This is a genomic window from Formosa haliotis (genome assembly GCF_001685485.1).
Lineage (GTDB): Bacteria > Bacteroidota > Bacteroidia > Flavobacteriales > Flavobacteriaceae > Formosa > Formosa haliotis.
Window position 1 is genome coordinate 4,257,229 of sequence record NZ_BDEL01000001.1, and the last position, 48,573, is coordinate 4,305,801.

39 protein-coding genes and 3 pseudogenes (1 of these 42 only partly in view) are annotated in these 48,573 nt (G+C 34.8%); 16 read left to right on the forward strand and 26 right to left on the reverse strand.

Going from position 1 to position 48,573, the window contains the following annotated elements; translation table 11 throughout:
• Nucleotides 1-268, reverse strand: a pseudogene (locus tag A9D35_RS18050) (bifunctional alpha,alpha-trehalose-phosphate synthase (UDP-forming)/trehalose-phosphatase) (it extends 1,941 nt beyond the left edge of the window).
• An 80-nt stretch (nt 269-348) separates the two neighbouring features.
• Here A9D35_RS18050 and A9D35_RS18055 point away from each other — a divergent pair.
• A complete protein-coding gene (locus A9D35_RS18055) occupies nt 349-2,172 on the forward strand; it encodes a glycoside hydrolase family 15 protein (RefSeq protein ID WP_066225581.1) in 1,824 nt (607 codons plus the stop codon).
• Nucleotides 2,173-2,269: 97 nt separating this feature from the next.
• On the opposite strand, the gene A9D35_RS18060 is transcribed toward A9D35_RS18055, so the two are convergent.
• From A9D35_RS18060 to A9D35_RS18080, 5 genes are all read right to left on the reverse strand, one after another.
• Nucleotides 2,270-4,078, reverse strand: a complete 1,809-nt coding sequence (locus A9D35_RS18060) for an acyl-CoA dehydrogenase FadE (protein ID WP_066225585.1) — start codon at nt 4,076-4,078, stop codon at nt 2,270-2,272.
• Nucleotides 4,079-4,174: 96 nt separating this feature from the next.
• Complete coding sequence (locus tag A9D35_RS18065) at nt 4,175-5,365, reverse strand: acetyl-CoA C-acyltransferase (protein ID WP_066225587.1); 1,191 nt, start codon at nt 5,363-5,365, stop codon at nt 4,175-4,177.
• Between the two features lie 38 nt (nt 5,366-5,403).
• Entirely contained in the window at nt 5,404-5,751 is a 348-nt protein-coding gene (locus tag A9D35_RS18070; protein ID WP_066225590.1) for a four helix bundle protein, read from the reverse strand.
• Between the two features lie 38 nt (nt 5,752-5,789).
• Nucleotides 5,790-8,198 (reverse strand): 3-hydroxyacyl-CoA dehydrogenase/enoyl-CoA hydratase family protein, encoded by a 2,409-nt coding sequence (locus tag A9D35_RS18075; protein ID WP_066225591.1) that lies wholly within the window; start codon nt 8,196-8,198, stop codon nt 5,790-5,792.
• Between the two features lies 1 nt (nt 8,199).
• A complete protein-coding gene (locus tag A9D35_RS18080) occupies nt 8,200-8,652 on the reverse strand; it encodes a MarR family winged helix-turn-helix transcriptional regulator (protein ID WP_066225592.1) in 453 nt (150 codons plus the stop codon).
• 332 nt (nt 8,653-8,984) lie between these two features.
• On the opposite strand from A9D35_RS18080, the gene A9D35_RS18085 reads away from it, so the two are divergent.
• On the forward strand, nt 8,985-9,476 hold the full coding sequence (locus A9D35_RS18085; RefSeq protein WP_066225595.1) for a hypothetical protein: 492 nt from the start codon (nt 8,985-8,987) through the stop codon (nt 9,474-9,476).
• Nucleotides 9,477-9,599: 123 nt separating this feature from the next.
• Entirely contained in the window at nt 9,600-10,133 is a 534-nt protein-coding gene (locus A9D35_RS18090) for a Riean_0653 family protein (protein ID WP_066225597.1), read from the forward strand.
• A 486-nt stretch (nt 10,134-10,619) separates the two neighbouring features.
• Here A9D35_RS18090 and A9D35_RS18095 read toward each other — a convergent pair whose 3' ends face one another.
• From A9D35_RS18095 to A9D35_RS18110, 4 genes are all read right to left on the reverse strand, one after another.
• Nucleotides 10,620-12,398 (reverse strand): AMP-dependent synthetase/ligase, encoded by a 1,779-nt coding sequence (locus tag A9D35_RS18095; protein WP_066225599.1) that lies wholly within the window; start codon nt 12,396-12,398, stop codon nt 10,620-10,622.
• 216 nt (nt 12,399-12,614) lie between these two features.
• The gene (locus A9D35_RS18100) at nt 12,615-13,388 is read right to left on the reverse strand and encodes a carboxypeptidase-like regulatory domain-containing protein (protein WP_066226246.1); all 774 of its coding nucleotides are present in this window, start codon (nt 13,386-13,388) and stop codon (nt 12,615-12,617) included.
• Nucleotides 13,389-13,473: 85 nt separating this feature from the next.
• Nucleotides 13,474-15,309, reverse strand: a complete 1,836-nt coding sequence (locus A9D35_RS18105; protein WP_066225601.1) for a DEAD/DEAH box helicase — start codon at nt 15,307-15,309, stop codon at nt 13,474-13,476.
• Between the two features lie 183 nt (nt 15,310-15,492).
• Entirely contained in the window at nt 15,493-16,068 is a 576-nt protein-coding gene (locus A9D35_RS18110; RefSeq protein WP_066225604.1) for a non-canonical purine NTP diphosphatase, read from the reverse strand.
• Nucleotides 16,069-16,318: 250 nt separating this feature from the next.
• On the opposite strand from A9D35_RS18110, the gene hpf reads away from it, so the two are divergent.
• Both hpf and A9D35_RS18120 read left to right on the forward strand, forming a co-directional pair.
• Entirely contained in the window at nt 16,319-16,618 is a 300-nt protein-coding gene (gene hpf, locus A9D35_RS18115) for a ribosome hibernation-promoting factor, HPF/YfiA family (RefSeq protein ID WP_066225605.1), read from the forward strand.
• 346 nt (nt 16,619-16,964) lie between these two features.
• On the forward strand, nt 16,965-17,960 hold the full coding sequence (locus tag A9D35_RS18120; protein WP_235817923.1) for a DUF4421 family protein: 996 nt from the start codon (nt 16,965-16,967) through the stop codon (nt 17,958-17,960).
• Between the two features lie 35 nt (nt 17,961-17,995).
• Here A9D35_RS18120 and rlmH read toward each other — a convergent pair whose 3' ends face one another.
• The 7 genes from rlmH to A9D35_RS18150 all read right to left on the reverse strand — a co-directional run bounded on the left by rlmH (nt 17,996) and on the right by A9D35_RS18150 (nt 29,110).
• A complete protein-coding gene (gene rlmH / locus A9D35_RS18125) occupies nt 17,996-18,469 on the reverse strand; it encodes a 23S rRNA (pseudouridine(1915)-N(3))-methyltransferase RlmH (RefSeq protein WP_066225611.1) in 474 nt (157 codons plus the stop codon).
• Nucleotides 18,470-18,518: 49 nt separating this feature from the next.
• On the reverse strand, nt 18,519-20,930 hold the full coding sequence (locus A9D35_RS18130; RefSeq protein WP_066225614.1) for an alpha-ketoacid dehydrogenase subunit alpha/beta: 2,412 nt from the start codon (nt 20,928-20,930) through the stop codon (nt 18,519-18,521).
• 175 nt (nt 20,931-21,105) lie between these two features.
• Nucleotides 21,106-22,125, reverse strand: coding sequence for a hypothetical protein (locus tag A9D35_RS19340; protein ID WP_235817997.1), 1,020 nt, complete (start codon nt 22,123-22,125; stop codon nt 21,106-21,108).
• The gene (locus tag A9D35_RS19345) at nt 22,011-23,936 is read right to left on the reverse strand and encodes a M1 family aminopeptidase (RefSeq protein WP_235817924.1); all 1,926 of its coding nucleotides are present in this window, start codon (nt 23,934-23,936) and stop codon (nt 22,011-22,013) included. Before A9D35_RS19345 ends, A9D35_RS19340 begins: the two co-directional genes overlap by 115 nt.
• Nucleotides 23,937-24,076: 140 nt before the next feature.
• On the reverse strand, nt 24,077-24,766 hold the full coding sequence (locus tag A9D35_RS18140) for an LOG family protein (protein ID WP_066225616.1): 690 nt from the start codon (nt 24,764-24,766) through the stop codon (nt 24,077-24,079).
• A gap of 20 nt (nt 24,767-24,786) precedes the next feature.
• A complete protein-coding gene (uvrA, locus tag A9D35_RS18145; RefSeq protein ID WP_066225617.1) occupies nt 24,787-27,618 on the reverse strand; it encodes an excinuclease ABC subunit UvrA in 2,832 nt (943 codons plus the stop codon).
• 286 nt (nt 27,619-27,904) lie between these two features.
• On the reverse strand, nt 27,905-29,110 hold the full coding sequence (locus A9D35_RS18150) for an OmpA family protein (RefSeq protein WP_066225619.1): 1,206 nt from the start codon (nt 29,108-29,110) through the stop codon (nt 27,905-27,907).
• A 112-nt stretch (nt 29,111-29,222) separates the two neighbouring features.
• On the opposite strand from A9D35_RS18150, the gene A9D35_RS18155 reads away from it, so the two are divergent.
• A complete protein-coding gene (locus A9D35_RS18155; RefSeq protein WP_066225622.1) occupies nt 29,223-29,750 on the forward strand; it encodes a DUF8685 domain-containing protein in 528 nt (175 codons plus the stop codon).
• A 228-nt stretch (nt 29,751-29,978) separates the two neighbouring features.
• Here the strand turns inward: A9D35_RS18155 and A9D35_RS18160 are convergent, their stop codons facing one another.
• The 3 genes from A9D35_RS18160 to A9D35_RS18170 are packed head-to-tail and all read right to left on the reverse strand — an operon-like array spanning nt 29,979 to nt 33,024.
• Nucleotides 29,979-30,695 carry a hypothetical protein gene (locus tag A9D35_RS18160; RefSeq protein WP_066225624.1) on the reverse strand — a complete coding sequence of 239 codons (717 nt, stop codon included), beginning with the start codon at nt 30,693-30,695 and terminating at the stop codon, nt 29,979-29,981.
• Nucleotides 30,696-30,727: 32 nt separating this feature from the next.
• On the reverse strand, nt 30,728-32,425 hold the full coding sequence (gene ggt, locus A9D35_RS18165) for a gamma-glutamyltransferase (RefSeq protein WP_066225626.1): 1,698 nt from the start codon (nt 32,423-32,425) through the stop codon (nt 30,728-30,730).
• Nucleotides 32,422-33,024 (reverse strand): acyl carrier protein phosphodiesterase, encoded by a 603-nt coding sequence (locus A9D35_RS18170; protein ID WP_066225628.1) that lies wholly within the window; start codon nt 33,022-33,024, stop codon nt 32,422-32,424. Before A9D35_RS18170 ends, ggt begins: the two co-directional genes overlap by 4 nt.
• 73 nt (nt 33,025-33,097) lie before the next feature.
• Between A9D35_RS18170 and glmM the strand changes: the two genes are divergently transcribed.
• Nucleotides 33,098-34,486, forward strand: coding sequence for a phosphoglucosamine mutase (glmM, locus tag A9D35_RS18175; protein ID WP_066225630.1), 1,389 nt, complete (start codon nt 33,098-33,100; stop codon nt 34,484-34,486).
• 179 nt (nt 34,487-34,665) lie between these two features.
• Here the strand turns inward: glmM and A9D35_RS18180 are convergent, their stop codons facing one another.
• Nucleotides 34,666-35,556, reverse strand: coding sequence for a lysophospholipid acyltransferase family protein (locus tag A9D35_RS18180; protein WP_066225632.1), 891 nt, complete (start codon nt 35,554-35,556; stop codon nt 34,666-34,668).
• 62 nt (nt 35,557-35,618) lie between these two features.
• On the opposite strand from A9D35_RS18180, the gene A9D35_RS18185 reads away from it, so the two are divergent.
• Together A9D35_RS18185 and A9D35_RS18190 are read left to right on the forward strand one after the other, a co-directional pair.
• On the forward strand, nt 35,619-36,272 hold the full coding sequence (locus tag A9D35_RS18185) for a rhomboid family intramembrane serine protease (RefSeq protein ID WP_066225636.1): 654 nt from the start codon (nt 35,619-35,621) through the stop codon (nt 36,270-36,272).
• Nucleotides 36,273-36,544: 272 nt separating this feature from the next.
• Nucleotides 36,545-38,815, forward strand: coding sequence for a patatin-like phospholipase family protein (locus tag A9D35_RS18190; protein ID WP_083191747.1), 2,271 nt, complete (start codon nt 36,545-36,547; stop codon nt 38,813-38,815).
• A gap of 66 nt (nt 38,816-38,881) precedes the next feature.
• Here the strand turns inward: A9D35_RS18190 and A9D35_RS18195 are convergent, their stop codons facing one another.
• From A9D35_RS18195 to recF, 3 genes are read right to left on the reverse strand one after another with little or no spacing between them, the layout of a single operon-like run.
• Nucleotides 38,882-39,178, reverse strand: coding sequence for a DciA family protein (locus tag A9D35_RS18195; protein WP_066225638.1), 297 nt, complete (start codon nt 39,176-39,178; stop codon nt 38,882-38,884).
• 2 nt (nt 39,179-39,180) lie between these two features.
• Nucleotides 39,181-39,594, reverse strand: coding sequence for a hypothetical protein (locus tag A9D35_RS18200; protein WP_066225640.1), 414 nt, complete (start codon nt 39,592-39,594; stop codon nt 39,181-39,183).
• Nucleotides 39,595-39,605: 11 nt separating this feature from the next.
• Nucleotides 39,606-40,691, reverse strand: a complete 1,086-nt coding sequence (recF, locus tag A9D35_RS18205) for a DNA replication/repair protein RecF (RefSeq protein WP_066225642.1) — start codon at nt 40,689-40,691, stop codon at nt 39,606-39,608.
• Nucleotides 40,692-40,822: 131 nt separating this feature from the next.
• Here recF and A9D35_RS18210 point away from each other — a divergent pair, with 131 nt between their 5' ends.
• Both A9D35_RS18210 and ribH read left to right on the forward strand, forming a co-directional pair.
• Nucleotides 40,823-41,611 carry a tetratricopeptide repeat protein gene (locus A9D35_RS18210; RefSeq protein WP_066217535.1) on the forward strand — a complete coding sequence of 263 codons (789 nt, stop codon included), beginning with the start codon at nt 40,823-40,825 and terminating at the stop codon, nt 41,609-41,611.
• 1 nt (nt 41,612) lies between these two features.
• Nucleotides 41,613-42,098, forward strand: coding sequence for a 6,7-dimethyl-8-ribityllumazine synthase (gene ribH / locus A9D35_RS18215; protein WP_066225644.1), 486 nt, complete (start codon nt 41,613-41,615; stop codon nt 42,096-42,098).
• A gap of 54 nt (nt 42,099-42,152) precedes the next feature.
• Here the strand turns inward: ribH and A9D35_RS18220 are convergent, their stop codons facing one another.
• On the reverse strand, nt 42,153-43,496 hold the full coding sequence (locus tag A9D35_RS18220; RefSeq protein WP_066217537.1) for a serine hydrolase domain-containing protein: 1,344 nt from the start codon (nt 43,494-43,496) through the stop codon (nt 42,153-42,155).
• A 196-nt stretch (nt 43,497-43,692) separates the two neighbouring features.
• Here A9D35_RS18220 and A9D35_RS18225 point away from each other — a divergent pair, with 196 nt between their 5' ends.
• The 4 genes and pseudogenes from A9D35_RS18225 to A9D35_RS18240 all read left to right on the forward strand — a co-directional run bounded on the left by A9D35_RS18225 (nt 43,693) and on the right by A9D35_RS18240 (nt 46,707).
• Nucleotides 43,693-44,247 carry a YeeE/YedE family protein gene (locus A9D35_RS18225; protein WP_066225646.1) on the forward strand — a complete coding sequence of 185 codons (555 nt, stop codon included), beginning with the start codon at nt 43,693-43,695 and terminating at the stop codon, nt 44,245-44,247.
• Between the two features lie 4 nt (nt 44,248-44,251).
• Entirely contained in the window at nt 44,252-44,665 is a 414-nt protein-coding gene (locus A9D35_RS18230) for a YeeE/YedE family protein (RefSeq protein ID WP_066217539.1), read from the forward strand.
• A 64-nt stretch (nt 44,666-44,729) separates the two neighbouring features.
• The gene (locus tag A9D35_RS18235) at nt 44,730-45,068 is read left to right on the forward strand and encodes a DUF4870 domain-containing protein (protein ID WP_066217542.1); all 339 of its coding nucleotides are present in this window, start codon (nt 44,730-44,732) and stop codon (nt 45,066-45,068) included.
• Nucleotides 45,069-45,167: 99 nt separating this feature from the next.
• Nucleotides 45,168-46,707, forward strand: a pseudogene (locus A9D35_RS18240) (IS1182 family transposase).
• Nucleotides 46,708-46,847: 140 nt separating this feature from the next.
• Here A9D35_RS18240 and A9D35_RS18245 read toward each other — a convergent pair.
• Nucleotides 46,848-48,308, reverse strand: a pseudogene (locus A9D35_RS18245) (aminoacyl-histidine dipeptidase).
• A 133-nt stretch (nt 48,309-48,441) separates the two neighbouring features.
• On the opposite strand from A9D35_RS18245, the gene A9D35_RS19830 reads away from it, so the two are divergent.
• Nucleotides 48,442-48,573: DUF3810 family protein (locus A9D35_RS19830; protein WP_141675580.1), on the forward strand; the 132-nt coding region annotated here is incomplete at its 3' end.

Below are 48,573 nucleotides of genomic sequence, written 5' to 3' on the forward strand. Positions count from 1 at the left end.
CGAGATAAAAATTATCAACGTCTTCAAGTGTTAGTGGTACAGTAACACATTTTTCTTTGGTCACCGCTTTTTTTACTTCTTTAGTTAATTTAGGTGTTAATTGATCTTCTGTTAAACCGGACCAACCTACCCAAATACCATTGCCTTCGGCATGTACAGATTTCATTCCTGTCGCTAAACCACCAATACTGGGTTTAATTTCTAGCTTAGAATCTTCTAATTTTACTTGTAAAGGAAGTCTGTTTGAGACTATAATGGTCTTATTCATGAAGTTGTATTTTGATTAGCAATAAGTTTTTCGTTAATTTAAAGAAAAATAGGTTGCTAACCATGTAAAAAGAAGATTTAATGAATAATTTAGACTATGGAATTATAGGAAATTGCCGAAGTGCAGCACTCATTTCTAAAACGGGATCCCTCGATTGGTGTTGTTTGCCAGAATTCGATTCAAGTTCTGTTTTTGCTAAACTTTTAGACGAAGAAATTGGAGGACATTTTGGAATTACTGTTGATGATAGCTACAACGTGTCTCAGAAATATTTAAAGAATACAGCCATTCTAGTAACGTCGTTTAGTAATGGGGTAGATGCATTCGATATTATGGACTTTATGCCACGCTATCACAAAACAACAGGAGGGTACCAGTCGCCTCCAGAAATCATTCGATTTGTAAAATATAGAACAGGGACTCCAAAATTTTCGGTAGATTATAATCCGAAATTAGAATATGCTTTAGGCGATACCAACACTTATGTAAAATCTGATTTTATTGTTAGTTTAACCGATAAGGAAAAGTTTGATACCTTATTCTTATACACCGATTTAGATAAGGAATCTGTGATTAACGGAACAGAAATAACATTATCACAAGATGCTTATTTTTTAATTGGGTATAACGAGAAAATATTTAAACCCGATGTACACAAGGCTTATATTGAATTTGAACGGACTAAGGTATATTGGTTAAATTGGATGGATAACACGCCATCTTACCAGCGTTATAATGATGAAATTTCTAGAAGCGCTATTACTTTAAAGCTGTTAACCTACGATAAAACAGGAGCCGTTTTAGCTGCAGCAACTACATCTTTACCAGAAACTATAGGGGAAGTTAGAAATTGGGATTACCGTTTTTGCTGGATCCGAGATGCTTCTATGGTAATTAAAGTGGTGTCGCAATTAGGGCATAAAAAGATCGCAAGACGTTACTTGCAATTCATTATAGATTTAATACCAGACAAAGATGAAAAGCTTCAAATTATGTATGGTATTAATAAAGAGAAAAAATTAACCGAAGAAACATTAGATCATTTAAGCGGTTATAAAAACTCTAAACCTGTACGCATTGGAAATGCCGCCTACGAGCAACGCCAAAACGATATCTATGGAATTTTGATGGATGTTATCCACCAGCAATTAGTAAATTTTAAAACAGATATAGAAAACGGTGAAGAAATTTGGACCATAACTAAAGGTATTGTTTGGGTTGTAAATAAACACTGGAAAGAAGCCGATAAGGGCATCTGGGAGTTTAGAACAGAAGAACGTCATTTTACCTTTTCTAAAGTCTTGTGTTGGGTGGCAATAGATAAAGCTATTAAAGTTGCCGAAATTTTAGGAAAAACAGGGAAACTAAAAAAATGGATTCCGTTAGAGCAAGAGATAAAAGCCGATATCATGACCAATGCTTGGAACGAAAAAGTACAGGCATTTACGCAATCTTATGGATCTGAAGATTTGGATGCCTCGGTATTACTTATGGAACCTTACGGATTTATAGATGCCAACGATTCTAAATATGTTAATACAGTAAAAGGTATTGAACGTGATTTAAGTAATGATGGATTATTATACCGCTATAAAAATAAGGATGATTTTGGATTACCATCGTCATCATTTACCATTTGTACATTTTGGTTTATAAATAGCCTGTATAAAATAGGAGAGGAGCAAAAGGCTATCGCACTTTTCGATCAGTTATTATCCTATAGTAATCACTTAGGTTTGTTTAGTGAAGATATTGATTTTGAAACCAAAAGGTTGTTAGGAAACTTCCCTCAAGCCTATTCTCATTTAGCGTTGATAGAAACAGCCATAAATTTATCTAAAGTTACAGATGAAGAAAAAGTTATAGAAACAATGCGCGATATCCGCGATGATTCTGCGAAATAAGTACCGACATAAAACATAGTTAAAACATAAAAAAGGCCAATTCTAAAAATAAGAATTGGCCTTTTAACATTAATTTGAATTAGTCAAGCATTTGTTTTTAGAAACAATATTTATTTTCCTTTTTTACCTTTTCTGCGATTTCATTTCTTAAATCTACAATATCAGGATAATTGGTATATTTTGTGAATCGTTTTAATCCCATTAGCATCATTCGTTGCTCGTCACCTTCTGCAAACGAAATAATACTTTCTTTTCCTTTTTTCTCAATAATGTCTACGGCTTGATATAAATACAATTTAGACATTGCGATTTGTTCTTTTTGAGCATCTTCGCCAAAACGTTTTGCATTCTTTTCGGTTCTCAAAATAGCCGATTCAGCCATATAAATCTCAATAAGTATGTCGGATGCAGCCATTAATAATTGTTGGTGACTTTCTAAGTCCGGACCAAATTTTTGTACGGCGGCTCCAGCAACCATTAAGAACACTTTTTTAAGTTTGGCCACCATAGCCTTTTCTTCAGACAATAATTCAGAATAATCAGGGGTGTCAAAAGACTGGATTCCCATAAGATCTTCTTGAACTTTCATAGCAGGTCCTAATAAATCGACATGACCTTTCATGGCTTTTTTAACTAACATCCCTACGCAAAGCATACGGTTAATTTCGTTAGTTCCTTCGTAAATTCTGGCTATTCGCGCATCTCTCCAAGCGGCTTCCATAGGGGTGTCTTCAGAGAAGCCCATACCTCCAAATATCTGAATACCTTCGTCTGCACAATGTTGCACGTCTTCAGAAACTGCTACTTTTAATATAGAACATTCTATAGCATATTCTTCAACACCTTTTAATTCGGCTTCTTGATGCGTGTTTCCTGCAGCTTGACGCATGGCAATACGGTCTTCAATATTTTTTGCAGCTCTATAAGATGCCGACTCACCAACATAAGCATTTGTAGCCATTTCGGCTAACTTCACTTTAATCGCTCCAAAATCTGAAATCGGAGTTTTAAATTGCTTACGCTCGTTAGCATATTGCACAGCGGTAGTTGTAATACGACGTTGCGAATCTAAACAGGCTGCAGCCAATTTTATACGCCCTATATTTAGTGCATTCATGGCAATTTTAAATCCTTCGCCACGACCGGCTAACATGTTTTCTACAGGAACTACGGTGTCGCTAAAAAACACCTGACGAGTAGAAGAGGCACGAATACCTAGTTTATGTTCTTCTTCGCCCAAAGTAATTCCGTTTGGGTTTTCTGCATCGTATTCCACGATAAATCCGGTAATGTTTTTATCGTCTTCAATACGCGCAAACACAATCATTACACTACAAAAACCTGCGTTCGAAATCCACATTTTTTGTCCGTTAATAAGATACGATTTTCCATCATCAGACAATTTTGCCGTTGTTTTTCCTGAATTAGCATCACTACCTGCACCAGGTTCTGTTAATGCATAAGCACCAAACCATTCGCCCGTTGCTAATTTGGGAACGTATTTCTGTTTTTGTTCTTCTGTACCATATAAGGTAATTGGCATGGTACCAATACCAGTATGTGCACCAAAAGCCGTACTAAACGATCCGGTTCCACTCGAAATATAGTCGCAAGTAAGCATGGTCGATACAAACCCCATTCCAAGCCCACCATATTCTTCGGGTACCGCGACACCTAAAAACCCAAGTTCGGCTGCTTTACGCATAACTTCTTCGGTAAGGGCATAGTCTTTTGCTTCAAATCGTGGTTTATTCGGAATAATTTCGCGGTCGTTAAATTCCATAACCGCCTCTTTCATCATGGTTTGCTCTTCAGAAAAATCTTCTGGAGTAAACACATCTTCGTAATTTGTTTCTTTTATAAGGAATTGTCCTCCTCTTAGTATGTCTTTGTCTGTTGTTTCCATAGTTTAATTATTAGTTGTTAAGCACGTGGTATTGAGTATTGAGTATTGAGATTTTAGTATTGAGCTGTCTAAATACTTAATACTAGTATCTCAAATCTAATTTAAGAATTCAAAAACCCCACATGCACCTTGTCCGGTTCCCACACACATGGTTACTGCACCGTATTTACCAATCATATTACGTTTTCTCATTTCATCGAAAAGCTGAACTGAAAGTTTAGCTCCAGTACAACCTAGAGGATGGCCAAGTGCTATGGCTCCACCGTTTACATTTACGATATCGGGGTTTAATTCCAATTCGCGAATTACCGCGATAGATTGCGAGGCAAAGGCTTCATTTAATTCAATTAATTCTAAATCGTCTTGTTTTAGGCCTGCTTGTTTTAATGCTTTAGGAATGGCTTTTACAGGACCAATTCCCATAATACGAGGTTCCACACCAGCAGCAGCATAATTTACCAAGCGTGCAATAGGTTGTAAACCTAATTCCTTGACCATATCTTCACTCATTACCATTACAAACGCAGCTCCATCACTAGTTTGTGAAGAATTTCCGGCAGTTACACTTCCGCCAGCAGCAAATACTGGACGCAATTTAGCAAGGGCTTCTAAGCTTGTATTGGCACGAGGTCCTTCATCTTTGGTTACCGTATAGGATTTTGTTGCTTTTTTACCTTTGGCATCAATATACGTTTCCTCTACATCTATAGGAACAATCTGATCTTGAAAACGGTTTTCGGCTTGTGCCTTTAATGCTTTCATATGCGAATTGTATGCAAATTCGTCTTGATCTTCACGAGAAACTTTAAACTGATTGGCAACGGCTTCAGCGGTATTTCCCATGCCCCAATAGTAATCTTCGTGACCCGCCTTTACAACATCGTAATTTAACTCGGGTTTAAAACCTGTCATAGGCACAGAACTCATGCTTTCTGCACCACCGGCGATGATACAATCGGCCATACCTGCCTGGATTTTAGCTGTGGCCATACCTATGGTTTCTATTCCAGAAGAACAAAAACGGTTTACCGTAACGCCGGGAACATCTACTATATCTAAGCCCATTAAAGAGATTAGACGCGCCATGTTTAACCCTTGCGAGCCTTCTGGCATCGCGTTTCCTACCATAACATCGTCGATACGTTTAGGATCTAATTCTGGCAATTCCTTCATCATATACTTGATGGTTTCGGCAGCCAATTCATCGGTTCTTTTAAAACGGAACACACCTTTAGGTGCTTTACCTACTGCGGTTCTGTATGCTTTAACTATATATGCTTGTTTCATAATATTAGATATGAGTAAAAAGTATTTAGTATTGAGATTTAGAGTTTCTGCTGAAATGAATAATTCATTTTCTGAATTTCAACACATAATTCAATAATTGGTTTTACGTTTTCTTCCTTTAATAGTTTTAATTCTATTAATAAAATTAATTGAGTTTGAAGTTCATATGTTGAACCATTTGCGATACTCAAAAAATATTTAAATTCTTTATTAGAATTTCTTCCACCGCCTTCAGCTATATTAGAAGGAATGGAAATAGCACTTCTTTTTATTTGTGATGATAAGCCATATTGTTCATCAGAAGGTAAATGAGCAACAAGTAAATAAACCTGTTTAGTTAGTTCTATAGACTTTTGCCATATTTTTAACTCACTTATATTGTGCATTCTTCTAATTACTTAATACTAAAATCTCATTACTTTAATTAATTTCTAAGCGGTTTCCCTGTTTTCAACATGTGCTGAATACGTTCTAAAGTTTTACGTTCTGTACATAGACTTAAAAAGGCTTCACGTTCTAAATCTAGAAGGTATTGCTCACTAACTAAAGTAGGTTCCGATAAATCGCCACCAGCCATAACGTAGGCTAGTTTGTTCGCAATTTTTTGGTCGTGCTCACTAATAAAACGACTAGCTTCCATAGAATCAGTTCCTACTAAAAACATACCTAAGGCCTGTTTTCCTAGTACTTTTATATCGTTACGTTTTATAGGCTGTGTATAACCTGCTTCGGCCATTAATTTGGCATGCGCTTTGGCCGTTGCTATTTGTCGGTCTTTGTTTACAACAACGATATCTTTTCCGTGTTGAAGAACACCTAAATCGAAAGCTTCGTAAGCAGAGGTCGACACTTTAGCCATACCAATGGTTAAGAAATACTCCTGAAGGGTATTCAATTCTACATCACCTTTTTTGAAAGTGTCTTGAGCTCGCAGAGTCATTTCTTTTGAACCACCACCACCAGGGATAACACCTACACCAAATTCTACAAGTCCCATGTATGTTTCTGCCGCAGCCACTACTTTATCGGCGTGCAGCGATAATTCGCAACCTCCTCCAAGGGTCATGCCGTGAGGAGCTGACACTGTAGGAATGGCAGAATAACGCATGCGCATCATGGTATCTTGGAAATATTTAATCGCCATATTAAGCTCGTCGTATTCTTGTTCGGCAGCCATCATGAAAATCATTCCAATGTTTGCTCCTACAGAGAAATTGGCACCTTGGTTTCCTACAACTAAACCTTGGAAATCTTTTTCAGCTAAATCTATAGCCTTATTAATTCCTGCTAAGACATCGCCACCTATGGTATTCATTTTAGACTGGAACTCGACATTTAAAATGCCATCGCCTAAATCTTCTACAACAACTCCTGAATTTTTAAAGACTTCATGCGATTTACGAATGTTATCTAAAATTATAAAGGCATCTTGTCCTGGAACTTTTTCTTGTTTCTTAGACGGAATATCATAAAAATAGGAGGCTCCATCTTTTACGGTATAGAAGGAGGATACCCCAGAAGCTAACATATCGTTAACCCATGCTGCAGGCTCAAAACCTTCAGCTTTCATAATGTCTATTCCTTTTTCTACACCTATGGCATCCCAGATTTGGAATGGGCCGTGTTCCCATCCAAAACCAGCTTTCATGGCATCGTCTATCTTATATAATTCGTTTGTAATTTCTGGAATTCGGTTAGATACATAAGCAAATAGTGCTGCGAAGTTTTTTCTGTAGAAATCGCCAGCCTTATCCTTTCCGGCAACCAAAACTTTAAAACGATCTACAACTTTATCAATCGTTTTCGTTAATTCTAAAGTGGCAAAATTTGCTTTTTTGTTGGCACGATATTCTAAGGTGTTCAGGTCTAACGACAGGATGTCTTTTGTACCGTCTTTATGGCGTTCTAATTTGTAGAATCCTTGTTTGGTTTTGCTTCCAAGCCATTTGTTTTCCATCATTTTACTAATGAAATCAGGTAGCTTAAACAGTTCGTGACGTTCGTCTGTAGGCACATTATCGTATAAACCATTGGCCACATGTACCAGCGTGTCTAAACCTACAACATCTACCGTACGGAAGGTTGCCGATTTAGGGCGGCCAATTACAGGGCCGGTTAATTTATCGACTTCTTCTATGGTTAAATCCATGTCTTTAACAGCATGAAATAAACTCATAATGCTGAATATTCCAACGCGATTCCCTATAAAAGCAGGAGTGTCTTTAGCCACAACCGAGGTTTTTCCTAGAAATTGCTCGCCATAACTATTTAAAAAGTCTAACACTTCCGGACTTGTTTTAGGTCCAGGAATAATTTCGAATAACTTTAAATACCTCGCAGGGTTAAAAAAGTGCGTACCGCAGAAATGCTTCTGAAAATTTTCGGAGCGGCCTTCGCTCATAAAATGAATAGGGATTCCAGAAGTATTCGATGTAATTAAAGTACCCGGTGTTCTGTGTTTTTCTAGATTTTCGAACACTTGTTTTTTTATGTCAAGACGTTCTACAACCACCTCAATAATCCAATCTACATCTTTAACCTTTGCAATATCATCTTCTAAATTTCCGGTCGTAATACGGCTTGCAAATTTTTGATGATAAATAGGAGAGGGTTTCGATTTTAAAGCAGCAGAAAGCGAATCGTTAACGATTCTGTTTCTAACAGCTTTGTCTTCTAATGTTAATCCTTTAGCTTGCTCTGTAGCATTTAGCTCTCTAGGCACTATGTCTAGCAATAACACATATACACCTATATTGGCAAAATGACAAGCAATACCGCTTCCCATTATTCCGGAACCTATAACGGCTACTTTTTTAATTCTACGTGTACTCATTTTATTTAAAAATGCTTTCGTTATTATATATTTTTTTATTCGAAATTAAATCGTTGATCACTTCTGCAACTTCGTAAAAATGTTCAATTTTTTCTGGAGAGATATTTTTTCTCACGGCTTCGTTAAAAACTAAAACCCGATCTTTAGAATACTCTCTTTTTTCTTTTCCAAACGGTGTTAGATAAATTAAAACACCACGGCCATCTTCAGGATTGGGTTTACGTTCTATAAGCCCTTGCTTTTCCATGTTTTTTATAATGCGCGATAAACTAGTCGCTTCCATGCCCATTTTTGGGCCTAAAGACGTGGATGGTGTTCCTTTTTCCGGATCTATACTTAACAAAGCAAAACCTGTAGCCATTGTGCTATCAAATTTAGCGCCTTGTTCGTTATACATTTTGGTCACCGCTAACCATGTGGTTCGCAACACATAGTCAATTGTTTTGTCTTTCATAGGTCAATTTTCTCTCAACCAAATATAATAAAAAATATTATGCATGCATAGTAAATGATTGAATTTTAACTAAAATTATAGACAAATAATTTAAGATATCATGAAAATGAGGGGGATACATTGCATAATGTATTTAAAAGGTGTTAAGCAGGTGATTTTAAGATTATATTTGAGCAAGGAATCATTAGTAGATTTTACTATAGTCTAGATATGATTACGTAGGACTATTTAAGTGAAAGTAATATCTTTAAACCTTAAATGATTTTGTGCTTATACTTATGTAGTAAAAGGTTAGGTGTAAAAATTTAGAAATTAAATGCAATACAAAAAAAATGAGAAAATTCTATTTATTAGTTGTTTTAAGCTTGTTGGTTTTTACGTGTTCTAATAACGATTCCGATGCAGAGGTAGATACCTATAGTTATACCTATAAAGAGGATAGTAATTTAATTATTGTTTCTCGCGACGATACTTATATGAAATATGGTAAAGTTGAAAGTGGAGATTATTTGGTTTTTGAATATATGTTTGACAAATTTTCGGATGAAGAGATTGCAGATGATGGTTATACTGAAATTATTAAATTTGAAATAGACCCAGAGCGTGAAACATTTTCGTATTCGGGAGATGAATTGGCTGAAATGGATATCGTGCTTACCAAAATTTGTTACTGTCATTTTCCAAAAGAAACCGATGAAGATTTTCCTGTAACAGGAAGGCTTAGCGGAGAAAAAATTTCAGATACCGAATGGCATATTACATTCAATTTGACGTTTTATGTGAGCGATCATAGAGTGATTGATGCTGTTTTTACTTTGGAATAATAATCTAAGTCATTAACTTTCTGTATAAAAATAGATTAAAGTCTGTTAGTTTATTATAAAATGAGTTGGCAAACATTTTGACACAACCATTTGATCGGAATTTCGTTTAAAAAAAAGCATACTATGAAAAAACTGATTTTTATTTTGTCAATATTGACTTTCATATCCTGTGATACAGCTTCAGTTGATTTGGACGATGAGAAATATGTGTTTGACGGAAGAGGAGGCGTGAAATGTAAAGTTAATGGCAACCTATTAAAACCGTCTGTATTCACAAGTCCTGGAGCTAGGTCGGTATGGTTTAGTTTGGCTGACTATGATGATTTAAATCGTATGTACCTTTCGTTTAGGAATAGAGGTCAGTCACCAGATTTCATTGACCAATTTGTAACAATAGAAATTACTGGAATAAGCACAACAACTTCAATGGTTGGTAATATTTATAATCTTGGTGATGAACCTAATCAAGGAGAATATAGTATTGATACCTCCAGCTCAGTTTACAAAACTAACGAAATTTATTTTGGAACTTTGGAAATTCTATATCACGATATTGATAACTTTATTTTGGGCGGTCGTTTCGAGTTTGACGCAGTAAATGAAGATGGAGAAATTATAGAAATAAAAGAAGGGGAATTTGACTTAAAATATTTGTAAAAAATGATTTGCCAACAATGGCTATAAATAATTGCTTGTTCTCGTCTACTCTGGAAATTCCTGCGGAATTTCCAACTCGGTGTGTACTTGCAAAGTTAAGTGCTAACCCACGCAACTACTCATACGAGCCGAGACCGTTAGGTCAAAACCGAAAAGTAAAAAATAGCTATCAGAAAAGCATTAAATTCTGTCTTTAGAAGTTTGTTTCAGAATTTTAGGATAGGGATAAGCCAATGTGAGTACCTGAAATTTCGTGACAACTGCAGTAAGGAGTTTTGGTTGAAGAAACCTCAACTTTCTACACAGCCTCATTTTTAACTATCAATTTTAATGCAGATACAACACTATAAAATTTATAAACGTGTCTATTAAAAGCGATTAATTTCTAGGTCTCATTATAAAATATGTTGTTAAAATATAAAGAACAGTTAAACTATAAAACAGAACATCTGTTCTTTATATCTTGAAAACATTAGGTGTCTAACGCTAAGATTTCTCTGGACGATAAATAGATTCTATTAACGGTCTGTAAATTTCTTTTATAACTTTACGTTTTAATTTTAACGTAGGAGTAAGGTGACCTGCTTCAATAGACCAAGTTTCGGGTGTAATTTTAAACACTTTAATTTGTTCCCATTTACCAAAATGAGTGTTCGAATAATCGACCTCTTTTTGGATTCTGTCTAATAAACGTTCGTCTTTTATTAATTCGGCAGTGCTATTAAATGCTATATCGTGACGTTTAGCCCATTCCTTTATAAATTCGAAATTCGGTTGAATTAAAGCTGCTGGCATTTTTTCTCCTTCACCAATAACTATAACTTGTTCTATAAAGCGCGATTGTTTTAATTGGTTTTCAACAACGGCAGGAGCGATATATTTACCACCACTAGTTTTAAAGATTTCTTTTTTACGATCGGTTATTTTAAGGAAACCGTCTTCGTTTAATTCTCCAATATCACCGGTATGGAAATAGTCGCCAGTCATGACTTCAGCAGTTTTTGCTTCATCTTTATAATAGCCTAACATAACATTCGGACCTTTTACTAGAATTTCGCCATCCTCGGCTATTTTAACTTCTACTTTGTCTATTAGTTTACCTACGGTTCCTATTTGGAATCCATGGTTTCTCTGGTCGTTTACAGAAATCACTGGAGAGGTTTCGGTTAAACCATAACCTTCCATGATAGGCATTCCGGCGGCAGCAAATGTTCGGGTTAAGCGCGTTTGTAAAGGCGCACTCCCAGAAACCATTAATTCAATATTCCCTCCTAAAGCTTCATGCCATTTACAAAAAATAAGTTTTCTAGCCAGACTTAATTGTTTTTCGTACCACCAGCCATTTTTGCCATAAGGTTCGTACTTTAACCCAAGATCTATAGCCCAGAAAAATAAGGCTTTCTTTATACCCGTTAATTCACCTCCCTTGGCTACAATTTTGTCGTACACTTTCTCATAAAGTCGTGGTACGGCAGACATGACATGCGGATGAACTTCCTTGAGGTTATCGCTCATTTTGTCTATAGATTCTGCAAAATAAATTTCTACACCACAATATTGGTATAAATACAATAGCATACGTTCAAAAACGTGACAAATAGGTAAGAAGCTTAAAGCGCGAGATGCTCCCTTATTAAAAGGTACTCGACTTTCGCTAGCTAATACATTAGATACGATGTTGTCGTGCGAAAGCATAACACCTTTGGGCGTACCTGTTGTTCCCGAAGTATAAATTAAGGTAGCTAAATCGTTAGGTTTAACATTAGCCTTTCTGGCTTCAACCTCATTTTGGTTAGAAGGATCTGCACCTAAAGCTAGGATGTCTTTCCAGCTGTTTTCATTTTTAATATCGTCGAAAGTATAAACACCTTTTAAAAGTGTGTTCGCTTTAATTTTATTTAACTTTTCGAGGACTTCAATGTCTGAAACTACACAGTAGGTCGCTTCAGAATGGTTTAAAATGTATTCGTAATCGGTTTCAGAAATAGTAGGGTAGATGGGTACATTTTGAGCTCCCACTTGAAGCACACCAACATCGAGCACATTCCATTCTGTTCGGTTTGTTGAAGAGATTACAGCTATTTTATCGTTTGGTTGCACGCCAAGACGAAGCAATCCACGGCTTATAGCATTGGCTTGGTCTACATATTCTTTTGTAGATAAGGAAATCCAGGTGTCTCCGTATTTCGTTGTTAAGCTCTTGCTTAGGTTGTATTTTTCTAGTTGATAATACGGAAAGTCAAATAGTCGGGTTATGTTTGTCATGTAAGAGTGATATCAGTCATGCAAAATATAAAATTTATGTTTAGATTACAAATAATTAAATTTTATAGACTGATAAGGTTTTAGATTGATGATATTATTCTTAAAATTAAATATAATTGTGAATTTATTATTTTTTAATAAAACACAAACTTTTTTAACGAAAAAATAACGACAAAAAAAAAGACTGTCAATTTAGACAGTCTTTTTAGTGTTTTTTTATGATTTACTTCGTCCCCGACTCAGTACCTTATACTCTTCGTAGCAACCGCTAATCGCATCTAGAATTTGCAAATCGTTGGCCGATTTTATAAAGTCTTTCGAGTAGTTACATTGCCGTACAATTTCGTCTAAATCTAAACGGTCTACTTGAAGCAGTACCGTTAGCATTTCGCGATCGAATCTTGAAGCTAATAAATTTCGAATTTCATCATCCTGTTTCATTTGCTTTAATTTCTTCATCTCTTGCGGTTTTTTTCCGAAGACATTATACAAGAAATCTGCAGGGTTAAAAATAGAACTTAAAATTTTGTTTACACCACCAGAGCCTCTACCAGCTTCGTATCCGTTTTGCAATCCAGAGATACTGTATTGGTAGTTGTTATTTATAGGCACTTGTTTAATGTCGACCTCTAAATAACCTGTTAATCTAAACTGGTTTACAACAACTTCTTCTAAGGCTAAAGCCAATTCTGTAAGTGCTATAGTTGAACTTCCAAACTTTATCCAGTCGTTAGTAACCTTAACTTTTATAGATTTAAATCCTAAATAAGACAGGTGAAGCGTATCGTTTACTTTTGCCGAAATTTCAAACTCTCCTTCTAAATTAGTCGTACTACCTTTAACCTGGTTAATGTTTACAATATTTACACCTTCTAAAGGCTCGTCGTTAGAACCATTAATAATTACCCCACTTACCGATGTATTGTCTTCTTGCGAAAAGGCTACAGTAGTTGATAGGAGTAAAGTTAAAAGGAAGACTATATATTTCATTATAATTTTATTAGGCATAAAAATAGCAAACTAAATGACATTTTATAGCAGGACTGTTTCTTTTGACTAAAAATTAACAAATTTATTAGCGTCTAGAACGTCTTGGTCTTGAAGATGAGCTAGAAGCAGATTCTCCTCTTTTTTCCGATTTAAAATCAGAATTTGAAGAAGAACGTCTTCTTTCACTTCTATTGCCATCTCCACCAGATTTAGAGCGTCTGTCACCTCGGAATCCTCCAGAAGACTCTCTTCTGTCACGACCACCGCCGCCGCCAGAACGACGTCCGCCACGACCTCTGTTTCTGTCACGACCACCGCCACCTTTGTTTTCTGTTTCTTCAACATTAACAAAACGTCCGTTGTGTTTAAAGTCTGTAAAGAATTCTAATACTTTAGGAGCAATTTCTTTTTCGGTATTAAAGAAAGAAAAACTTTCTTTAACATCTACTTTAAAGACATCGTCACGACCTAATTCAAGAATTTCTTTTAAGAAATCTTTTAGTTTCATCCAATCGTAACCATCACGAGAACCAACGTTAATAAAGAAACGTGCTGCATTGTCGTTGCTTACGTGTTCTCTTGTAGATCCTGCAGATTCTGCTACGTTTAAATTTTTAGACTTTTGGTAGTAGTTAAAGAAACGCGTAAATTCTACAGAGAAAAATTTCTGAATTAATTCTTCTTTAGATGTATCTTCAAACATGGTGTTGATGCTCTCTAAATACTTATCAATTTCTGGATTAATTTCTGTATTATGAATTTTATTGGCTAGCGACATTAATTGAACTTCACAAATTTCGATTCCGTTAGGAATGTCTTTTTTAATAAAATCCTTTTTTATAATACGCTCTATGCTTTTAATTTTTCTAACTTCACTTTTAGAAACGATTACCATAGAAACACCTGTTTTACCAGCTCTACCGGTACGTCCAGAACGGTGGGTGTAGGTTTCAATTTCATCTGGTAATTGGTAGTTTATTACGTGTGTAATATCGTCTACATCAATTCCACGAGCAGCTACATCTGTAGCAACTAACATTTGAATTTGTTTGTTTCTAAAAGATTTCATCACTAAATCACGTTGGTTCTGACTTAAATCCCCGTGAAGTGCTCCTGCATTGTATCCGTCTTCAATAAGTTGTTCTGCTACTTTTTGTGTATCGCGTTTCGTTCTACAGAAAATTACAGAAAAGATATCTGGATTGGCATCAGATAAACGTTTAAGGGCTTGGTAACGATCTCTAGAATTTACTAAATAATATTCGTGAGAAACTTGAGAGCTTCCTTCGTTTTTATTTCCTACAGTTATTTCTGTAGGGCTATGCATGAATTTTTTTGCAATATTAGCAACCTCTTTAGGCATGGTTGCAGAAAATAACCAGGTGTTTTTATCTTTTGGTGTATGCGATAAAATATCTGTAATATCTTCATAGAATCCCATATTAAGCATTTCGTCTGCTTCGTCAAGAACGCTGTATTGAATTTTAGAAATATCAACCATATTACGGCTAATCATATCTTTCATTCTACCAGGTGTAGCAACAATAATTTGTGCTCCTCGTTTTACCTCTCTAGCTTGATCTTGAATACTAGATCCTCCATAAATAGCTACAACATTTAAGCCTTTACAGTATTTACCGTAAGCCTTAAGTTCGTTTGTAATTTGTAAACAAAGCTCACGAGTAGGCGATAAAATTAAACCTTGGGTTGTTCTGCTATCGATATCAATTTTTTGAAGCATAGGAAAACCAAAAGCAGCCGTTTTACCGGTTCCGGTTTGTGCTAATGCTACTAAATCTATTTCACTTTCTAATAATAATGGGATGGATTTGTCTTGTACTTCACTTGGGGTTTCAAAGCCCATATCGGTGATAGCACGCAATAGGTCGTCATTAAGACCTAAATCTTGGAATGTGTTCATTCTTGTAATAAGTATTCGATTAAAGTATGTAAGTGTTACATAAGAAGGGAATCGACATACTTAACCTTAAACTTCCAAGTAACACATCCTCTCTCTGAGGAATTTCAAGCTGCAAAGGTAGTCATTTATTTGGTATAAACTAATTTGTTTAATTTATTGTGTTTCAGTTAATTAATTTATAAATTATAAAGTGTTTAAATAATCTACCAATAAGGCAACTGCTTTTCCCCGATGACCGATAGTGTTTTTTTCTGTTAACGACATTTCTGCAAACGTGTTTTTTAATCCTTGTGGTCTAAAAATCGGGTCGTAGCCAAAGCCATCTGTACCGTGTTGGGCTTTGGTTATTTCTCCTTCGCAAATTCCCGTAAAAGTGTCTAACTTGTTATTTAAGGTTAAAGCTATTACGGTTTTAAATTGAGCGTCTCTATTGGAAGAACTGCCCAAATCTTGCAAAAGTTTTGTCATATTATCGGTAGCATCTCGTTGCGGTCCCGCATAACGTGCAGAATAAACACCCGGAGCGCCGTTTAAAGCATCTACCTCTAAACCTGTATCATCTGCAAAACAATCGAAACCATAATTGTCTTTAACGTAGTTGGCCTTTTGAATGGCATTACCCTCAATCGTATCTTGGGTTTCTGGAATATCTTCTAAACAATTAATATCGGTTAAACTTAAAAGGTTAATATGGCTAGGGATTAAGGCTTGAACCTCTCTTATTTTATTGGCGTTATTGGTGGCAAATACAAGTTTCATATCTTTAAATTAGAGTTAAAGAGAGGCAAAAATAAGGTTTTAAACCGAGATATTTAAAGTCTTGTTAATTCATTGTCGAGTTGTATTTTTAAACAATATTTAATTAATGTTTTGGTTTTTAGTTAAATAGGTAAAAGTATCGAGATAACAACGTTTTTTATTGATAATTTCACATTTATTTATGATGAAAAATATATGAATCCATCGCGTTTATTTTTAAATTTGATTGTGAACATTAAAACACTTTTATATGACAATTAATATTCAATACATCCACATGTCTACAAGTGAGGCTATGGATATTCACGTTACTGAAAAACTTAATAAATTAGCTTTAAAATACGATTGGATCATTTCTGCTGAAGTTACTTTTGAACATATCCAAAAAGAAAAGGAAGAGGGGAAAATTTGTAAAATTGAATTGAGTGCTCCGGGGCCAAGAATTTTCGCATCTTCTCACGAGAGAACCTACGAATTGGCTGTGAAAAACACTATAAACGACTTAGAAATTCAGCTTAAAAAACGCAAGCATACGTTTGCCCATTCTTAATATAAAGTATCAATAGAAGTAATGCATAACTGTATTTTTTCTATTCAATTATAAATAATAAATATTTTAACAAAGTCGAAATCTTAATAACAAGATTTCGACTTTGTTGTTTTAGGCGATATCCTTAGCTAAAATATGGTATGCAGTTAGATAAATTCCTGCCGAAACGTATTCCAAATGTTCTTCTTTATAAGTGTTTTGTGCTTCGGAAACGTGCTGTTTTTTCTACAATATTTATCAATACCTAGCGCTTTTTAATTTACAATTGTTTTGTGTAATAATTAATGTATTTTTATTCCATCGATAAACACATTAAAAAGGTGTTTAAACAAAGTGATTTATATTCATGATTAAAAGAATCTACATGCTAGTGCTCGTGTTATTTGTAGCGATACCAGCCCAATCTCAAATTTTAAAAGAATTAGATACACTTGACGTTGTTAAGTTAGTTGATGAGCTCTTTATAGATCACGATATAGATAATTATGCTATTAGGGTATTTTCTAATTATAAGTATAAAAATTTTAAGTTAAGTAACGAAGATTCTAAAGTACGTTACATTCCAAGAAATAGATTTGGAGTTGGATTTGGTTTTTCTAGCCGTAAAGTATTAATTGATATAGCTTTTAACATTAAGGGAGACTCTGAAGATTATACGAGGCGTTTCGATATGCAAGGGACTACAATTGTAGGTAAGAAAAACTATGTCAATTTTTATGTGCAAACCTATCGCGGTTTCGATGCTAAGACCAATTATGGCGAACCCACTGTGTTTAGAGACGATGTGAGGTCTGTTACAATTGGAGCGAATGTACTTCACACCATACCCGAAATAGAATTTTCGTTTTCGCTATTGAAAGCAGGATTAGACGATTTGGAAAAAAAGTTTTACATCTCGGGTGGCTTTGGTGCATTTTGGTTTTACGATTATTTTTCGGCAGACGGCGATGTGTTACCAGATAACAGTGATGCTTTTTTTAATGATGAAGCTCATATAAAAAGGTATAACAGTACAGCTGTGGGTATGCTGGGGGGCGTCTTGTCGGTATTTAAATTGCCTTATAACTTAATCGGGTCTTGTAACCTAATGCCCGGGGTTGGCTTAATGTATAAACATGTTACCTTACAAGATGATACCTATAGACCTTCGAAGCCTTTTATTTATAAGTTAGATTATAGTGTTGCTATTGGGTATAATGTAGAACGTTATTATATCAGTTTAATTTATGGTGGTGGGATGTATACCACGAGTTTGAATTTCGATAATTTATATAGGTTCGATCTTACCAAGGCCAAAATAGCATTTGGATATAAATTAGGAAATAGGAATAAACATAAATAATAGCGTAATAATTTCGAATACTCGGATTCTAAAAATTACCTGTGGTGATAGGGTTCGTTTTTTAATATTGTAAATCCGCGATACAATTGTTCTATAATGAACAAGCGTATCATTTGATGCGAAAACGTCATTTTTGATAGTGAAATTTTTCCTTGAGCTTTTGCATACACCTCTGAAGAAAAGCCATACGGTCCGCCAATTACAAAAACCAATTGTTTTATTCCAGAATTCATATGTTTCTGAAGATAATTAGAAAACCCGACAGAATCCATTTGTTTACCGTTTTCGTCTAGTAATATAAGTACATCGTTCGGATTCAATTTAGCAAGGATGAGTTCGCCTTCCTTTTGTTTTTGCTGATCTTCACTTAAGTTTTTAACCTTTTTTAAATCTGGAATAATTTCAAATTCAAACTTTATATAAAACCCTAAACGCTTTTGGTAATCGTCAATTAAACCTTGTAAAAGTTTATTATCTGTTTTTCCAATTGCCAATAATTTAATCGTCATAAGTTCTTATATAGAGGAAATTAAAACACTGTCTAAGCTTATTAAAAGATTATCTTAATTTGCTGTATTTACTAGGATTTGCTTCGTGCATGATTTGGTAAACCGTTTCAAAAATATCTTCTAAAGAAGGTTTAGAGAAATAATCGCCATCTGTACCATAGGCCGGACGGTGTGGTTTCGCAGTTAACGTTCTAGGCTTGCTATCTAAATGTAAATAACCATCTTGGGTATTTAAAATTTCATTTAAAATATAAGCAGAAGCACCACCAGGTACGTCTTCATCTATAATTAATAGACGGTTGGTTTTGGCAACACTTTTAACGATATCGTGATTTATATCGAAAGGTAGAAGCGATTGTACATCTATAACTTCGGCATGAATATTAACTTCCATTAAATCTTTGGCAGCTTGCTCCACAATGCGTAAGGTTGACCCATAAGACACTAAGGTAATATCGTCTCCTTCGCGAAGTGTTTCGGTAACCCCAATTGGGGATTTAAATAAGCCAAAATTAGAAGGTTTTTTCTCTTTTAAACGATATCCGTTTAAACACTCTACAATTAAAGCAGGCTCATCAGATTCTAGAAGGGTATTATAGAATCCTGCAGCTTTGGTCATGTTTCTTGGTACTAATACATGAATCCCTCTAACCAAATTTATAATACCACCCATTTGCGATCCAGAATGCCAGATACCTTCTAAACGGTGTCCACGTGTACGTATAATTAAGGGTGCTTTTTGGCGACCTTTGGTTCTGTACTGTAACGTTGCTAAGTCGTCGCTAATTATTTGTAACGCATACATTAGATAGTCTAAATACTGAATCTCGGCAATAGGGCGAAGTCCGCGCATAGCCATACCAATACCTTGACCAAGAATAGTGGCTTCACGAATACCAACATCGGCGACTCTAAGTTCTCCGTATTTTTCTTGCATGCCTTCTAGTCCTTGATTTACATCTCCGATATTTCCAGAATCTTCACCAAAAATTAAAGCGTAAGGATATTTGTTGAAAATGGCATCAAAATTATCTCTAATAATTAATCGGCCATCTACATTTTCTGCATCTTCGGTATAAATTGGTTTTACTTCGGCTATATATTTTACCGATTTGTTTCCTTCACTGTGTAAATGCGAACTGTATTGTGGTTGTACTTTTTCAAAATATTTATCTATCCATTGTAAAAGGCGGTCCTTTTCTGGAGTAGATTCGTCTATAATATAACGCAAGGTTTTACGCGCTGCGGTAATAACATCGCGTTTTATAGGTTCTTCAATCTTTTCAAGATCTTGAACAATTTTATTAATAAAGACTTTGTTGGCACTGTTGTTGGCAACCTGTTTTAATAGGTTTAACACATCAGATTTGTCCTTGTTAATAGGGCCAACAAATTGAGCCCAAGATACTTTTTTACCTTCTCGAACTTGCTTTTTTATACTCTTTTCTAATTCGGTTAAAGTTTCGTCATTAGATATTCCGTTGGCAATAATCCATTTTCTAAATTTGGTATTACAATCGTTTTCTGTTTCCCAGGCCAAACGATCTGGATTCTTATAACGTTCATGCGACCCTGAAGTAGAATGACCTTGAGGTTGCGTTAATTCGTCTACATGAATTAAAACAGGTACATGTTCTTCCCTGGCAATTCTTCCTGCTTCTTGATACGTTTCTATAAGCGTTGGATAATCCCAACCTTTAACGCGTAAAATTTCGTAACCTTTAGCATCTTCGGTACGTTGAAATCCTTTTAAAACTTCAGAAATATTTTCTTTAGTTGTTTGATGTTTAGCATGTACAGAAATTCCATATTCGTCATCCCAAACACTAATCACCATTGGGACTTGTAATACCCCTGCTGCGTTTATGGTTTCAAAGAAGAGACCTTCGCTGGTACTAGCATTACCTATGGTTCCCCAAGCGACTTCGTTCCCGTTTTCCGAAAAATTTGTGGTATTTATACCTTTAACATGACGGTATATTTTTGAAGCTTCTGCTAATCCTAATAACCGAGGCATTTGCCCAGCAGTAGGAGAGATGTCTGAACTTGAATTTTTTTGTTTGGTTAAGTTTTTCCAATTCCCATTTTCGTCTAAACTATGTGTGGCAAAGTGTCCACCCATTTGTCTTCCTGCCGACATAGGTTCTAATTCTAAATCGGTATTAGCATAGAGTCCAGAAAAAAACTGTTCGATGGTAAGTTCGCCAATCGCCATCATGAACGTTTGATCGCGATAATAACCCGAACGGAAATCTCCGTTTTTAAAGGCTTTCGCCATGGCTAACTGAGGAACTTCTTTACCGCCTCCAAAAATTCCAAACTTAGCTTTTCCTGTTAATACTTCTCTTCGGCCAAGTAAACTACATTCTCTAGAGGTAACAGCTATTTTGTAATCATTTAAAACTTCTGCCTTAAAATCTTCAAAAGAAAGTCCTGTCATTTTTTCGGGTTCTATTTGCATGTTATTTTGGGATTGGAATTTGCAACAAATTTATGGAAATTAAATGGTTATTACAATTCAAACACGTGTTTAACGATATATTATTTGTAGTAAACACTACGATTATAAATGTTTAAATATAGAATTGTTAGAATACTTAGCGTTTTCTGATAATTTATTAATGATAAATTAAAAATTAATACCAACGGCGTTTAAATAATCCTAATAATGTTTTTGGAGAAAGGGTTACGATAAACCGTATTTTTTCGCTGTATTGCGATTGGGTAATTTCCCAACCCAAATTAGAATACACGGGGAAATATAATTCGAAATAATCGGTAATTAAATTGAGTCTAAACCCGGTATCGTAAACAAATTTAGGTTCCGAGCCATGGTTTTTTACAAAACCAAGATCGGCATAAGCTTCAAGATATTTCCAAATGGTTGTTCCGCCGTTTAGCGTAGTAATCCACTGGTTTGCGAATGGGGTTTCTAATTTCGATTTAAATCCGCCTTCCGCGATAACTAATTCCTGACTCAATAAACCTGATTCTTCCGAGCGGCCTAAATAATTATAGTCGAACAGGTAATCGGTAGGGCGATCTAGAGCAAAACTAAAATAGTTAGAAGTTTCGTAGGTCTTGTTATAGAGGAAGGTTCCTGCGAAAAAACGCAGATTAAAATTTCTGTTATTTTCTGTGAGTTTTCTGTATTCAAAATTTACAGATAATTTTCCAAAGTCTTCAGATAATTGAAAATCGGTGAACCACGTAACATGGTTTTTTAAATTTGGATTGGTGTAGCCATATTTTATGTCGAAAACATTATAATTTGGCCTGTTTTCTGTATTGTAAATATTGTTAGGGTCGTCTTCTCTATGAATACTTACATACCTTAAGTTTATGTATTTGTTTTTGTTATTTCGAAAATCGTTTTTATCTCTAAATCTAAATTGCACATACGGTGTAAAAGAGGTGTAGGAGAGGTCTGGTGCGTAATTAGAATATTCACCTGCAAACCCATAACGGATATAATACAAATTCTGTTCTTCTAAACGATGTACATAGCTCAAGCTTACATTCCCGATTAATTGTTTACTTTTTATCGCATATCGAGGCCTAACACTATAAAGAAATGCTTTTGGTAGGGCCGTTTTGTTGTACAAACGAACACCAGGAGCAAACCCGTCGTAATAATTATACGTAAAATCGGGCATAAAAATACCTGGTTGTAATAAGGGTCTTCTATATCTTTAAATAAGCGGAATTGCAGTGGTTTGTTGTTAAAAACAAAGCCTTTTAACGATTTCCAATCGTCTCTTAAATTAAACTCAGGAATGACCATGTCGTAATTTAAAACCAATTTATCTATGCTGTCTTTAGGTATCGTAACCGTTTCGGTATCTTTAATATTGTTAATCCAAGTTTTGTAAACTACACTATCATTTTGTAACCCGAAAAGCGAAATAGGCATGCTATTTTGTCTTTTGTTTTTAATAGTAACTTCTAAAGAATCACCCAAGACTTTGTAGTCTTTAATTTTAAAATCAATTTTATTACGTGTGGCTACATATTCGTTAAAAAACCAATCGACATCTTTATTGGTGTTGCATCGTAAAAGCGTTTCAAAATCTTTGGTAGATGTTGGTTTTTGCTTGTATAACGACATATAGCTATCTATCGTTTCCTGAATAATATCGTGGTTTAAATAATCTTCTAAATATTTTAAACCCACTCCAGCCTTATATTTATTTGCAATATTGGCATTAAATTTAAGCAGCGAATCTTTAGGCATGGTTAGAGGCTGATCTAGATTAGAGCGTGCCATATGCATGTACAAAAAGTTATACTGATTATTAAATTGAAGCTGTGTGGCATGGAACGAACGAATTCCCCAAATGTTAGAAAGTGTACCAAAAAGTTTCATGTTTGGGTAGTGCTCATCTACATATTTCATTAAATAATACACTTGTAAACCATCATTTAACCAATAGTCTTCTCTTGGATTTATTAAAATCATATTTTCAAAATAATTATTCAAAGCTGTTTTTATAAGCTTTAATTCATATTGAAAATGATTTGGAAACGGACGTATAAAATTAGGTAATTGGTTTAAACCATAAATAGGGTTTTTCTTATAATCAATCTCAGAAAGTAATAATTTTGATTGCGGATAGGATCCGAAATTTTCGGCAATAAACGTGATAATTTTATCTGTAATAAGAATTTTAAGGAGACCGTTTATATTCTCGTCATGTATGTTTGAAACTATAGAAAAAGCGTCGTTTCCAATCGTTTCAAAATTGGATACTTTTTTCAGAAATAATTTAGAATCTACACTGTTTCTGCCCGATAAAGTAACTATAGTATTACCTTTATTATTAGTAGTTTGTAGGGTTTCTAATTCCGATGTTAATGTATAGTAGCTAGGATATTCAATCTCTAAATTTAAATCGGATGCCGGGATATATAAATCGTCTAAATCTTTATTGCTATAATAATGCCACGTTCCATCGTATACAGCAGGTGTCATATACCAATATCGTAAATTAAAATCGTTATCGTTAGTCCAGCCATAACGCGTAAAGTTATCGTTAGGCACTTGTACGATATATTGAAGTTTTATGGTGTACGTTTCTCTGCCTTTTAATGGTGATGGAAGATTTATTTTTAGTACATCGGGATGTGATTTTAAATGATTAAAATCGAGGTCTACGGCGTTTTGGGTCACACTGGTAATAGCCGTATATCCGCGATCTTTATTTTTGGCAAAATGAAAATTTGTTTTGTATTCTTCAGCAAAACGTTTTGCCAAAGGAGTGGTTTTTGTAGAGTAACTATTCGCCCAATCGTTTAAATATATGGCTTGTAAAGTATCTTGAGTTGTGTTTTTATACTGAATTGTTTGAGAAATGCGGATTTGTTTTGTAGACACATCGAATGTTGCTTTTAAGTCGATTTTATTCTGACTAAAAGCAACCGTGGTTGTAAAAAGAAAAAGGACATAGCAAAGATTTGATAATTTCAATTTACCTTTTCTAATTTTGAATTCTACAATTTTTTTTATCTATCACAGTATCATTTTATGACGTCATAATTGATTGTTTTCAATAAAATGATACTGTTTGAAAGATATATTTTTAAAGGAGGTTTATGTAGTTAATTATGTTAAAAATTCAGGCTAAAATTGGATTCGTTGTAAAACTGATTTAAAATTTCAACCACTTCATCTTCAGTATCTACAAGGTGAATTAGATCTAAGTCTTTCGGACTAATGTTTCCGTGTTTTGCTAACATGGTCGATTTAATCCATTCGAATAATCCTTCCCAGAATTCTTTTCCGACTAGAATGATTGGAAATTGTTCAATTTTTCCTGTTTGAATTAGGGTGATCGATTCGAATAATTCATCTAAAGTTCCAAAACCTCCTGGCAGAACTACAAAACCTTGCGAGTATTTTACAAACATTAATTTTCTAACAAAAAAGTAATCGAAATCTAAACTTTTGTCCGGATCGATATACGGATTGTCGTGTTGCTCGAAAGGCAAATCGATATTTAAACCTACCGATGTTCCGCCACCTAAATGGGCCCCTTTATTTCCAGCTTCCATAATTCCTGGACCACCGCCAGTAATTACGCCATAACCTTCGTCTACAATTTTTTTAGCGACACGTTCTCCTAATTGATAGTATTTGTCTTCTGGTTTTGTTCTTGCCGATCCGAAAATAGATACACAAGGGCCTATGGCACTCATTTTTTCAAAACCATTTACAAACTCGCCCATGATTTTAAAAATTGCCCAAGAATCGTTTGTTTTTATTTCATTCCAACCTTTTGGATGTTGTTCTTTTTTCATAATATTTTAATCTTCTATTGCTAATGTAATTCTTTTCTAAGGAATTTTGCAGTGTAACTCTTTTTGTGTTTTGCCACCTCTTCTGGTGTGCCTTCGGCGATAACTTTTCCGCCGCCTTTTCCGCCTTCGTAACCAATATCTATAATATGATCAACGGTTTTTATAACATCTAAATTATGTTCTATAATTAATACTGTATTTCCTTTATTTGCGAGTTTGTTAAGGACTAGCATAAGCACCCGAATGTCTTCAAAATGTAGTCCAGTAGTGGGCTCATCTAAAATGTAAAATGTATTTCCGGTATCCCGCTTGCTTAATTCTGTTGCTAATTTTATACGTTGTGCTTCCCCTCCAGAAAGTGTAGTACTTTGTTGCCCAAGGGTGATATATCCCAGTCCAACATCTTGGATGGTTTTTACTTTTTTATGAATTTTAGGAATGTTTTCGAAAAAGGGTACAGCTTCGTTAATTGTCATATTTAGCACATCGCTAATCGATTTTCCTTTGTATCTAATTTCTAAGGTTTCTCTGTTAAAACGTTTTCCTTGGCAGGTTTCACATTCTACGTAAACATCGGGTAAAAAGTTCATTTCTATAACGCGCAAACCACCACCTTGGCAAGTTTCGCATCGCCCGCCTTTTACATTAAAACTAAAACGTCCAGGTTTATATCCACGAATCATAGCCTCCGGAATTTTAGCAAATAAGCTTCTAATTTCTCCAAAAACACCGGTATAAGTTGCAGGATTACTTCGAGGTGTTCTCCCAATAGGCGATTGGTTAATATCGATAACTTTATCTAGATGTTCTAAACCTTTAATGCTTTTGTAAGGCATTGGTTTTTTTACACCATTAAAGTAATACGCATTTAAAATAGGGTATAGGGTTTCGTTAATTAAGGTCGATTTTCCACTTCCTGAAACACCCGTAACGCCTATCATTTTTCCTAACGGAAACGAAACACTTACATTTTTTAAGTTATTTCCTGTACAGCCTTTTAAGGTAAGCGTATGGCCATTTCCTTCACGTCGTATTTTAGGAACTTCAATTTCTTTAGTTCCGTTTAAATAATCGGCAGTTAAGGTATGTTGTTTTAGTAATTGTGCTGGTGTGCCTTCACTAATAATCTCGCCACCATAACGTCCTGCTTTGGGGCCAATATCGATAACATAGTCGGCACGTTCTATCATATCTTTATCGTGTTCTACCACAATAACGGAGTTTCCTACATCGCGTAAAGAAATTAAAGAATTGATGAGTTTTTCGTTATCGCGTTGGTGTAAGCCAATGCTAGGTTCGTCTAAAATATAAAGTACACCCACCAATTGCGAGCCAATTTGTGTGGCCAAACGGATACGCTGTGCTTCTCCTCCCGAAAGTGATTTTGAACCTCGGTTTAATGATAAATAGTCTAGGCCAACATCTAATAAAAATTGAAGTCTTGTTGTGATTTCTTTTATGATTTCTTCTCCAATTTGAAGTTGTTTAGACGATAAATGGGCATTTAAATCTTTAAACCAAACCGATAAATCACTAATATCTTTATTCGCTAATTCGGCAATATTTAGGTTGTTTACCTTAAAGTATAACGATTCTTTTCGAAGACGCGTCCCTTCGCAAAGGTCGCAATCTACTTTATCCATATAATCTTTAGCCCAACGTTTTAATGATGTAGATTGTGCATTTTGGTACTGACTTTCAATAAAATTTGCCACACCTTCAAAATCAATTTTAAAATCGCGGGTAATGCCTAAGGTTTTACTTTCAACAGAAAACTTTTCTTTGCCGCCGTATAAAATCATCTTTTTAGCTTCCTCGGGTATGTCTTTATAGGCATCGGTTAAATTAAAATCGAAGCGTTGCGCGATAAGCTGTAATTGTTTAAAAATCCAGCTATTTTTTTCAGGTCCGTGCGGAACTAAAGCCCCTGCTTTAATAGATAAACTCGGGTCTGGAATTATTTTGGTTTCGTTAACCTGATACAATTTTCCTATACCATTACATTTAGGGCAAGCACCTTTGGGCGAATTGAAAGAAAAATTATTAGGTTCTGGATTAGGGTAAGAAACTCCCGAAGACGGACACATTAATAAACGGCTAAAATAGCGTGCTTCTTGAGTGTCTTGATCGATAACCATAAGGACATCATCGCCATGATACATGGCCGTGTTTATGGTTTCGGTTAAGCGTTTATCGTTGTCGGCCGTGTTATCAATTTTTAAACGATCGATAACAATTTCTATATCGTGCACTTTGTAGCGATCTAATTTCATGCCTTTTATCAAGTCACGAATTTCGCCATCGGTTCTAACTTTTACAAAACCTTGTTTGGCTATTTGTTCGAATAATTCGCGGTAATGTCCTTTTCGCGATCGAATTACGGGAGCTAATATGTTAATACGCTTTCCGTGATAGTCTTCAATAATTAAATTCTTAATTTGCTCGTCGCTATAGCTTACCATTTTTTCTCCGGTATTATAGCTAAAGGCATCACTGGCTCTGGCGTATAATAAACGTAAGAAATCGTATATTTCTGTGATAGTTCCTACTGTAGACCTCGGCGATTTGCTTGTTGTTTTTTGTTCTATTGCAATTACAGGAGATAAACCATCAATTTTATCTACATCCGGACGCTCTAAACCGCCTAGAAACTGTCGGGCATAAGCCGAAAAGGTTTCTATATAACGGCGCTGACCTTCGGCATAAATGGTGTCGAAAGCTAACGATGATTTTCCACTTCCAGATAAACCAGTAATCACTACTAATTTGTCTCGAGGTATGGAAACGTCTATATTTTTTAAGTTGTGCACACGGGCACCTTTAACTTCAATGTATTCTTCGAAATTGCTCATAGAAATGCAAAGCCTCAAAGATACAGTTTTTAAGGCGAAAAAGGAAGTGAGAGTAGTCTTAGTAAATTGTTAAAAAAGACTAAAAATAAGGAGTAGACGAAGACATTAAAAGATGTGAATATTAGTAAATAAAAAGGCTTTCTAAAAAGTTTTAAAGTTCATCATTCTGAATTTTTTTTCAGAATCTCATCCCGTTGATAACCAATTGTATGAGATCCTGAATGGAGTTCAGGTAGGCGAAAATTCAACTTTTAAGAAAGCCTCTTAAATTTTATTCTATATTTTTTTATTTACTTGTAACTTTTAAAGCAATTCTTCGGTTTTGTGCACGACCTTCTTCGGTATCGTTAGAGGCCACAGGATGTTGTTCTCCGTATCCTTCAGCAGATAAACGATTTGCGTCAATTCCCATAGCAATCATTTCTTTCATCACATTCATAGCACGATCTCCAGATAATTTTAAGTTTGCATTGCTGTCTCCTGTATTATCGGTATAACCACCAATTTTAACACTCACATTTGGATATGCTTTTAAAATTTCGACTAAATTTCTAAGCTGAGCTTGAGACTCCGGCAATAATTCGGCAGACCCCGTTGCAAATAATAATCGGTCGAAATCGTACCAAACGCCTGTTTCTATGTCATGGTCTGGGTTGGCTAACCACGCACTTAATTTACTTTCTAATCCCGTTTTAGAGGCATTTAAATCGACCCCATTTGGAAGTGTAAAAATGGCATCTGTACTTTCTACTACAGGCTCTTCAATAATAACCTCTTCATCAATAACTACTGGAGTTTCGTCTTGCACCATAGGGGTGCTAGGTTCGCTTTCGCAATTTCTTAATAAATAAAATAGTAGTAAAGCTGCGATTGCAATTAGTAATGGTAATATCCATTTGTTTTTAGGCTTCGTAGGCTCTGTATTTACCTCTCTAATTTTTTCTTTTACTTCTTCTCTTAATTTAGTGCCTTCACCTAATAAAGCATTTAAACCTGTTGGTGCCGCTTTTAAAATATCGTCTTTTTCTGCAAGTAAGGATTTTATTAAACTACTCGCACTAAACCCCGATTTTCTTAAATAACCTAAAATCATGGGTGCAGCCATCATCATTAGTCTGGAAATGGATGATTTTTTTACGCCAGAATGCATTCCTAATAAATCGAAAAGTCCAGATTGTTTATTTCCGAATAATAAATTTAACAAGCTCGCGCCAGAATCTATAGTAAATTTATTCCCAGAATTTGTAAGTAAAGATGGTAAATTAGACAGCACATTAGAGGCGTCTAAGTCCTTGTGGTTAACAAGTCCCATGATGCTATCCATTACATTAGCATTGTTAGCATTATTTAAAAGACCAGAAAGTAGAGTTGGGATAGCACTAGAAAATGCCTTCGAAATTCCAGATTCCGATTCTCCTAGAATATTTGCTGCTTGTGAGACTAAATCAGGTGTAATGTAGTTGTTTAGTGATTTTAATAGATTGGTTTCCATGTTATTAAAGTTAGTTGATTATTCTCAAATTTAATGAATTAATTCAATTGAAACTCATTTTGATTGTTATTATTTATGAATACTTTTACTGCTTATCTAGTAAAATAAAATTATGAAAATACTTGCTATCGGGTCAAGAATAGACCATTCTGAATTTGGGAAGGGGGTAATTACCAATGTCACTTCTAAGGATTATTGGGTGACTTTTATTGAAAACGGATTGGAAACTATTCCGTTAGATGCTGAATTTCATATTATTGAAGCGGCAGAAACTGAAGATTTAGATACTGTTAGTTTTTATGAAGTAGAGCGCACCTTAAAGCATATTTTAAAAACCTATAGCGATGTGAGTGAAATTGTTCCCATAGCCGATAAATGGAAAGGAGGTACTTTAGTGATGCAACCTGCAGATTCTAATTTAAAGGAAAAGGAAGTACCTATAGAAGCTTTTTTTAATAAAATAATTATGGTTAGAGACCGATTAAGAGTCATGGAACAAAAAGTGAATGCTAGTAATTTAGAATCGCAAGAAAAAATAGATCTACAACAATATATTACAAGAATTTATGGAAGTTTAACCACTTTTAATGTGCTATTTAAGTTAAAAGAGCAGCAGTTTGTAGGACAGAAAAGTAAATAACACGATGTTTTGCAAAAACACAATTAATAATAGGCTGTGTAAAAGGTATTAAATCCGTCGTTCTGATATTTTTTTAGAATCTCATCTTCTAGGTATCTAGGTATGAGTAAATAAAAATCATCTCATGTCTAAGCTATGAGGATTTCAGGTTGACAAAAATGCAAGGTTTTAGACAGCCTCTTTTTTGTGTTTCTATTCAAAACATAAAGGGCTAACAAAACCCTATTATTAATAATCGGTTTTAAGATCTGTAATTTCTAGTCCCATAAAAAATAGTTTATGAAACGTAGGGAGTTGTGCTTTAGTCTCGGTCGTTTTCCAATCACTCCAAGAGGCTTCAAGTCCGTCTATTGGTAAAATGGACGTCCACATTTTAAATGCTTTAGGTTTTGCATCGTCTTGAAGCAACCACATATAAGAGTCGCCTGGTGTAGATCCGCCTGAGGTATAAGTAACCAATAATCCATAAGCATTATTTTCTATAGGAATTAAACTGCGTGTCGTTCCGGAATCGAATACTTTGTAGGGCGCTACAAGCCAAAAGGAATCGTTGTTAAAATAGTTTACCGCTTTGTCTATGTATTCTGTGGCTGCTTCACCTGTTACAGTGTTATCTCCTACGGTTACAACGCTCGACTTTGGTGCGTTTAATTGTAAATCTACTCGGATATTTTTCCAGTAGACTTCACAATAATTTTCATTTTTTTTCCATTTAAAATGATGCCTTTTATTGAAAGTCCATTCTATATAATTCGTGTTTTTATAGGCTTCATAATCAATAGCATCTAGCATTCTTTGAGCAACTTCGTCTGCAGCTTTACTAGGGGTGCCTTGAGGTAAGTCTTCGTTATATTTGAAATAAACATATCCGAAAAACAGTAGGCTAGGTAGGGTGAAGAATATAATTACTCCTGCACTAATTTTTAGAATTTTCTTTGGGGACATAAAAGTAGGTTTAGGATTGCAAAAATAAAAATTTAAAATCCAATAGCAGTATCGTCACCACGAAAATCTGCTCCCGCTTCGTAAGTTCCATTTTTAAGTTTTAATATCCCATCTACACGTCCAATAACAGGAGCATCTTTTTCATTTATTAAATAGCCTTTTTGTTCTAATTCTGAAATGGTTTTTCTATCAAATTTATAAGGTTCCATAAGTATTTCATCGGGTAACCACTGGTGATGAAACCTAGGGGCATTTACAGCTTCTTGCATCCCCATTTTATAATCGTGAACATTTAAAATGGTTTGTAACACACAGGTAATTATGGTGGAGCCTCCAGGTGTGCCTACAGACATGTAAAATTCGCCATTTTTTTCAACGATGGTTGGCGTCATTGAACTTAACATGCGTTTTTGTGGGGCAATGCTATTTGCTTCGGCACCAATTAAACCAAACATATTAGGTTCGCCGGGTTTGCTACTAAAGTCGTCCATTTCGTTGTTTAAAAAGAACCCCAATTCAGAGCAATATAATTTCGATCCGTAGGCACCATTTAAGGTCGTTGTTACGGCAATGGCATTTCCAAATTGATCGACTATAGAGTAATGTGTGGTTTCGTTACTTTCTACCAATTCTACATTTCCGTGGCTTAATGAGGAAGATGGGGTAGCTTTTTCAAAAGAGACATTCGCCATTCGGTTTTTTAAATAGGAATCACTCAATAATTCTTCTGATGGAATGTCGACAAAATCGGGGTCGCCTAAATAGTAACTTCTATCGGCATAAGCTCGACGCTCGGCCTCTGTAATAATTTGAATAGACTTCGTGCTGTTATGCCCAAAGGCTGTTAAATCGTAAGGTTCTATCATTTTCATAATCTGCCCCAAACAAATCCCTCCACTAGATGGCGGAGACATAGAAATAATTTTTAAATCGTCGTAATTAAAAACCACAGGAGTTCTCCATACCGCTTCGTATTTTTCCAAATCTAGTTCTGTGATTATACCGCCATTATCTTGAATAAATTGTGCTAAAGTTTTTGCGATTTCACCTTTGTAAAAGCCGTCTTTCCCTTCCTTAGATAGGGTTTCTAAAGTATGCGCTAAAGCAGGGTATCTAATAGTGTCGTTTGCTTTCCAATCGGCATCAAAAATAATAGTATCGGTATTGACCTGTTGAAATAAAGGACGTTTCTCGTGAAGTCTTCGGGCTTGTTTTTCGGTGACTACAACGCCTTTTTTAGCCAATGCAATAACAGGTTCTAAAATAGTGGCAATAGGTAAAGTACCAAATTTTTGATGTGCTGTAAAAACACCTGCCACCGTTCCAGGAACGCCAATGGCTAATGCACCCAAGGTACTTTTATCTGATGTAAAATTTCCGTTTTCGTCTAAATACATATCCTTGGTAGCCGCCATAGGTGCTTTTTCTCGATAGTCTAAAGCGCCAATGTCGCCAGTGTTAAGACGATAGACCATAAAGCCGCCACCACCTAAATTCCCAGCAAAAGGATATGCAACAGCTAAGGCTAGCTCGGTAGCCATCATGGCATCGAATACATTTCCGCCTTGTTTTAATATAGAGGTTCCTATTAGAGATGCTTCTTTTCGGGCCGAAACAACCATGGCATTTTGGGCCATGACACCTGTAACAACTTTGGTAGTATGCGGAGATGTTTGTTTACAAGCGGTGAAGGTTAAAAATAGAATTAAAATATAGGTAATGGATTTCATATAGTTGCAGATATATCTTTTAGTTTTTGATGTGAAAACACACATAAAGCATCAAAATAGGTGGTGAATTCGGTTTCAAATTCATGGTAAAACATGTTCAGTTCGTTAATAGCCAAATCCATTTTAGACACATTTTTTGTGCGTTTATTCATTCCAATAAGGACTTTTTTTATTCCTTCTAAAGTCGCATAACTTACAAGCCAATTAGACTGTACCATATATGGTAAAAGATGTTGTGTGCGCTCGGGTAAATCGTTGTAATTATTTTCTAGTAACTGGTAAAACCATTGGGCGAAATCTTCGAGCGGCATATCAGAATAATTTTTCCAATTTTTTGCTAAAAAATGATCGTAAAAAATGTCGACTATAATTCCGGAATAATGCCCATAATTTTTGTGTAATCGCTTAGTGCTTTGTCTTACAATAGGGTGGGCATCGGTAAAAGTATCAATTTGGCGGTGTAATAATATGCCAATTTGTATGTCTTTAGGGTAGCGTTTATACGATTTTCCTGTAATGCAATTACCGTCGGCAATAAAATTTCCGATGGCTACTTTTGGGCGATTTTCAGACAGGTAAATATGGGCTAGGTAATTCATTTTGGTAATTTACAAATTCAAAATATAAGATTACCATATTGAAATATTATATTTGTTGAAATTATAATTATTTATGACATTAATTAAATCAATTTCAGGAATACGCGGTACTATTGGTGGTGCTGTTGGAGATAATTTAACACCGCTTGATGCAGTAAAATTTGCAGCTGCTTACGGGACATGGGTTAAAGAACAACGTAACAAGAATAGCCATAAAGTAATTGTTGGTCGTGATGCTCGAATTTCGGGTGAAATGATTCAGAGTTTAGTTATGAATACACTCGTTGGTATGGGCATAGATGTAGTCGATTTAGGCTTGTCTACAACACCAACTGTAGAGATTGCTGTGCCGTTAGAGCATGCCGATGGTGGTATTATTTTAACAGCAAGTCATAATCCGAAAGAATGGAATGCTTTAAAATTATTAAATGCTAAAGGTGAATTTTTAAATGCTGCCGAAGGTGCTAAAATATTAGAATTTGCACAGGCAGATAGCGTACAGTTTGCCGATGTAGATAGTTTAGGAACAATTACGATTAACGATGCTTATATCGATATTCATATCGATGAAGTTTTAGATTTGCCTTTGGTGAATGTTGATGCAATTAAAGAAGCTAAATTTAAAGTGGTTGTAGATGGTGTAAATTCAACAGGAGGATTAGCTATTCCGTTACTTTTAGAACGTTTAGGTGTAGAAGCTGTAAAATTATATTGCGAACCAAATGGGCATTTTCCTCATAACCCGGAACCATTAAAAGAACATTTAACCGATTTGTCTGAAGCTGTGGTTAAAGAACATGCAGATTTTGGAATCGTAGTAGATCCAGATGTAGATCGTTTAGCCTTTATGGACGAGAACGGAGAAATGTTTGGAGAGGAGTATACTCTTGTAGCTTGTGCAGACTATGTGCTGAGTAAAACTCCTGGGAACACGGTAAGTAACATGAGTTCTACTCGTGCCTTACGTGATATTACAGAAAAACATGGCGGAACTTACGAAGCTAGTGCAGTAGGAGAAGTGAATGTTGTGACTTTAATGAAGCAAAATAATGTGGTTATTGGAGGAGAAGGAAATGGCGGAATTATTTATCCAGCATCGCACTACGGGCGCGATGCCTTTGTTGGAGTTGCCTTATTTTTAAGTTTATTGGCCGAAAAGAAAATGTCTGTAAGTGCTTTAAAAGCCTCTTACCCTCAATATTATATGAGTAAGAATAAAATTGCCTTAACACCACAGTTGGATGTTGATGGTATTTTAAAAACTATGGCAGATAAATACGCTTCAGAAAAAATTACCACGATAGATGGTGTAAAAATAGATTTCCCTACCAATTGGGTACATTTACGTAAAAGTAATACAGAACCTATTATCCGTATTTATACAGAAGCGGGAAGCCAAGCAGAAGCAGATGCTTTAGCAAATCGTTTTATTTCAGAAATCTCTGAAGTTGCAGGATTGTAAGTGTATTGAATAACAGAAAAATTAAAGACCTCACAAGTTTTAGAAACCTGTGAGGTCTTTTTTATTTAATATGGATGTCATGCTGAACTTGTTTCAGCATCTCATTCCGATTGATAACCAATTACGATAAGAACCTAAATAAGGTTTAACTTAACGAAAATTCAATGTTATATGGTGTTTTACTGAAATTCAACAGGCACTTTATCCCGATGTTTCCACCGTTTATGAGTCCATAAGTAATACTCGGGAGCTTCATAAATTTGGGCTTCAACTTTTCTTAAAAACAAATCGGTAATCGCATAATTATCGTAGGCTTTAGCATTTTCTGCTAATAATTCGAAAGTTGTTTCGTAGAATCCGCGTTTTAAACGCTTCGTTTTAAAAAATACAACCGACATGTCTAAACGTTTCGATAACATTTCGGCTCCTGTAAAAACAGGGACTTTAATATTCATAAATTCTGTCCAATAATGAGCGTTTTGTATTTTAGGAGATTGGTCTGATACAAATCCGCAAACCGTTAAATTCCCATTTACTTTGGCGCGCATAAGTGTTGGTACAGTTTCTTTAGTTGTAATAAGGTAACTGTCGTATTTAGCTCGAATTTTCTTAACCATATTGTCAAAATACGGATTGGCCAAGCGTTTGTAAACGGCATATCCTTTAACATCGAAATAGCTTTGTAATACAAAAACCCATTCCCAACTACCGTAATGGGCACACATTAAAGCAATACTTTTATCCTTGTCTAATTGATTTTGAATCAAGTCTAAACCTTGAAAAGTAAACCGACGTTTCATTTCTGCATCAGAGATGGTGAGCGATTTAATGGCCTCAACAATCATATCGCATAAATGATGGTAAAAGGCTTTGGTAATCCGTTTTTTTTCTGCTTCAGACTTTTCAGGAAAAACCAAATCTAAATTCGCTTTAACTGTTTTTCGTCTATATCCAATAACATAATACAGCAAGCCATACAAACCGTCTGAGAATGCGTATAACAGCCTAAACGGAAGTATAGAAATTAACCAAATTATAGGATAAGCAAGAATATAGGCGAGGAATTGCATTATTTAGTTTTAGTTTTGCAATGACAAATATATGTTATATTTGACTTATAAGAAGATTGTTTATGGGTAATTTAAGTTTAGTAACTATAGTTATAATTGCAGCCAATGTGATTATCTCTTTAAAAGGATTTAATGATTATAGCTTTTTTGAAAAATACAAATTTAATATTGGAGCGATACAACGTGGTGAAAAAATAAGATTATTCAGTTCCGGGTTTTTACATGTAGACATGTCTCATTTGTTTTTTAACATGTTTACACTTTTTATTTTTGCAGATGTTGTAGTATCAAGATTAGGCAATTTTAATTTTATTGTTGTTTATATAGTTAGCCTTATATTAGGAGGTTTGTTGTCTTTATATCTTCATAAAAACGAATATCAATATTCGGCGGTGGGCGCAAGTGGTGCTGTTACAGGAATTTTATATGCCGCTATATTATTAGAACCTACCATGAGTTTGTTTATGGTTTTTATTCCCATTCCTATCCCTGCCTATGTGTTTGGTATAGGGTATCTTTTATATTCAATTTATGGAATGAAAAATCGTTTAGGAAATATTGGTCACGATGCCCATTTTGGTGGTGCCATAGGCGGATTTGTTACCACGCTTATTTTAAGACCATCCCTGTTTCAAACCGACTTGTTAATGATTGGTTTACTGTCTATCCCGATTATCGTTCTTTTTGTTATGCATAAAACAGGACGATTAAATTAAATTTTTTTGTTCTGCTTTAAAATGAAGATCTTTTCTGTTTTAGAGATTAAATGTTTCAGATATAAAAAGGTGTAGGTAAGAGTAATAATTTTCGGATAAATCCAGGCATAAGTTTTATAATGTGTTTACAGTATTCAATAATAGTCAATATTATAAATTGCATATATTTGTGGCTGCCAAATCATTGAGATTTAAGTATTCAATCAATTTCTATTTTTCAAATGTGTAACCTATTTCGTTCATTTTTATTATTATGTCTTGCTATACTTCCCATGTGTACTTATGCACAAGAAGAAGAAAAACCAAAAGTTGCTTTAGTATTAAGTGGAGGAGGCGCTTTAGGGATAGCACATATACCAACTCTTCAAAAATTAGACTCCTTAGGGATTGTTCCCGATTTAATTGTTGGAACCAGTATGGGGAGTATAGTTGGAGCCTTGTATTCTATAGGATATACAGGCGATCAAATAGCCGAAATTTCTCGTACAACAGATTGGAAGTCTTTATTTAGTGGAAAAGTTTCTATAAACAGTGTAAGTAACGAAGAGAAAAGTGAATTCGGACGATATAATATAGGTTTCGAGGTGGTCGATAAAAAGCCAAAACCTGTGTTGGCCATATTAAACGATCAAAACTTAAGAGAGTTTTTTACAGTACTCACATTTCCGGTTTATAACCTTAATAATTTTGACGATTTTCCAATTCCGTTTAGAGCAATGGCTACCGATATTGTTAATGGAAAACAAGTGGTTCTAGATCACGGATCGTTGGTGACGGCCATGCGTGCCAGTATGTCTATTCCTGGGGTTTTTAAACCTGTAGACTATAAAAACACATTGCTTGTAGATGGAGGGGTTTTAAATAATTTTCCTGTAGATGTAGCAAAAGAGATGGGAGCCGATTTTATAATTGGTAGTGAAGTGGGGGGCGGACTCCAGCCCAAAGAAAAATTAGGGAATTTTGAAACTTTATTGTTTCAAACTGGGATGTTATCTAGTAATGTCGTGGCAGAAGAACATAAAAAAGAGTGTAATATTTTATTAGATCATGTTCCGAACTTAACCTATACACCAGGCGATTTTGACAAGAGTAATATAATTTATGAAGAGGGTAAAAAAGCGGTTGAAGCTAACAATGATAAGTTTATTGAATTAGCCGAAAAGTTAAAACCGTTTAAGCAACTTAAGCCTAAAATGCCAGAGGTTCCTAAATATGTAGAGTTAGACACTATTGTTTATAAAGGTTTTAGTAAGAATAATTTACGATTAGTAACAACACGTTCGGGATTAGAACCGAAGAAAAAATATACCATAGAGGAGGCCAAGAATCATATAAACAGAATTTTAGGAACAAATTTATTTAATGCTATTTCTACAAATCCGATTATAAACGGAGATAAATTAGGTATGGAAATAGTTGGTGTAGAGAAGGCGAATAACCAAGTTAAATTAGCCGCTCATTTCGATAATTATAGAGGGGTTGGTTTATTATTAAATTACACCGGAAGAAATATTGTAGGATCCTCATCAAGGTTTTTAGTGAATGCAGACATTGCCGAGCAGCCTAAATTCAAGATACAATACCAAAAGATATTTGGAGAAAAAAAAGACTGGTGGTTTAGGTCAGAAATGTTTGGTCAAAAACTAGATCAAGACGTTATTGTTAGGGGAGAATCTGCCGACGAAATGGATTATAGATATTTTCAATTTGATAACGAAATTAATAGAAATATACATACCCTAAAAAGTTACGCTGGTTTTGGTTTAGATTATCAGCATACTATCCTTAAACCCGATGCCGATCCAGAGATTGTTAGCAATGTGCTTAACTTGGTAAACTATAGGTTTACAACCTTTGAGTTTTATGGACAGTACGTTTATAACACTTTAAATGAAGTGTTTTACCCTACAAAGGGAATGGATTTAGAGGTTAGATTAGGGCGTGCATTAACCAATAATGTTAGTGTAAATTATATAGACCATGATATTAATGAGAACGCAAGAGGGCATGTAAATGGGTTTACGAAATTGCGACTTAACTACGAATATGTAAAATCGTTTAAGACTAAATTCACTTTAATTTTAGGGTCCAATGTAGGATTTACCTTTTTAGATAATTTACAAGGAGACGATCTTTCTTATGAAGAATATGGTTATGGTGCCAATTATTATCTAGGAGGTAATTTAAGACGGCCTAGAAAAGATGACTTTGTGTTTTATGGATTATTAGAGGATGAATTGCCTGTCAGTCAATTTATCAGCGGAAGATTAGCGCTGCAATATGAAGTTTTAAGTAAAATTTATATTACACCCCATGCAGATCTAGCTTCGGTAGGTTTTGGAGGATTTAACGATTATATTAAGGATGCCTTTACGCCATCGGGAGAGTGGCAAGATAATGTAGATACTAGTAGCCTAGTTTCTTTTGGAACAAAATTATCGTACAATTCTTTAATAGGTCCAATAGATTTAGATTTTACTTGGGTAAATGGAACTAATAAATTTCGTGTGTTTTTTGGTGTAGGAATCCCAATAGGAAGATAGTTTAAAAGTTTGGGTTTTTACCTATTTAAGCACTATTAACTTGAGTTTAAAGTAAGTTGTACTTACTTATCTTAAAATCAATTTTTTTATAACTTCCTTGCCTAATTCTTCATTAAGCATTTTTATTATTTTTTCTTTCCCATAACTTAATTCTTCTCGTAAAACACTAGAACTTAGTTGTACATAAAGCGTTTCGCGTTCTAAACTTATAGCAGTAGTGTAGTTGTTAACACCATTTCCCATGAGGGCGGCCCAGGCATCGCGCACATTCACTTTGTCTAAACCACGTTCTAATTTATTGGTTTCTACAAATTCTTTTAACACATCAGAAATGCTTAAATGGTCGTTGCTACGTTTGGCCATGATTATAAGTTTAAAGGGATATATCGTTTGTAAATATATACGTTTTGATGTTTGTTAACGACTTTTAAACGGTTAGAATTTAATTCTAATATAGTTTCTTTCCATTCCGCAAAAGGAGTTTTGTACTGTATTTTTAAACTGTCGTTTTCTGTAATTAATTTAATGTTTTCCTTTTTAGTAACCGGGGTATAATTGTTATCGGCATCGGTTTTCATTTTTTGTCTGTAACCCAACAAACTGTCGTTAATCGAAAAGTAATCTACCGTTTCATTTATTTTATAAACATGAGATGTGCCATCGGGAAGAATTACTTCCTCAATTTCCCAATACCCGTTTATATTCGAGGTGTCTATTTGTTGTGTATGCGAACAACTGCTTAAAAGGATAAGACTTAAAATTACAAAAATATGTTTCATAAGACTAGATTTTAGGCTCCTATATTAAAAATTTGATAGGTTTGATGTACTTGTTTAATAGCATTTTCGGTACGGTCGGCATGCGTGTCACTAATAAATAACTGACCGAAATTGGAGTCGTCTACTAGTTTTATAATTTGCCCTACGCGTTGTTCGTCCAATTTGTCAAATATATCATCTAATAATAAAATGGGATTTACGCCGCTTAATTCCTTTATAAAATCGAATTGAGCTAATTTTAAAGCGATTAAAAAGGACTTTTGTTGTCCCTGACTTCCAAATTTTTTAATGGGATGGCCATCAATTTCAAATAGCAAATCGTCTTTATGTATCCCTGTAGAGGTGTATTGCACAGCTCGATCTTTTGCTAAATTTTGTTCTAAAAGCTGTTTTAATTCACCATCAAATAAATCGCTTTTATAATTTAAATCTACCGGTTCTTGGTTGTTACTAATTATTTTATGGCGTGCTTTAAAAATAGGAATAAAGGTTTCTAAGAAGGCTTTTCTTTTTTCGAAAATAGACGTTCCTAAAACGTTTAATTGTTCGTTGTAAACCTCCAGTGTATCTTTGTTAAAGGTGTGGTTTAAGGCAAAATATTTTAAGAGTGCATTACGCTGAGTAACCGTTTTGTTATAATTTATTAAATCGTTTAAATAGGTTTTATCACTTTGTGAAATAACACTATCCATAAATTTCCGACGTGTTTCACTACCTTCAATTATAAGATCGCGATCTGCTGGCGAAATAATTACCAAAGGAATAAATCCAATATGATCGCTAAATTTTTCGTAAGATTTTCCGTTACGTTTAATTACTTTTTTTTGCCCACTTTTTAAACTAACAATAATTTTTTCGGGATGCTCATGCTTTTCAAAATCACCATGAACAACGAAAAAATCTTCATTATGTCTAATATTTTGAGATGCAACAGGGTTAAAATAACTTTTTCCGAAGGATAAATGATAAATAGCGTCTAATATGTTGGTTTTTCCTACTCCATTTTGACCAACAAAACAATTAATTTTGTCATCGAACTCAAAAGATTCAGTTTCAAAATTTTTGTAATTTATTAGATATAAGGATTTTAGGATCATAAAAAAAATAATATAGTTTTATTTGTAGGACACTATCTGTAAGTCTCGCAAATTATTGAAAAATAACAAATAAATAACCTTTTATTTCAGCAGAAAAATTTTATTTTTGCGCGGATTAATTAATAGAATATATGGCAACTTATAAAAAGAGAGGTTACAAACCTACCACAAAAGCAGAAATAGATAACGATATTGAGAATTTTGATAATGTTGAAGAAAACTCAACTACAGCAGAAGTTTTTAATACGTTAGACGAAACGGCTTCTAAAACAGAAGACTGGGTAGCTAGTAATCAAAAATATATTTTTGTAATTATAGGTGTAGTAGCAGCTTTAGTTCTTGGATATTTGGGGTACAACGAGTTTGTGGCACAACCAAAAGAGAGCGAAGCGATGAACGATATGTCTCAAGCTAAAATATATTTTAACGAGGCCGTTAACGGTACAGAAAAAGATTCTTTATATACTTTAGCATTAAATGGTGGTGAAGGTAAATACGGGATGTTAGATATTATTAATGAGCACGGTGGAACGCCTGCAGCTAACTTAGCTCAGTATTATGCTGGAATGGCGTATTTAAATTTAAAAGATTATAAAAAAGCCATCGATCATTTAAGCGATTTTAAAAGCGAAGATCAAGCTTTAGCACCTTTAGCAAAAGGCGCTATTGGAGATGCATTTGTACAGTTAAACCAATTAGATGATGCTTTAGATTATTACAGACAGGCTGCCGATATTCGTGAAAACGAATTTACCACGCCAATGTACTTGAACAAAGCAGGATTAATTTCTTTAGAATTAGGAAAGGCTAAAGATGCTCTTGGATATTTTGAAACCATTAAAAACGAATATCCGTCATCAACTGAAGCTGCTACTGTAGATGTATTTATTGGTAAAGCTCAAGTTTTAGCAAGCAAGTAATATGGCAACAGCAAATAAAAATTTATCTGATTACGATAAAACTACAATCCCAAACGCGAGCAACTTTCGGTTTGGGATTGTTGTTTCTGAATGGAATGATACCGTTACTGAAGGGCTTTTTGAAGGCGCATACAACACCCTATTAGAACAAGGTGTAGAGCCTAGTAATATTAAACGTTGGAATGTTCCTGGGAGTTTTGAATTGATTTACGGGAGTAAAAAAATGCAAGAACAGTTGGTTGATGCAGTAATTGCAATTGGCTGTGTTATTCAAGGTGAAACTAAGCATTTCGATTTTGTTTGCGAAGGTGTAACACAAGGAATAAAAGACTTAAACGTAATACACGATGTTCCGGTTATTTTCTGTGTTTTAACCGATAATAATATGCAACAGTCTATAGATCGTTCAGGCGGAATCCACGGAAATAAAGGTACGGAAGCTGCCATAGCAGCTATTAAAATGGCCGATTTACGTAGTAATGCTTAAACAGATTTAAATTACTTTATATACTTAAAACTCTCAACCTTGGTTGGGAGTTTTTTAGTTTATAGCAGCGAGTATTCCAGAAAGAAAATCGTTGAAACTAAATATAGGGTCTTCTATCAGCCCAAAGCGCACTATAACCACATCTTTAGATGGGATTATGCTTACTTGCTGCCCTTGATACCCATTGCAAGAAAATAAATCTTTGGGAACATCTGGATAGCGTCCACCAGCATTTAACCAAAATTGAGCACCGTAAATCCCGTCCGATGTGTTTGTTGGTGTTTTTGTGTAATCTACCCAGTCTTTAGTTAAAATTTGCTCGCCGTTCCAATTACCGTTGTGTAAATAGAGTAGTCCAAATTTACTCCAATCTCTGGCTGTAGCCCAACCGTAAGACGACCCTACAAAATGACCTTTCAAATCGGTTTCTATGGTCATAGAATGCATTCCTATTTTATCTATTAATTCGGTATACCAAAAATCTAAATAATCTTGATCGGTTTTAAATTGATCTCGAATAAATCCTGAAATTAGGTTCGTGGTTCCAGACGAGTAGTTCCAGCTATTATTTGGTATGCCTTCTAGATTCTTTTCTCGAGGAATCTTTGGCATATCTGCTCTTAGAAATAACATTTTTGTGACATCGGAAATGTTATTATAATCTTCTTCCCAAGCCAAACCGCTATTCATTTGCAACAAATTGTTTAATGTAATATCTGCACGTTTATCACCTTCCCAAGATTCAAATAAATGCGATTGATTTCGGTTTACACGTCCTTGTTTTTCTAACACTCCAACAATTGCACTTGTTATACTTTTGGTCATAGACCAACCTAAAATTTTGGTGTCCTTATTGAAGTCTTTCGAATATTTTTCGGCAATAATATGATCTTTATAAACCACTAAAACAGCACGAGACCCTTTTATTCTGTCGTTACCAGAATCGAAAGCATCTGTGACAGCTTGGTTTAAAACGTCATAATTTATATTTGAAAAAATAGTGTCCTTTTGTGGTAAATCGCCATACGGAAAAGCTAGTGGTTTTGGTGTTATATCCCGGTTTGGTTTTACAGTTAAAGCAGCCGGATCTGCCCCTTCAGGAATTAAAATACAGCCCAATCCAGGTTTGAAAACGGCGGTCCTCGCTTTAAGTCCGAAGACCGTAGAAGTTACCGATTTGTTTTCAAAATCTATTTTGTTTGTAGCTAAATCGATAGGAGAAAAATCGTTGTCTTGAGCCTCGATAGATGCTAAACTTCTATCGGCTAAAAAGGTACAAGAGCATACACTTTTAGACGCAAATCCTGTTATAAAATTTAACTTCGGATAATTTAAATATATAGCAACGGTTAAAAGTACAACTAATAAAAGACCGAATAATTTTAGGAATTTTCTCATGAATTCTAATTTGAATAGGAAAGCAATTTAAAAGATTTATTGGGTTTTGTCTTCATCATTAAAAAAATATTCCCGAATTTTTTAATTTAAATAGAAGTAACTTAAGTTACAGTTGAACGATTAACTTCGGCATATATTTGTCTCGACTTACAGAGCTAGAGGGTTTTGCTAAGTTTTAATTAATTAAATATTATTTATGGAAATTATTTATCAACCTTGGTCATGGTTTGTTTCTGGCTTTCTAATTGCACTTTTTATGTTTTTATTGCTGCTTTTAGGAAAACGTTTTGGCATGTCTTCTAACTTACGTGCTTTTTGTAGTATGTGTGGCGGCGGTAAAGTCAGTTCGTTTTTTAATTACGATTGGAAAAAAGACAGTTGGAATTTATTTATTGTGGTGGGTACCATTTTAGGAGGGTATCTAGCCGCGCATTATTTGTCTCATGGAGCCATGCCACATATTAATGAATCTACTCAATTAGCGCTTCAGGATTTAAATATATCTTCTGAAAATGCCTATTTACCAAACGAATTATTTTCTATAGCAGCCTTGTCTAATGTAAAAACATGGGCCATTTTAATTGTAGGTGGTTTTTTAATTGGGTTTGGAGCTCGTTATGCAGGAGGTTGTACTTCTGGTCATGCGATTTCAGGCTTAAGTAATTTGCAATTACCATCTTTAATTGCGGTAATAGGTTTCTTTATTGGTGGTTTGTTTATGGTTCACGTGTTATTCCCTTTAATATTTTAAGAAGATGAAAAAAATTATATATATATTATTAGGATTGATTTTTGGTGTGGTGATGTACAAATCTGAAGCGGCATCTTGGTTTCGTATTTACGAGATGTTTCGATTTGAATCGTTTCATATGTACGGGATTATAGGAACGGCTTTAGTGTTTGGAATTATTTTTATACAACTTATAAAACGTTTCCATATAAAGACTTTTGATGGACAAGCCATAACTATTGAAGATAAAGATAAATCGGTTTACAGATACTTGTTTGGTGGCATCATTTTCGGATTAGGTTGGGCATTGGCAGGAGCTTGCCCGGGACCAATATTTGTGCTAATAGGAGCAGGTTTTTTACCGGTGTTAATTGTCTTGATATCGGCGGTTTTAGGGACTTTTGTATACGGACTTTTAAGAGATAAATTACCACATTAAAAAAGTTGTGTAACAATTTTATAAGTTTATCGTCTTATAAGTATCAATCAAAATCAAAACAATCATGAGACAAGATAAACAGCTTTTAGTCATTACACATTTAAGTCAGTTAGTTACCTTAATTACTGGATTTGGAAGTTTATTAATTCCGTTAATTTTATGGGTTACACAAAAAGAACGCGTTTTTGGTATGGATGAAGAAGGGAAGAAGATTATAAACTTTCAAATAAGCTTAATTGTTTACTGTATTATATGTGTGCCATTAATTTTAGTGTTTGGTTTAGGACTTTTAGGCTTTCTTGTTTTAGGACTTGTAAGCGTAATTTTTCCTGTTATTAATGCTATAAAAGTAAGTAATGGTGAAACACCACGATATCCTTTATCTTTCAATTTTATTAGTTAAAAATTTAGTAGATAAAATGGAAAGAGGTTGTCTAAAAAGGCAGCCTCTTTTTTTTGGTTTAGATTTTATCAAAAGTTCAGTTTTTCGTATTTTAAAAGTATGAAAAGCAACATTGTATGGAAGACCAATAGTCAGACACAATTGAGTCTTCTTCCTCCGAGTTATGATGATTTTGTTCCAGAACATCACCCTGTGCGTATTGTAAATAGTATTTTAAATCAGATAGACATTCGTTCTATAGAAAACACCTATAAAGGAGGTGGTACTTCTAGCTATCACCCAAGAGATTTACTCAAAATTTTAATCTACGCCTATCTTCGTAATTTATATTCTTCTCGCAAAATAGAACAAGCCTTGGGAGAAAACGTTCATTTATGTGGCTTAGTGGTTGTATCCAACCCGATCATAATACCATCAGTAATTTTCGTTCAGGAAAACTCAAAGGGAATTTTAAAAAGATATTTAATCAAGTTGTTATTCTCCTTGCTAAGGAAGGTTACTTGAGTTTAAAAGATATTTATGTTGATGGCACCAAAATAGAAGCCAATGCTAATCGCTATACTTTTGTATGGGGCAAAAGCATTAAAACCTCACGCTCACGTATTGAAAAACAACTCAAAGAACTATGGCGTTATGTAGAGACGGTATATGCAGAAGAAGAACAAAAGCCTAACGAGCCAGATAATTTTAAAGCGATAAATCCTGAGCAAGTCTCCCAAACCATAGATAAAATTAATCAAGCACTCCAAGGAAAAGAGATTGATAAAAAAGTGAAGCAAAAGCTTAACTATGCCAAAAGAACTGGCCTGGGAATATAGCAAAATATAATACCTACCAGCAGCACATGGGGAGTCGCAACTCAATGAGCAAGACAGATCCTGATGCTACTTTTATGAAAATGAAAGAAGACCATATGCTAAATGGACAGCTCAAACCAGGATATAATTTGCAAGCATCTACCAACAATCAGTTTATTACCAATTACACCCTTGCACAAACTACGGCAGATACCACCACACTTATAGAGCATACAGAAGATTTATTAAGGGATATGGCAAAGCTCCACAAGCCTTAACAGCAGATGCAGGTTATGGTAGTGATGAAAATTACACCTATCTGGAAGATCAGAATATCGAAGCTTTTGTTAAGTACAATTACTTCCATAAAGAACAGTTAGATGAGAAACGAGGTAAGACTAAAAATCCATTTGCAGCAGATAAACTTTTTTATAACCATAATACAGATACGTATTACTGTCCTATGGGACAACCTATGGAAAATATTGGTAGCTACATAAGACAAACAGCTACAGGATATGAACAAAAAATCGATAGATATCAGGCTAAGAATTGCTTCGGATGCCAGCTCCGGAGTCTCTGTCATCAATCAAAATACAACCGCATTATAGAGAGGAATCACAAATTGGTTAGACTCAAAGCAAAAGCCAAACAAAAATTATTAAGCCCAGAAGGAGTTGCTCATAGAAAACAGCGTTGCTGGGATGTTGAAGCTGTTTTTGGTAATATTAAACACAATATGAACTTCAAAAGGTTTATGTTAAGGACTTGATAAAGTAATTACCGAAATAGGACTTATTGCAATGGCACATAACCTTAAAAAAGTGAGTTTAGCCATATAAAATCACAGTGCCTATTTTTAACTAGACTCGAATTACTAAGTAAAAAAGAAAATCCTGATTAAACCCAAAATGTTCAAAAAATAAAAGGTCGCCTAATTGGTTTTAGACGACCTCTTTTTTAGTTCATCCTTATACTAAGATTATTTCTTTTTAGGAATCTCCTTTAAAATTTCAAGAACAAAGTTCCAATATTTCTGAACCGAAGTAATACTAGCACGTTCGTCTGGAGAATGTGCCCCTTTAATAGTTGGTCCAAAACTAATCATTTCCATATCTGGGTAATTCGAACCTATAATACCACATTCTAATCCCGCATGACATGCCGCTACATGTGCTTTTTCGCCATGTAATCGCTCGTAAGTACTATCTAACACTTTTAATATTGAAGATTCCATATTTGGCGCCCATCCAGGATAATCGCCAGAGCATTCAACTTCGCATCCTGTTAATTCAAAACAAGCACGTAATGTATTAGCCAGATCTAATTTAGAACTCTCTACCGAAGAGCGTGTTAAGCATCCAACTTTTATCGTTCCGTCTTTTACAATAACACGGGCAATATTGTTAGAGGTTTCCACCAAACCTGGAATATCGGCACTCATACGAAATACGCCATTATGTGCCGCATATAAGGCTCTTGTAAATCCTTCCTGAACACCTAAATCCATTATGGTTTCCGGAAGTTCTGTGGCTTCAACAAGAATCGTTAAATCGGGCTCCATAGTTTTTAATTCTTCTCTTATAGCATCCCCTAGTTGCTTTATTTCTAATTCGAAAGCCGCTTTATGGATTTCATCTATAGCAACATAGCTTTACTTTCTCTAGGAATTGCATTACGTAAACTACCGCCATCAATTTCAGAAATACGTAAACCAAAATTTTCAAAGCCATCAAATAATAAACGGTTTAAAATCTTATTCGAGTTTCCTAACCCTTCATGAATTTGCATTCCCGAATGTCCGCCTTGCAAGCCTTTTACGTAATTTTATAACCAATTTTAAAATTCCGGCGTATCTTCTAGATTATAGGTTCGTGTGGCAGTAACATCAATTCCTCCTGCACAACCTACGCCAATTTCATCATCTTCCTCGGTATCTAAATTTAAAAGAATATTTCCTTTAACACGCCGCCTTTTAAACCTTGAGCCCCTGTCATTCCAGTTTCCTCATCTATAGTAAATAAAGCTTCAATTTCAGGGTGAACAATGTCTTTACTTTCAAGGATAGCCATAATGGTAGCCACGCCTAATCCGTTATCTGCTCCTAAAGTTGTTCCTTTAGCACGAACCCAATCGCCATCAACAAACATATCGATACCTTGAGTTGCAAAATCGAATTCGGTATCGTTATTCTTTTGATGCACCATATCTAAATGCGATTGCATAACAATGGTTTCTCGGTCTTCCATACCCGCAGTAGCAGGTTTCCTAATTATTACATTTCCAACTTCATCTTCTATAGTTTCCAATCCTAAAGACGTTCCAAATCTTTCATAAAGGCAATAACTTGCTCTTCTTTTTTTGAAGCTCTTGGAACTGCATTTAAATCTGCAAATTTATTCCAAATTGCTTTTGGTTCTAGTACTCTTATTTCTGAATTCATACTTTCGTTTTATAATGTTACACAAAGGTACATATTAGCGGCAAGGTATTACAAACATTTACTTATTTTTGAAGCATGCTTAAAAACCCAAAAACATATCTAGCGTTTTCGCTATTACCGGTTTTATTTCCTTGTGAAATTTTTATCGAATTACCCCGAAATTATAGAGCATTATTATAGTAATGGTATTTACCCTATAATTTCTAAAACGTTACGTTACGGCCTGGGTTGGATTCCGTTTTCGTTTGGTGATTTTGTATATGCC

Bases quoted from the DNA above. Each gene is read 5' to 3' on its own strand.
- A9D35_RS18055 (WP_066225581.1), top strand. From the start codon at position 349: ATGAATAATTTAGACTATGGAATTATAGGAAATTGCCGAAGTGCAGCA.
- A9D35_RS18060 (WP_066225585.1), bottom strand. From the start codon at position 4,078: ATGGAAACAACAGACAAAGACATACTAAGAGGAGGACAATTCCTTATA.
- A9D35_RS18065 (WP_066225587.1), bottom strand. From the start codon at position 5,365: ATGAAACAAGCATATATAGTTAAAGCATACAGAACCGCAGTAGGTAAA.
- A9D35_RS18070 (WP_066225590.1), bottom strand. From the start codon at position 5,751: ATGCACAATATAAGTGAGTTAAAAATATGGCAAAAGTCTATAGAACTA.
- A9D35_RS18075 (WP_066225591.1), bottom strand. From the start codon at position 8,198: ATGAGTACACGTAGAATTAAAAAAGTAGCCGTTATAGGTTCCGGAATA.
- A9D35_RS18080 (WP_066225592.1), bottom strand. From the start codon at position 8,652: ATGAAAGACAAAACAATTGACTATGTGTTGCGAACCACATGGTTAGCG.
- A9D35_RS18085 (WP_066225595.1), top strand. From the start codon at position 8,985: ATGAGAAAATTCTATTTATTAGTTGTTTTAAGCTTGTTGGTTTTTACG.
- A9D35_RS18090 (WP_066225597.1), top strand. From the start codon at position 9,600: ATGAAAAAACTGATTTTTATTTTGTCAATATTGACTTTCATATCCTGT.
- A9D35_RS18095 (WP_066225599.1), bottom strand. From the start codon at position 12,398: ATGACAAACATAACCCGACTATTTGACTTTCCGTATTATCAACTAGAA.
- A9D35_RS18100 (WP_066226246.1), bottom strand. From the start codon at position 13,388: ATGAAATATATAGTCTTCCTTTTAACTTTACTCCTATCAACTACTGTA.
- A9D35_RS18105 (WP_066225601.1), bottom strand. From the start codon at position 15,309: ATGAACACATTCCAAGATTTAGGTCTTAATGACGACCTATTGCGTGCT.
- A9D35_RS18110 (WP_066225604.1), bottom strand. From the start codon at position 16,068: ATGAAACTTGTATTTGCCACCAATAACGCCAATAAAATAAGAGAGGTT.
- hpf (WP_066225605.1), top strand. From the start codon at position 16,319: ATGACAATTAATATTCAATACATCCACATGTCTACAAGTGAGGCTATG.
- A9D35_RS18120 (WP_235817923.1), top strand. From the start codon at position 16,965: ATGATTAAAAGAATCTACATGCTAGTGCTCGTGTTATTTGTAGCGATA.
- rlmH (WP_066225611.1), bottom strand. From the start codon at position 18,469: ATGACGATTAAATTATTGGCAATTGGAAAAACAGATAATAAACTTTTA.
- A9D35_RS18130 (WP_066225614.1), bottom strand. From the start codon at position 20,930: ATGCAAATAGAACCCGAAAAAATGACAGGACTTTCTTTTGAAGATTTT.
- A9D35_RS19340 (WP_235817997.1), bottom strand. From the start codon at position 22,125: ATGCCCGATTTTACGTATAATTATTACGACGGGTTTGCTCCTGGTGTT.
- A9D35_RS18140 (WP_066225616.1), bottom strand. From the start codon at position 24,766: ATGAAAAAAGAACAACATCCAAAAGGTTGGAATGAAATAAAAACAAAC.
- uvrA (WP_066225617.1), bottom strand. From the start codon at position 27,618: ATGAGCAATTTCGAAGAATACATTGAAGTTAAAGGTGCCCGTGTGCAC.
- A9D35_RS18150 (WP_066225619.1), bottom strand. From the start codon at position 29,110: ATGGAAACCAATCTATTAAAATCACTAAACAACTACATTACACCTGAT.
- A9D35_RS18155 (WP_066225622.1), top strand. From the start codon at position 29,223: ATGAAAATACTTGCTATCGGGTCAAGAATAGACCATTCTGAATTTGGG.
- A9D35_RS18160 (WP_066225624.1), bottom strand. From the start codon at position 30,695: ATGTCCCCAAAGAAAATTCTAAAAATTAGTGCAGGAGTAATTATATTC.
- ggt (WP_066225626.1), bottom strand. From the start codon at position 32,425: ATGAAATCCATTACCTATATTTTAATTCTATTTTTAACCTTCACCGCT.
- A9D35_RS18170 (WP_066225628.1), bottom strand. From the start codon at position 33,024: ATGAATTACCTAGCCCATATTTACCTGTCTGAAAATCGCCCAAAAGTA.
- glmM (WP_066225630.1), top strand. From the start codon at position 33,098: ATGACATTAATTAAATCAATTTCAGGAATACGCGGTACTATTGGTGGT.
- A9D35_RS18180 (WP_066225632.1), bottom strand. From the start codon at position 35,556: ATGCAATTCCTCGCCTATATTCTTGCTTATCCTATAATTTGGTTAATT.
- A9D35_RS18185 (WP_066225636.1), top strand. From the start codon at position 35,619: ATGGGTAATTTAAGTTTAGTAACTATAGTTATAATTGCAGCCAATGTG.
- A9D35_RS18190 (WP_083191747.1), top strand. From the start codon at position 36,545: ATGTGTACTTATGCACAAGAAGAAGAAAAACCAAAAGTTGCTTTAGTA.
- A9D35_RS18195 (WP_066225638.1), bottom strand. From the start codon at position 39,178: ATGGCCAAACGTAGCAACGACCATTTAAGCATTTCTGATGTGTTAAAA.
- A9D35_RS18200 (WP_066225640.1), bottom strand. From the start codon at position 39,594: ATGAAACATATTTTTGTAATTTTAAGTCTTATCCTTTTAAGCAGTTGT.
- recF (WP_066225642.1), bottom strand. From the start codon at position 40,691: ATGATCCTAAAATCCTTATATCTAATAAATTACAAAAATTTTGAAACT.
- A9D35_RS18210 (WP_066217535.1), top strand. From the start codon at position 40,823: ATGGCAACTTATAAAAAGAGAGGTTACAAACCTACCACAAAAGCAGAA.
- ribH (WP_066225644.1), top strand. From the start codon at position 41,613: ATGGCAACAGCAAATAAAAATTTATCTGATTACGATAAAACTACAATC.
- A9D35_RS18220 (WP_066217537.1), bottom strand. From the start codon at position 43,496: ATGAGAAAATTCCTAAAATTATTCGGTCTTTTATTAGTTGTACTTTTA.
- A9D35_RS18225 (WP_066225646.1), top strand. From the start codon at position 43,693: ATGGAAATTATTTATCAACCTTGGTCATGGTTTGTTTCTGGCTTTCTA.
- A9D35_RS18230 (WP_066217539.1), top strand. From the start codon at position 44,252: ATGAAAAAAATTATATATATATTATTAGGATTGATTTTTGGTGTGGTG.
- A9D35_RS18235 (WP_066217542.1), top strand. From the start codon at position 44,730: ATGAGACAAGATAAACAGCTTTTAGTCATTACACATTTAAGTCAGTTA.